General features: G+C 67.2%; 47 protein-coding genes, 2 tRNA genes, 3 rRNA genes and 2 pseudogenes (2 of these 54 only partly in view). 37 read left to right on the top strand and 17 right to left on the bottom strand.

The window, feature by feature from the left end; all coding sequences use genetic code 11:
• Positions 1-708, top strand: the final stretch of a protein-coding gene (locus tag AC0LPE_RS01865; RefSeq protein ID WP_229566874.1) for a cholesterol oxidase substrate-binding domain-containing protein. It extends 1041 nt beyond the left edge of the window; only the last 708 of its 1749 coding nucleotides appear in the window; its start codon lies beyond the left edge, outside the window; its stop codon occupies positions 706-708.
• Between the two features lie 9 nt (positions 709-717).
• Here AC0LPE_RS01865 and AC0LPE_RS01870 read toward each other — a convergent pair whose 3' ends face one another.
• Entirely contained in the window at positions 718-1239 is a 522-nt protein-coding gene (locus AC0LPE_RS01870; RefSeq protein WP_490606299.1) for a YdcF family protein, read from the bottom strand.
• A gap of 373 nt (positions 1240-1612) precedes the next feature.
• On the opposite strand from AC0LPE_RS01870, the pseudogene AC0LPE_RS01875 reads away from it, so the two are divergent.
• Positions 1613-3106 (top strand): annotated as a pseudogene (locus tag AC0LPE_RS01875) (amino acid permease).
• Positions 3107-3170: 64 nt separating this feature from the next.
• On the opposite strand, the gene AC0LPE_RS01880 reads toward AC0LPE_RS01875, so the two are convergent.
• A tRNA-Pro gene (locus AC0LPE_RS01880) sits at positions 3171-3244 on the bottom strand.
• A 54-nt stretch (positions 3245-3298) separates the two neighbouring features.
• Positions 3299-4252 (bottom strand): metallophosphoesterase, encoded by a 954-nt coding sequence (locus tag AC0LPE_RS01885; RefSeq protein WP_059383099.1) that lies wholly within the window; start codon positions 4250-4252, stop codon positions 3299-3301.
• Between the two features lie 66 nt (positions 4253-4318).
• Here AC0LPE_RS01885 and AC0LPE_RS01890 point away from each other — a divergent pair, with 66 nt between their 5' ends.
• Positions 4319-4795: a GatB/YqeY domain-containing protein gene (locus AC0LPE_RS01890; RefSeq protein WP_016693221.1), complete on the top strand. Its 477-nt coding sequence runs from the start codon at positions 4319-4321 to the stop codon at positions 4793-4795.
• Positions 4796-4874: 79 nt separating this feature from the next.
• Here the strand turns inward: AC0LPE_RS01890 and AC0LPE_RS01895 are convergent, their stop codons facing one another.
• Positions 4875-7301 carry a penicillin-binding protein gene (locus AC0LPE_RS01895; RefSeq protein ID WP_026061357.1) on the bottom strand — a complete coding sequence of 809 codons (2427 nt, stop codon included), beginning with the start codon at positions 7299-7301 and terminating at the stop codon, positions 4875-4877.
• A gap of 293 nt (positions 7302-7594) precedes the next feature.
• On the opposite strand from AC0LPE_RS01895, the gene AC0LPE_RS01900 reads away from it, so the two are divergent.
• Positions 7595-7918, top strand: a complete 324-nt coding sequence (locus tag AC0LPE_RS01900; RefSeq protein ID WP_006552432.1) for a WhiB family transcriptional regulator — start codon at positions 7595-7597, stop codon at positions 7916-7918.
• A 49-nt stretch (positions 7919-7967) separates the two neighbouring features.
• Here AC0LPE_RS01900 and bagB read toward each other — a convergent pair whose 3' ends face one another.
• Positions 7968-9098 carry an ATPase BagB gene (gene bagB, locus AC0LPE_RS01905; protein WP_016693224.1) on the bottom strand — a complete coding sequence of 377 codons (1131 nt, stop codon included), beginning with the start codon at positions 9096-9098 and terminating at the stop codon, positions 7968-7970.
• On the bottom strand, positions 9095-10111 hold the full coding sequence (bagA, locus tag AC0LPE_RS01910; RefSeq protein ID WP_490606300.1) for an ATPase BagA: 1017 nt from the start codon (positions 10109-10111) through the stop codon (positions 9095-9097). Before bagA ends, bagB begins: the two co-directional genes overlap by 4 nt.
• A gap of 50 nt (positions 10112-10161) precedes the next feature.
• Between bagA and sp36 the strand changes: the two genes are divergently transcribed.
• The 3 genes from sp36 to AC0LPE_RS01925 are packed head-to-tail and all read left to right on the top strand — an operon-like array spanning position 10162 to position 11641.
• Positions 10162-10326, top strand: coding sequence for a Sp36 family protein (sp36, locus tag AC0LPE_RS01915; protein WP_006552429.1), 165 nt, complete (start codon positions 10162-10164; stop codon positions 10324-10326).
• A 3-nt stretch (positions 10327-10329) separates the two neighbouring features.
• Positions 10330-10794, top strand: a complete 465-nt coding sequence (locus AC0LPE_RS01920; RefSeq protein ID WP_160876050.1) for a RidA family protein — start codon at positions 10330-10332, stop codon at positions 10792-10794.
• Between the two features lie 58 nt (positions 10795-10852).
• The gene (locus tag AC0LPE_RS01925; RefSeq protein ID WP_088898797.1) at positions 10853-11641 is read left to right on the top strand and encodes an MBL fold metallo-hydrolase; all 789 of its coding nucleotides are present in this window, start codon (positions 10853-10855) and stop codon (positions 11639-11641) included.
• Between the two features lie 79 nt (positions 11642-11720).
• On the opposite strand, the gene AC0LPE_RS01930 is transcribed toward AC0LPE_RS01925, so the two are convergent.
• Together AC0LPE_RS01930 and AC0LPE_RS01935 are read right to left on the bottom strand one after the other, a co-directional pair.
• On the bottom strand, positions 11721-12395 hold the full coding sequence (locus AC0LPE_RS01930; RefSeq protein WP_006552426.1) for a Crp/Fnr family transcriptional regulator: 675 nt from the start codon (positions 12393-12395) through the stop codon (positions 11721-11723).
• Between the two features lie 191 nt (positions 12396-12586).
• Positions 12587-12859: a hypothetical protein gene (locus tag AC0LPE_RS01935; RefSeq protein ID WP_490605507.1), complete on the bottom strand. Its 273-nt coding sequence runs from the start codon at positions 12857-12859 to the stop codon at positions 12587-12589.
• Positions 12860-12931: 72 nt separating this feature from the next.
• On the opposite strand from AC0LPE_RS01935, the gene nth reads away from it, so the two are divergent.
• From nth to marP, 4 genes are read left to right on the top strand one after another with little or no spacing between them, the layout of a single operon-like run.
• Positions 12932-13726: an endonuclease III gene (gene nth / locus AC0LPE_RS01940; RefSeq protein ID WP_016693229.1), complete on the top strand. Its 795-nt coding sequence runs from the start codon at positions 12932-12934 to the stop codon at positions 13724-13726.
• 4 nt (positions 13727-13730) lie between these two features.
• A complete protein-coding gene (locus AC0LPE_RS01945) occupies positions 13731-14402 on the top strand; it encodes a TlpA family protein disulfide reductase (RefSeq protein WP_088898795.1) in 672 nt (223 codons plus the stop codon).
• Positions 14399-15097, top strand: a complete 699-nt coding sequence (locus AC0LPE_RS01950; RefSeq protein WP_016693231.1) for an NUDIX hydrolase — start codon at positions 14399-14401, stop codon at positions 15095-15097. The genes AC0LPE_RS01945 and AC0LPE_RS01950 overlap by 4 nt, the downstream gene beginning before the upstream one ends.
• Positions 15094-16281: an acid resistance serine protease MarP gene (gene marP, locus AC0LPE_RS01955; RefSeq protein ID WP_016693232.1), complete on the top strand. Its 1188-nt coding sequence runs from the start codon at positions 15094-15096 to the stop codon at positions 16279-16281. The genes AC0LPE_RS01950 and marP overlap by 4 nt, the downstream gene beginning before the upstream one ends.
• 27 nt (positions 16282-16308) lie before the next feature.
• Here the strand turns inward: marP and AC0LPE_RS01960 are convergent, their stop codons facing one another.
• From AC0LPE_RS01960 to nhaA, 3 genes are read right to left on the bottom strand one after another with little or no spacing between them, the layout of a single operon-like run.
• Positions 16309-17244, bottom strand: coding sequence for an alpha/beta fold hydrolase (locus AC0LPE_RS01960; RefSeq protein WP_160876047.1), 936 nt, complete (start codon positions 17242-17244; stop codon positions 16309-16311).
• 16 nt (positions 17245-17260) lie between these two features.
• Positions 17261-17776: a phage holin family protein gene (locus AC0LPE_RS01965; protein ID WP_016693234.1), complete on the bottom strand. Its 516-nt coding sequence runs from the start codon at positions 17774-17776 to the stop codon at positions 17261-17263.
• Positions 17776-18990 (bottom strand): Na+/H+ antiporter NhaA, encoded by a 1215-nt coding sequence (nhaA, locus tag AC0LPE_RS01970; RefSeq protein ID WP_026061359.1) that lies wholly within the window; start codon positions 18988-18990, stop codon positions 17776-17778. The genes AC0LPE_RS01965 and nhaA overlap by 1 nt, the downstream gene beginning before the upstream one ends.
• A 201-nt stretch (positions 18991-19191) precedes the next feature.
• Here nhaA and AC0LPE_RS01975 point away from each other — a divergent pair, with 201 nt between their 5' ends.
• Both AC0LPE_RS01975 and AC0LPE_RS01980 read left to right on the top strand, forming a co-directional pair.
• The gene (locus tag AC0LPE_RS01975; protein WP_490605508.1) at positions 19192-20562 is read left to right on the top strand and encodes an MFS transporter; all 1371 of its coding nucleotides are present in this window, start codon (positions 19192-19194) and stop codon (positions 20560-20562) included.
• 444 nt (positions 20563-21006) lie between these two features.
• The gene (locus tag AC0LPE_RS01980) at positions 21007-22197 is read left to right on the top strand and encodes an IS30 family transposase (RefSeq protein WP_248690839.1); all 1191 of its coding nucleotides are present in this window, start codon (positions 21007-21009) and stop codon (positions 22195-22197) included.
• Positions 22198-22261: 64 nt separating this feature from the next.
• On the opposite strand, the gene acs is transcribed toward AC0LPE_RS01980, so the two are convergent.
• Positions 22262-24193, bottom strand: a complete 1932-nt coding sequence (gene acs, locus AC0LPE_RS01985) for an acetate--CoA ligase (protein ID WP_016693237.1) — start codon at positions 24191-24193, stop codon at positions 22262-22264.
• A 198-nt stretch (positions 24194-24391) separates the two neighbouring features.
• On the opposite strand from acs, the gene AC0LPE_RS01990 reads away from it, so the two are divergent.
• A complete protein-coding gene (locus tag AC0LPE_RS01990) occupies positions 24392-25141 on the top strand; it encodes a Fic family protein (protein WP_172414998.1) in 750 nt (249 codons plus the stop codon).
• A 449-nt stretch (positions 25142-25590) separates the two neighbouring features.
• Here the strand turns inward: AC0LPE_RS01990 and AC0LPE_RS01995 are convergent, their stop codons facing one another.
• A complete protein-coding gene (locus tag AC0LPE_RS01995) occupies positions 25591-26445 on the bottom strand; it encodes an HAD family hydrolase (protein ID WP_390889739.1) in 855 nt (284 codons plus the stop codon).
• A gap of 344 nt (positions 26446-26789) precedes the next feature.
• On the opposite strand from AC0LPE_RS01995, the gene ssd reads away from it, so the two are divergent.
• The 11 genes and pseudogenes from ssd to AC0LPE_RS02050 all read left to right on the top strand — a co-directional run bounded on the left by ssd (position 26790) and on the right by AC0LPE_RS02050 (position 37131).
• On the top strand, positions 26790-27860 hold the full coding sequence (gene ssd / locus AC0LPE_RS02000) for a septum site-determining protein Ssd (protein ID WP_423660774.1): 1071 nt from the start codon (positions 26790-26792) through the stop codon (positions 27858-27860).
• Complete coding sequence (locus AC0LPE_RS02005) at positions 27857-29029, top strand: TadA family conjugal transfer-associated ATPase (protein WP_088898790.1); 1173 nt, start codon at positions 27857-27859, stop codon at positions 29027-29029. Before ssd ends, AC0LPE_RS02005 begins: the two co-directional genes overlap by 4 nt.
• Positions 29026-29829: a type II secretion system F family protein gene (locus AC0LPE_RS02010; RefSeq protein WP_088898789.1), complete on the top strand. Its 804-nt coding sequence runs from the start codon at positions 29026-29028 to the stop codon at positions 29827-29829. The genes AC0LPE_RS02005 and AC0LPE_RS02010 overlap by 4 nt, the downstream gene beginning before the upstream one ends.
• Positions 29826-30401: a type II secretion system F family protein gene (locus tag AC0LPE_RS02015; protein WP_301847879.1), complete on the top strand. Its 576-nt coding sequence runs from the start codon at positions 29826-29828 to the stop codon at positions 30399-30401. The genes AC0LPE_RS02010 and AC0LPE_RS02015 overlap by 4 nt, the downstream gene beginning before the upstream one ends.
• Positions 30402-30447: 46 nt before the next feature.
• Positions 30448-30666 carry a DUF4244 domain-containing protein gene (locus AC0LPE_RS02020; RefSeq protein ID WP_490605509.1) on the top strand — a complete coding sequence of 73 codons (219 nt, stop codon included), beginning with the start codon at positions 30448-30450 and terminating at the stop codon, positions 30664-30666.
• A gap of 9 nt (positions 30667-30675) precedes the next feature.
• Positions 30676-31050 carry a TadE family type IV pilus minor pilin gene (locus AC0LPE_RS02025; protein ID WP_088898786.1) on the top strand — a complete coding sequence of 125 codons (375 nt, stop codon included), beginning with the start codon at positions 30676-30678 and terminating at the stop codon, positions 31048-31050.
• Positions 31047-31406: an Rv3654c family TadE-like protein gene (locus AC0LPE_RS02030; protein WP_145690960.1), complete on the top strand. Its 360-nt coding sequence runs from the start codon at positions 31047-31049 to the stop codon at positions 31404-31406. The genes AC0LPE_RS02025 and AC0LPE_RS02030 overlap by 4 nt, the downstream gene beginning before the upstream one ends.
• 444 nt (positions 31407-31850) lie before the next feature.
• Positions 31851-33464, top strand: a pseudogene (locus AC0LPE_RS02035) (peptide ABC transporter substrate-binding protein).
• A gap of 80 nt (positions 33465-33544) precedes the next feature.
• Entirely contained in the window at positions 33545-34468 is a 924-nt protein-coding gene (locus AC0LPE_RS02040) for an ABC transporter permease (protein WP_378528917.1), read from the top strand.
• Between the two features lie 4 nt (positions 34469-34472).
• Positions 34473-35414 carry an ABC transporter permease gene (locus AC0LPE_RS02045; RefSeq protein ID WP_378528916.1) on the top strand — a complete coding sequence of 314 codons (942 nt, stop codon included), beginning with the start codon at positions 34473-34475 and terminating at the stop codon, positions 35412-35414.
• A 4-nt stretch (positions 35415-35418) separates the two neighbouring features.
• Entirely contained in the window at positions 35419-37131 is a 1713-nt protein-coding gene (locus AC0LPE_RS02050; RefSeq protein ID WP_490605510.1) for an ABC transporter ATP-binding protein, read from the top strand.
• A 55-nt stretch (positions 37132-37186) separates the two neighbouring features.
• Here the strand turns inward: AC0LPE_RS02050 and AC0LPE_RS02055 are convergent, their stop codons facing one another.
• Entirely contained in the window at positions 37187-39535 is a 2349-nt protein-coding gene (locus AC0LPE_RS02055; protein WP_160876039.1) for a DEAD/DEAH box helicase, read from the bottom strand.
• Between the two features lie 434 nt (positions 39536-39969).
• Here AC0LPE_RS02055 and AC0LPE_RS02060 point away from each other — a divergent pair, with 434 nt between their 5' ends.
• From AC0LPE_RS02060 to AC0LPE_RS02075, 4 genes are all read left to right on the top strand, one after another.
• Positions 39970-40173 (top strand): cold-shock protein, encoded by a 204-nt coding sequence (locus AC0LPE_RS02060; protein WP_003935252.1) that lies wholly within the window; start codon positions 39970-39972, stop codon positions 40171-40173.
• Between the two features lie 163 nt (positions 40174-40336).
• On the top strand, positions 40337-40942 hold the full coding sequence (locus AC0LPE_RS02065; RefSeq protein ID WP_088898782.1) for a hypothetical protein: 606 nt from the start codon (positions 40337-40339) through the stop codon (positions 40940-40942).
• Between the two features lie 93 nt (positions 40943-41035).
• A complete protein-coding gene (topA, locus tag AC0LPE_RS02070; protein ID WP_423661183.1) occupies positions 41036-44002 on the top strand; it encodes a type I DNA topoisomerase in 2967 nt (988 codons plus the stop codon).
• 102 nt (positions 44003-44104) lie between these two features.
• On the top strand, positions 44105-44770 hold the full coding sequence (locus tag AC0LPE_RS02075) for a helix-turn-helix domain-containing protein (RefSeq protein WP_490605511.1): 666 nt from the start codon (positions 44105-44107) through the stop codon (positions 44768-44770).
• Here the strand turns inward: AC0LPE_RS02075 and AC0LPE_RS02080 are convergent.
• Positions 44707-45099, bottom strand: coding sequence for a VOC family protein (locus AC0LPE_RS02080; RefSeq protein ID WP_026061367.1), 393 nt, complete (start codon positions 45097-45099; stop codon positions 44707-44709). The two genes, AC0LPE_RS02075 and AC0LPE_RS02080, sit on opposite strands and share 64 nt — an antisense overlap.
• A 91-nt stretch (positions 45100-45190) precedes the next feature.
• Here AC0LPE_RS02080 and AC0LPE_RS02085 point away from each other — a divergent pair, with 91 nt between their 5' ends.
• The 8 genes from AC0LPE_RS02085 to AC0LPE_RS02120 all read left to right on the top strand — a co-directional run bounded on the left by AC0LPE_RS02085 (position 45191) and on the right by AC0LPE_RS02120 (position 53639).
• On the top strand, positions 45191-46378 hold the full coding sequence (locus tag AC0LPE_RS02085) for a DNA polymerase III subunit delta' (protein WP_016693256.1): 1188 nt from the start codon (positions 45191-45193) through the stop codon (positions 46376-46378).
• Positions 46379-46440: 62 nt separating this feature from the next.
• Positions 46441-46516 (top strand) — tRNA-Thr (locus AC0LPE_RS02090).
• A 265-nt stretch (positions 46517-46781) separates the two neighbouring features.
• Entirely contained in the window at positions 46782-46979 is a 198-nt protein-coding gene (locus AC0LPE_RS02095; protein ID WP_016693258.1) for a hypothetical protein, read from the top strand.
• A gap of 489 nt (positions 46980-47468) precedes the next feature.
• Positions 47469-48990: ribosomal RNA gene (locus tag AC0LPE_RS02100) — 16S ribosomal RNA — on the top strand.
• Positions 48991-49288: 298 nt separating this feature from the next.
• A 23S ribosomal RNA gene (locus AC0LPE_RS02105) occupies positions 49289-52422 on the top strand.
• 105 nt (positions 52423-52527) lie between these two features.
• Positions 52528-52644, top strand: a 5S ribosomal RNA gene (gene rrf / locus AC0LPE_RS02110).
• The 16S, 23S and 5S rRNA genes sit together here, the layout of an rRNA operon.
• 104 nt (positions 52645-52748) lie before the next feature.
• Positions 52749-53318, top strand: coding sequence for a putative immunity protein (locus AC0LPE_RS02115; protein ID WP_051033076.1), 570 nt, complete (start codon positions 52749-52751; stop codon positions 53316-53318).
• Between the two features lie 75 nt (positions 53319-53393).
• Positions 53394-53639 carry a hypothetical protein gene (locus AC0LPE_RS02120; RefSeq protein WP_088899779.1) on the top strand — a complete coding sequence of 82 codons (246 nt, stop codon included), beginning with the start codon at positions 53394-53396 and terminating at the stop codon, positions 53637-53639.
• A gap of 12 nt (positions 53640-53651) precedes the next feature.
• Here AC0LPE_RS02120 and AC0LPE_RS02125 read toward each other — a convergent pair whose 3' ends face one another.
• Positions 53652-55031 (bottom strand): M1 family metallopeptidase, encoded by a 1380-nt coding sequence (locus AC0LPE_RS02125; protein ID WP_423659219.1) that lies wholly within the window; start codon positions 55029-55031, stop codon positions 53652-53654.
• A protein-coding gene (locus tag AC0LPE_RS02130; protein ID WP_145692868.1) for a Pls/PosA family non-ribosomal peptide synthetase crosses the window boundary here: on the bottom strand, positions 54998-57671 show its 3' portion. It continues 1232 nt past the right edge of the window; the window shows 2674 of its 3906 coding nt (coding positions 1233-3906); the start codon falls outside the window, past its right edge; it ends in the stop codon at positions 54998-55000. Before AC0LPE_RS02130 ends, AC0LPE_RS02125 begins: the two co-directional genes overlap by 34 nt.

A 57671-nucleotide genomic window follows, 5' to 3' on the forward strand; every position in this document is an offset into this window, starting at 1 on the left:
CAGGTCGTGCGCGGCGCCCAGGGCGTCACACCGGCCTTCGGTGCGTCGCAGTTCGGAGCGGTGGCAGCGGGACTCGCAGCGACCGGCACGAACGATCTGTGGGGCTGGTCCAAGGACCTGCTGTTCTACCTGCGCGCCGCGACCCTGCGCGTGGTCGCCGGCGGCGGTGTCGTCGTGACGAGACGCGACAACATCGCCCGCGTCATCAACGAGTTCACGACGTGGCTGCACGAGCGGATGACGCACTACGCCTCGCTCGGCCAGTACCCCGTGAACATGCCGTTCGAGGTGCGTCTGTGCAAGGTCGACGACGCCGACGAGGTGCTCGTCGACGCTGCCGGTGTGCCGGACCTGTCGCCGGTGCGTCCCCGCCCCGACCGCCCCGACTGGGACACCGCGATCTGGATGAACGTGGTCTCCATCCCCGGAACGGCAGGGATGCCGGCCTTCTTCCGCGAGATGGAGCAGTGGATGGCCGCCCACTACTCGGGCGACTACGCGACCTTCCGTTCCGAGTGGTCGAAGGGCTGGGCGTTCGACGACCAGGGCGGCTACCGCGACCCCGGTTTCCTCGGGGAGACGGTGCCGGCCATGTACCGCACCGGGTTGCCGTCCGGCCAGGGTTGGGACGCCGCGCTCGCAGCCTTCGAGCAGTACGACCCGCATCGGGTGTTCAGCAACCGGTTCCTCGACCGGTTGCTGCCCTGACGTCCCGTCTCAGCACCCCGTGTGCGAGAAGGCCCGCATGTAGCCGGCGGTCTGATAGGCGTACGCCCATGCCCAGTACGACAGGGCGATGTCGGCGGGGCTGGCGGCCATGATGAGCTCGCCGTCGAAGCATCGGTCGAGGATGAAGCGCGCGCGGGAGACGTGCGGCACGAACGTCACGACGATGACGCTCTCCCAGCCGCGCTGCTCCGCGAGGCGACGCAGTTCCATCGCTTCACCGCGTGTGGTCGCCGGCTCCGGCTCGAAGCACGTGACGGGGAATTCGTAACGCGGGTGGTCGCACAGGTCCGTCAACCAGACGTCCTTCGTGCCGTTGGGATTCGAGACCACGACCTCGGGTGCGAAGCCTTCGAGTGCGAGTTCGAGGGCGTACGGATAACGCTCGTAGATCGCACCGCCGAGGACGAAGATCGCATCCGCGCGGCGGTACGGGCTCAGGTTCTCGATCTCGATCTGCGGAGCCACGTAGACGGGCACTCCCGCAGCGATGAATGCGCACGCCACGAGCACGAGGACGGCGAACCACCGTCGTCGCCGGGGCCGTGGCCTGGTGAGTGTGGAACCTCCGGAGTTCTCCGGCGCGTCCTGCCGGGAGGCCCTGTGTCGTCGCGTCATCCGCTGTTTTCCGTTCCCCCCGACCGGAGTCGGAGCGTCTCGCGAGTGCGGTGCCGCGTTTCAGTTTAGGGTATATAAGTCTGTTTTCGTGCCTAAAACAAACTTGAAGAATCTTTTGCGCGGGCACGGCATCCGCTTTTCCCTGCACAGAAGCACCGTTCCAGGAGCGGATGGCGGCCTATTCTGCTCTTACGCCCTGCGGCAGAACAGCTCGCAACCTCGGGTCGTGCCCGAAGCGATGGGGTTCCCCTCCGGGGAGAGGATCGCGATGACTCGGATCGGTAGGACCCCGAGGACCGGACTCCTGCGTGCCAAGTCGGTGGAGCAGTCCATCCGTGACACGGACGAACCGGATTCGAAATTGCGCAAGGACCTGACCGCCTGGGATCTCATCGTGTTCGGCGTCGCAGTCGTCATCGGCGCCGGCATCTTCACGCTCACCGCCCGCACCGCGGGTAACGTCGCCGGTCCGTCGGTGTCCCTGGCCTTCGTGTTCGCTGCGATCGCGTGCGCGCTCGCAGCCCTCTGCTACGCCGAGTTCGCCTCGACCGTGCCTGTCGCCGGCAGTGCCTACACCTACTCGTTCGCGACCTTCGGAGAGTTCGTCGCGTGGATCATCGGATGGGATCTCATCCTCGAGTTCGCCCTCGCCGCAGCGGTGGTGGCGAAGGGGTGGTAGCTCTACCTCCACGAGGTCGTGGCCGTGTCGTCGAGCGTCATGATCGGACCGGTGAAGATCGACTGGGGTGCGATCCTGATCGTCGCGGTGATCGGCGTGCTGCTCGCCACGGGAACCAAACTCTCGTCCCGGGTCTCACTGGTCATCACGTCGATCAAGATCGCAGTGGTGGTGTTCGTGGTGGTTCTCGGCGCCTTCTACATCGAGACCGAGAACTATTCGCCGTTCGTCCCGCCCTCGGAAGCCGGCGACACAGGTGAGGGGTTGCACCAGTCGTTGTTCTCGTTCGCGACCGGGGCAGGCGGCAGCACCTTCGGCTGGTACGGGTTGTTGGCCGCAGCCAGCATGGTGTTCTTCGCGTTCATCGGATTCGACGTCGTCGCCACCACGGCCGAGGAAACGCGCAACCCGCAGAAGGCGGTGCCGATCGGCATCCTCGGCTCGCTCGCGATCGTGACGGTGCTGTACGTGGCCGTCAGCCTCGTCCTCACCGGCATGGTCGACTACACCGAGCTCGAAGGGGACGAGTCGACACTGGCGACGGCCTTCGCACTCAACGGGATGGACTGGGCCAAGAACCTGATCTCGATCGGCGCCCTCGCGGGTCTGACCACGGTCGTGATGGTGCTGATGCTGGGTCAGACGAGGGTGCTGTTCGCGATGGCACGGGACGGACTCATGCCACGCGGGCTCTCCCACACGGGCAGCCATGGAACTCCGGTACGCACGACGGTGCTCGTGGCGGTGATCGTCGCAGTACTCGCGGGGCTCGTGCCGCTCGGCACTCTCGAGGAGATGGTCAACATCGGCACACTCTTCGCGTTCGTACTCGTGTCGATCGGCGTGATCGTGTTGCGGCGCACGCGACCGGACCTCGAACGCGGGTTCCTGGTGCCGCTGGTACCTCTGGTGCCCATCCTTGCGGTGATCGCCTGTGTGTGGCTCATGGTGAATCTGTCCGTCGAGACATGGTTGCGGTTCGTGGCATGGATGCTCCTCGGCCTGATCATCTACTTCGCCTACAGCCGGAACCACTCCGTCCTCGCGACCCCATCCCGGGTTCGGGCCGGCCCGGAAACGTAGTCGGGAAAGCAATCAGGGCACTTTCTCCGCGAGGAGAAAGTGCCCTGACGAGTTCTTCCACGAGTCGGGGTGGCGGGATTCGAACCCACGACCTCTTCGTCCCGAACGAAGCGCGCTACCAAGCTGCGCCACACCCCGTATTGAACCTCGGTCAGCTTACAACACGAGGCCGCAGAAGATTAAATCGGCTGGTCAGCGACGTAACCCGGCGCGCTCTGCCGCATCGCCGCTGGCCTGCTGCGCGGTGTCGCGCGAGGCCGGAACGAGGGTCAGCAGAGTGGCCTCCGGACGGCAGAAGAACCGAGCGGGAGCGAACGGCGACGTGCCGATGCCCGCGGAGACGTGCAGTCGCATGTGGGCACCCCAGCGCGACGCGCCCTTCACCCGCGACCGGTCGATCCCGCAGTTGGTCACCAGCGCGCCGTAGAACGGCAGGCACAGCTGGCCGCCGTGGGTGTGGCCGGCGAGGACGAGGTCGTAGCCGTCCTCGGCGAAGCGATCGAGCACCCGAGGCTCGGGGGAGTGCGTCATGCCCAGTCGCAGATCGGCCGAGGGATCGGCCGCACCGGCGATCGTCTCGTACCGGTCGCGGTCGAGATGCGGGTCGTCGACACCACCGACGGCGATGCGTACGCCGCCGACCTCGATGTCACGGCGCACGTGCGTCATGTCCTGCCAGCCACGTTCGGTGAACGCCGCACGCAGGTCGCCCCACGGGAGCGGAGGACCGTAGACGCGGTCGTGGTCCTTGTCGAAGTAGGCGAGCGGGTTCTTCAGCACGGGAGCGAAGTAGTCGTTGCTCCCGAAGACGAACAGACCCGGGCGGGCGAGGAGTCCGCCGAGCGCCTGGACGACGGCCGGAACGGCCTTCGGGTGCGACAGGTTGTCGCCCGTGTTCACGACGAGATCGGGCTCGAGGCCGTCGAGCTCGCGCAACCAGTTCTGTTTCAGCTTCTGGTTGGGAGTCATGTGCAGGTCGCTGATGTGCAGGACCCGCAGTGTCGACGCGCCGGGCGCGAGCACCGGCACCGTGACCTCGCGAAGGGTGAACGCGTTCCGTTCGATCAACGTGGCGTAACCGAGGCCGAGAGCGGCGGCGCCGGCAGCACCGAGGGTTACGCGGCGAATTGCAGACAGGTCAGGCACTTCTCCAGCGTACCGCCGTGCGTGGTCCTCGCACGTGGTTCGCCTGCCCCGCGTAGCGTTTCCGGCATGAGCGACACCACATCCTCCCTCGAATCCAGGCTGCGGACGGACCTGACCGCAGCGATGAAGGACAAGGACAAACTGCGGACCGAGACCCTCCGGATGCTGCTCGCGGCGGTCCGGAACGAGGCGGTGTCCGGCAAGGAGGCGCGTGAGCTGTCCGACGACGAGGTGCTCAAGGTCCTCGCGAAGGAGTCGAAGAAGCGTGGCGAGGCCGCCGAGGTCTACACCGAGAACGGCCGCGGTGAGCTCGCGGCCAAGGAGCACGCCGAAGCGCGCATCATCGACGAGTATCTGCCCACCCCGCTGACCGATGCCGAGCTCGTCGATGTCGTCGACACCGCCCTCGCGCGCGTCGCGGAGGAGATCGGCGCGCGTCCGGGTCCGAAGAACATGGGCCAGGTGATGAAGGCCGCCACCGAGATCGCGGCAGGGAAGGCCGACGGCAAGCGCCTGTCCGCGGCCGTGCGTTCACGCCTGTAACCGAAACGGCCGCGCAGTTCTGGTCGACCGTCACGAGGACGGGGCGACGAGAACTGCACGGCCGTGGAAGCCCTGCGGCTCAGTTGTCGGGGCGGCTCGGTGTCGTCGTGGGAGTGGAGTCCTCCTCCGCCGGCGGACTCGACTCGCTCTGCTCGAGCTCACGTCCCGGGATGGGCGCGGGCGTCGATCGGCGGGTCGTGTCGGGCACCTCGCGGTCGCGCGGGCGGGCCGGGGTGGCGCTTGTGGTGGGAGCCACGCGGACCGATCCGTCGCTGATGAACAGTGTGACCGTCGATCCCGGGACGGCCGAGCCGCTCGGGGACGTACCCGTCACCGTTCCGGCGCGTTCCTCACCGGCGATCGTCGCCTCCGAGACCGAGAATCCGGCGTCCTGCAGTCGCTGGACCGCGCGGTCCTTCGACAGGCCCGTCACGTCCGGAACCTGGGCGTTGCCCGCGCCGCGGACGTACCGGGGATCGGGGGCGGGCAGTTCGATGGAGCCGAACTTGTTCGCCACCGGCAGCATCGCCGAGAACCATGTCCGCGCCGGTTCGGTACCGCCGAAGAGGTTGCCGTCGTAGCAGGGGCGGACCGGACCCGAGCAGATCTGGCCGGGGGTGGGGGAGTCGCCGTAGGTGTAGACCACACCGGCGAACCGGTTGGTGAAGCCGAGGAAGGCCGACGACATGTGCGATTCCGTCGTACCGGTCTTCGCCGCGACCGGCAGGTTCCAGCCCACCGATCCCGCGGCACCCGAGGCGGTACCGCCGGCGGCGGTGTCCTTGCTCATCGCCGTGGCGAGGGTGTCGGCGAGGCCGGGCTCGACCACCTGCTCGCAGGCCTGCTGCGTGATCGGTACGGGCTTGCCCTCGCGGTCGAAGACCTCCTCGATCGGGCTGGGCGGGCACCACTTGCCGTGCGAGGCGAGGGTCGCCGCGACGTTCGACAGTTCGAGCGCGTTGATCCACGTCGGGCCGAGCGTGTACGAGCCGAGGTGCTGGTCCTTCTGCATCTCGGCCATCGACTGGTCGCCGAAGCCGGAGGTGCGCGGCTGCAGGTACGAACGCAGACCCAGGCGCACCGACATGTCGACGGCCGCGTCGACGCCGGTGGCCTCGATGAGCTTGACGAACGCCGTGTTCGGCGACTGTGCCAGCGCGTCGGTCACCGACAGTCGCGACGGATACGGTGCGGCGTTCTCGACGCAGTAGTAGTTGGCCGGGCAGCCGCGGGCGCCGCCGTCGCCCAGACCGCGGGCGTTGTAGCGGGACGGGACGTCGAGCACGGCCGAGGTGCCCAGGCCCTGTTCCATGGCGGCGGCGACGGTGAATATCTTGAAGATCGACCCGGCGCCGTGACCGGCCAGCGAGTAGGGCTGCGGCTGGACCGTCTCCTTGGCCTCGGCGTCGAGGCCGAACTTGCGGCTCGACCCCATGGCGAGGACCTTGTGCGAATCCTGGCCCGGCTCGATCACGTTCATCACCGAGGCCACGTCGTCGACGGTGGGGCTGGTGAACCGGTCGAGCGATTCCTTGACGGAGTTCTGGACCTCGGGGTCGAGGGTCGTGCGGATGAGATATCCGCCCCGGTCGATCTGCTCGCGCGACAGTCCGGAGTTCTCGAGGTACTGCAGCGCGTACTCGCAGAAGTAGCCGCGGTCGTCGGCGGCGATGCAGCCGCGGGGGAGCGTGTTGGGCTCGGGCAGCACGCCGAGCGGCAGTTCCTTCGCGGCGCGGATCTCGTCGGCGCGCTCGGGGATGTTGTCGATCATCGTGTCGAGCACGATGTTGCGACGGGTGAGTACGCCGTCGGGATTGGTGTACGGGTTCAGCGCCGAGCTGGACTGCACCATGCCCGCGAGCATCGCGGCCTGCGGGATGTTCAGGTCCTTCGCGTCGATGCCGAAGTAGGTCTGGGCGGCGTCCTGGATGCCGAACGAACCGTTGCCGAAGGGGACGAGGTTCAGATAGCGGGTGAGGATCTCGTCCTTGGTGAGCTGATCGTCGAGGGTCAGCGCCATGCGGATCTCACGGATCTTGCGGGCCGGCGTCGTCTCGATCGCCGCGCGGCGTTCGGCGTCGGTCTTCGCGATCACGTGCAGCAGGTAGTTCTTGACGTACTGCTGGTCGATCGTGGAGGCGCCCTGCTCGACCTGACCGCTCGTGGTGTTGGTGAGGAACGCGCGGATGGTGCCCTGCCAGTCGACGCCCTGGTGCTCGGGGAACCGCTTGTCCTCGATCGAGACGATCGCCAGTTTCATCTCGTTCGAGATCTGGTCGCTGGGCACCTCGAAGCGACGCTGGTCGTAGAGCCACGCGATCGGCTCACCCGCCTTGTCGACCATGGTTGTCACGGCTGGGACGACACCTTCGACGAGCTCTGCGGAACTGTTGTCGACGGTGTCCGCGGCGCGGTTCGAGACGTACCCGAATCCACCCGCGGCCGGGAAGAGCATCCCTGCTACGAGAACGCCGCCGAGGGCCGTGCAACCAGCGAGCTTCGCCACCGTTCTTCGGATCGACACGCCTACACACTACGTGGCGGGGGACCGGCCGGCGGTTTCCAGGGAGCGGGCGTGGCACGACGGGCGCTGTGAAAACGCCTCCGACGTGCAACTTTGTACGTACGTACCAGAAAAGGTTTCGTTCGCCTTGCGCGTGGGCATCAGTTTACCTAGATTGAGACATCAGTGTGACGCAGATAACACCTTGACGGGCAGGTTTCGCGCCGTCGCGGCACACGGACGGCGCAGACCTCGAACACCGCGAACCGGCGTTCGGAAAGTAAAGGGGCAACTGAATGCACATGACCACCCCGACGACCCGACTCGACGTCGACCAGGCCGAAGCGCGCATCGCTTGGGTCTCCAAGGCTCGCTGCCGCGAAGTCGATCCCGATGAACTGTTCGTGCGTGGCGCAGCGCAGCGCAAGGCTGCGGTGATCTGCCGGCACTGCCCGGTGATGCTCGAGTGCGGGGCGGACGCCCTCGACAACCGTGTCGAGTTCGGCGTGTGGGGAGGCATGACGGAGCGGCAGCGTCGTGCTCTCCTCAAGCAGCATCCCGAGGTCGAGTCCTGGGCCGATTTCTTCCAGGCGCAGCGACAGCACCAGAGCGCGGTCTAGTCACCACCTCACCGGTACACGAACCGCCGAGATCATGACCCGCGAGACATCACGCCTCGCGGGTCAATTGCTCGCCCACCGCCCGCAGCGCCTCGAGATCCGAGACCTCGAAGGGCAGCGAGGGCACCCCGACCACGGGGACGGCAGGGTTCGCCGCGGTGAAGTTGCGTAGCAACCGCAGCTCCCGCTTGGCGATCACCGCCCGGTGCGCGTGGATGCGGAGAACGGCCTCAGCGGCCTTCGCGTCCACGCCTTCCTCCTCGGCGAGCTGATCCGCTGCGGTGAGGGCGTGATCGGACGGCAGCGCCGACAGTGTCGGATGGGTGCGGTTGAGCACCAGGCCCGACAGCGGCATGCGATCGCCCGAGAGTCGCTCGACGAAGAACGACGCCTCGCGCAGGGCATCGGGTTCGGGTGCCGCGACCACCATGAAGTGGGTTCCCGGCTGCTGCAGCAACCGGTAGGTGCGGTTGGCGCGCTCGCGGAAACCCCCGAACATCGAGTCCAGCGACTGCACGAAGGCCGACGCGTCCGACAGCATCTGGCTCCCGACGATCGTCGAGACCGCCTTGAGCGCGAGCCCCATCGCGCCCGTCACCAGGCGGCCGAAGCCACGTCCGGGTGCCGTGAAGATCCGGATCATCCGGCCGTCGAGGAACGCCCCGAGCCGCTGGGGAGCGTCGAGGAAGTCGAGTGCGTTCCGGGACGGCGGGGTGTCGACGATGATGAGATCCCACTCGTCGCTCTGCGCGAGCTGACCGAGCTTCTCCATCGCCATGTACTCCTGCGTGCCGGAGAACGACGACGCCACGGTCTGATAGAAGGGGTTGTCGAGGATCTGCTGCGCCTTCTCCGGCGTCGAGTGCTCGAGCACCATGTCGTCGAAGGTGCGACGCATGTTGAGCATCATCGCGTGCAGCTCGCCCTTCGCCTCCGGCCCGAGCTCCACCTTCTGCGGTGAATTGTCGAGCGAGGCGACCCCGAGGGCCTGTGCCAGTCGCCGCGCAGGGTCGATCGTGAGCACCACGACGCTGCGGCCCCGCTCGGCCGCGCGCAACGCGAGCGCCGCGGCGGTGGTCGTCTTGCCGACACCGCCCGACCCGCAGCACACGATCACCCGGGACGAGCGGTCGTCCAGGATGCGGGCGACGTCGAGGACCTTCCGGATCGGTGCGCTCATCGGACACCCTGCTCGGCGAGGGCGTCGGCGAGTTCGTAGAGGCCACCGAGATCGACACCGTCGGCGAGGGCCGGTAGGGACATGCGTGCCACCTTCACTTCGTCGAGTTGAGCGGCGCTCACCTGTTGCGCCTGGAGTACCGCGGCGTGCTCGATGGTCTCGGTCAGCAGGCCGGCGAAATCGTCGTCGGAGAGCTTGACGGACACCCTCTCCAGGGTCGTCCGGATCGCGGGCCCGGCGATGCGGCCGGCGGCGACGTCGTCGACGAGTTCCTCGGGCAGGTGTTCGGGGGCGGTGCGGTTGACGATCACCGTGCCCATCCGGAGATCGGCGGCCTCGAGTTCCTCCACCGCGTCGGCCGTCTCCTGCACGGGCAGTGCCTCGAGCAGGGTCACCAGGTGGACGACGGTCTGATCGGAGTGCAGCAGCCGGACCACGCCCTCGCTCTGCGACCGGATCGGACCGGACTTCGCGAGGTCGGCCATGGCCTTGGTGACATCGAGGAAGCTGCCGATGCGGCCGGTGGGCGGGGAATCGACGACGACCGCGTCGTAGACAGGGGTGCCCGTCGCGTCGGTCCGCACCACGGTCTCCTTGATCTTGCCGGTGAGGATCACGTCGCGCAGACCCGGCGCGAGCGTGGTCACGAACTCGATCGCGCCCATCCGCCGCATCGCGCGACCTGCGAATCCGAGGTTGTAGAACATGTCGAGGTATTCGAGGAAGGCCGCCTCGATGTCGATCGCGAGAGCCGACACCTCACCGCCACCCGGCGCGGTCGCGATCTTCGTCTCGACCGGCGGGAGCGGCGGCACGTCGAACAGCTGCGCGATGCCCTGACGTCCCTCGGTCTCGACGAGCAGGACCTTGCGACCTCCGGCGGCGAGCGCCAGCGCGAGCGCTGCGGCCACGGTGGACTTCCCGGTGCCACCCTTGCCGGACACGAAGTGCAATCGCGCCTCGGCGGCGCCTGCCGGCCATTCGCCGGAATGTGATGTCGGAGATGCCACGATCACGAGCCTATAAGTCGTGGACGGTGAACGGTGCCGGATAGGGTCAGGACATGAGTGAAACCACCACATGGGAATACGCAACCGTGCCGCTGCTCACGCACGCGACCAAGCAGATCCTCGACCAGTGGGGTGCCGACGGCTGGGAGCTCGTCACCGTCCTGCCCGGCCCCACCGGTGAGCAGCACGTCGCCTACCTCAAGCGTCCGAAGGGCTGACCCGTGTCGCACAACACCTGGAGCGAACGCCTGACCGAACTCGGCATCACCCTGCCGCCGGTCGCCGCCCCGGTGGCGGCGTACGTGCCCGCCGTCCGCAACGGCGACGTCGTCTACACCTCCGGTCAGCTGCCGCTGGTCGACGGGAAGCTGACGCACACCGGCAAGGTGGGCGCCGCGGTGTCGGCGGAGGAGGCGAAGACCGCGGCTCGCACCGCCGCGCTCAACGCGCTCGCCGCCGTCGATGCTCTCGTCGGACTCGACAACATCGCGAGCGTCGTGAAGGTCGTCGGCTTCGTGGCGTCCGCCGAGGGCTTCACCGGGCAGCCCGGCGTCATCAACGGCGCGTCGGAACTGCTCGGGGAGATCTTCGGTGAGGTCGGCGCGCATGCCCGTTCGGCCGTCGGCGTCGCGGAGCTGCCCCTCGGCGCTCCCGTCGAGGTCGAGTTGATGGTGGAAGTACGCTGACGCCACCCTCCCCGACCGAGGGCGGCTCCCGACGGATCCGACACGAGAGGCACGACTGATGGCGCTGGTCCACCCCGCCTACGCGCAGCTACGGCAGGTCACCGAGAACGCCGCGGTGATCCTGGCCGAGAACCCCTCGATCATGTCCCTCGAGGGAACGAACACCTGGATCCTCCGGGCGCCCGGCAGCGACGAGTGCGTCGTGGTCGATCCGGGTCCCCTCGACGAAGGGCATCTCGAGCGGATCGCGCAGGTGCCGGTGGCGGCGACCCTCATCAGTCACCGCCACTTCGACCACACCGAGGGTGCCGAGCGGTTCTCGCAGCTCGCGGAATGCCCGGTGCACGCGGTGCTGCCGGAACACCGCCATGGCGGTGGGCAGCAGCTGTCCGACGGCGACGTCGTCGAGGCGGCGGGTCTGCGCATCCGGGTCGTCGCGACCCCGGGTCACACCGCCGATTCGCTGTCGTTCGTGATCGAGCAGGACCGCAGTGTGCTCACCGCCGACACCATCCTCGGCCGCGGCACGACCGTGCTCGACGACTCCGACGGTGACCTCGGCGACTACCTGCGGTCGCTGAGGTCGCTCATCGGTCTCGGCGGTGGCTACACGGTGCTGCCCGGGCACGGTCCCGAGCTGCCCGATCTGGAGACGATCGCGCGGGAGTACCTCGCGCACCGGGAGGGCCGGCTCGAGCAGGTGCGCGGTGCGCTGCGCACCCTCGGCGCCGACGCCTCCGCACGGCAGGTCGTCGAGCACGTCTACGCCGACGTCGACCCCTCGCTGTGGGGTGCGGCGGAGAAGTCGGTCAACGTGCAGCTGGAATACCTGCGCAGCCACGGCTGAGCCAGGGCAGCCCGGACGGGCCGGAACACACGAAAGGCCGGGACGCAGCGAGCGTCCCGGCCTTTCGGCGATCTGTGGGTCAGCGAGCGCGACGCGCCAGACGCTCCGAGTCGGAGATCAGCACGCTCTTGCCCTCGAGACGCAGCCAGCCACGGTGCGCGAAGTCGGCCAGGGCCTTGTTCACGGTCTCGCGGGAGGCGCCGACGAGCTGCGCGATCTCTTCCTGCGTCAGGTCGTGCGTGACACGCAGGGCGCCGGCCTCCTGGGTGCCGAAACGCTGGGCGAGCTGCAGCAGCGCCTTGGCGACACGACCGGGGACGTCGGTGAAGATCAGGTCGGCGAGGCTGTTGTTGGTGCGACGCAGACGACGGGCCAGCACGCGGAGGAGCTGCTCGGCGATCTCGGGGCGCTGGTCGATCCACGCCTTGAGTGCGTCGCGGTCCATGCTCACGGCACGCACCTCGGTGACGGTGGTGGCGGTGGAGGTGCGCGGACCCGGGTCGAAGATCGACAGCTCGCCGAACATGTCGGACGGGCCCATGATCGTCAGGAGGTTCTCGCGGCCGTCGGGCGAACGACGTCCGAGCTTCACCTTGCCGGAAACGATGATGTACAGCCGATCGCCGGGCTCACCCTCGTTGAAGATGACATGGCCGCGCGGGAAATCTACAGGCTGAAGCTCTTTGATCAGCGCCGCAACCGCCGAGGGCTCGACTCCTTGGAAGATGCCTGCTCTGGCCAGGACCTCGTCCACGTGCGCTCCTTTTGGGAATGATTCGTCATCTACTGCCGGGTCTGCACGTCGACGGACTTCCCGGGCAGGTCACCTGTCAGGCGTACGAGCGCCCAGTCTATCGTGCGCGCTGCACGAGTGAGTGACCGATACCACGGAAACGGTCGACGAACCCGATCATCGGCACTTCGAGGCTACCGGCAGGTAGTCGTTCAGCTGGCGCGGCGCGCGCGCAGATGGCCGTCCGAATCGTCCGCTCCGTCGGCGCTCGGTCCGCGGCGGCGGCGACGCTGGAAGCGAGCCAGGGCCCCGGGGAAACCTTCACGAGCGAGTGCCGCGACATCGGCCTGGTCCGCTTTGTCGAGGAACTCCTCCACTTCCTGCTCGCGGACGGACAACCGACTCAAGCGCGCTTCGACACGTTCCATGGACAGTGCGAACAAGATGAGCAGCACCGGGAAGAGGACGACAGCAAGAGCTTGCATACCCGGAAGTAAACACCCGGAAGGTCTCGGAAGAGACACGGGGCCGGATCCTGGGGAGAGTGTTTACGTAGAGTGGATCAGGTGCATGCCACCCAGTCCGAGAGCCCCGAGACGGCCCCGCGCCGAGTGAACGGAAAGGCTCGCGGACCGGAGTCGCGACTGGCGCTCGTCCGTCGCGCACGACGGATGAACCGACGCCTCGCCGAGGCCTTCCCGCACGTCTACTGCGAGCTCGACTTCACGAATCCGCTCGAGCTCGCCGTCGCCACGATCCTGTCGGCACAGTGCACGGATGTGCGGGTCAACCAGGTGACTCCCGCTCTGTTCGCCCGGTATCCCGACGCCCGCGCGTACGCGGAGGCCGACCGCGCCGAGCTCGAGGAGTACATCCGCTCGACCGGCTTCTACCGCAACAAGGCCAACTCGCTCATCGGCCTCGGTCAGGCTCTGCTCGAGCGGCACGACGGTGAGGTTCCGGCCCGCCTGAAGGATCTCGTCGCGCTGCCCGGCATCGGCCGCAAGACCGCCAACGTCATCCTCGGCAACGCCTTCGATGTGCCGGGTATCACGGTCGACACCCACTTCCAGCGGCTCGTGCGTCGCTGGGAATGGACCGACGAGACCGATCCGGTCAAGATCGAGCACGCGGTGGGTGCGCTCATCGAGCGCAAGGAGTGGACGCTGCTGTCCCATCGCGTGATCTTCCACGGTCGGCGCGTGTGCCACGCACGCAAGCCGGCATGCGGGGTGTGTGTCCTCGCGAAGGACTGCCCCTCCTACGGGACCGGGCCCACCGATCCGCAGACCGCGGCCGCGCTGGTGAAGGGACCGGAGACCGAGCACCTGCTCGAGCTGGCCGGGCGGTGACGGAGTGCGTCCTTCCACAGCAGGCCGCTGGAGCCTGGCAGCCCTCGTCGTCGTCATCGCGTTGATCGTCGCCATCTGGCCGCGCGACCGCAGCGACCCGCCACCGGCCACCGGTTCGGGACCGGCCACTCCCTCGGCCGCACCCGTGGACCGCCGGCCCCAGGACGACGCGCAGGCCCTCGCCCCGCTGCGCGAGAACGCCGCACTGGATCCGTGCCCGCAGCCGGGCGTGTCCTCGCCCGCTCCCGCCGGTCCGCTCGCCGGGCTGGTCTTCGAGTGCGTGGGCGACGGATCTCCCGTCGACCTCGCGGCCGCCCTCGCCGGAAAACCCGCCGTGGTGAACCTGTGGGCCTGGTGGTGCGCTCCCTGCGCCGAGGAACTACCGGTTCTCCAGGACTACGCAGCCCGGGTGGGCGAGGAGGTCACCGTCGTCACCGTCCACACCGACCCGAACGAGTCGAACGCCCTCGGCCGGCTCACCGACTACGGCGTGCACCTGCCGGGTGTGCAGGACGGCTCGGGACGCGTGCAGGCCGCGGTCGGCGCGCCCGCCGTCCTTCCCGTGACGGTGCTGCTCCGCGCCGACGGATCGGTCGCCGCGGTGCTCCCGATCCCGTTCCGGTCGGCCGACGAGGTCGCCTCGGTCGTCGAGGAGCACCTGGGGGTGGCCGCATGATCCCCGAATGGCTCCGGCGCGTCGCCTCGGTCTCGCCCACCGACCCGCACGGTCTCAACCCGATCCTGAACCGCCGCGCCCCGCGCGACGCGCGGGTGCGGCAGGCCTCGGTGCTGGTGTTGTTCGGCGGGTCGCCGGAGGCCGATCCGATGGCCCGCGGCGGACTTCCCGCCGATGCCGACGTCCTGCTCACCCAGCGCGCCGCGACCCTGCGGCAGCACAGCGGGCAGGTGGCCTTCCCCGGAGGCGCCGCCGATCCCGAGGACTACGGCGCCATCCACACCGCACTGCGTGAAGCGGAGGAGGAGACCGGCCTGGATCCGTCCGGGATCCGGCCGCTCGCCGTGCTCCCCGAACTGTTCATCCCGCCTTCCGGCTTCGACGTGACCCCCGTGGTCGCCTACTGGGAGACCCCGAGCCCCGTCGGCGTCGTCGATCCGCAGGAGGCGACCCGCGTGGTCCGGGTGTCGCTGCACGAGCTGCTCGACCCCGACAACCGTTTCCAGGTCCGGCACCGGCTGGGTTATCAGGGCCCGGCCTTCCAGGTGGACGGGATGCTGGTCTGGGGCTTCACCGCGGGCGTGCTCGCGGGTCTGTTCGCGGTGTCGGGGTGGGAGATCGAGTGGGATCACCACGATGTCCGTGACCTCGACGTCGTACTCGCCGAACTGGAGACGGGGGTGGTCGAATCATGACCGGATCGGGCTGGATCGATCTGATCATCGTGGTGATCGTCCTGATCGCCGCGTCCTCCGGGCTCCGGCAGGGAGCCGTCGCTTCGGCGCTCGCCTTCCTGGGCGTGTTGCTCGGTGCGGTCGCGGGCATCCTCATCGCCCCGCACGTGCTCGTGCACATCGACGACGCGCGCATGCGCATCCTCGCCGGGATCGCACTGATCGTGGTGCTGGTGGTGATCGGCGAGGTGGCCGGCATGGTGCTCGGACGCGCCGCGCGCAGCGGCATCCACAGTCCGGGCGCGCGGGCGGTGGACAGCGTCGTCGGTGCCGGGCTGCAGTCGGTCGCGGTGCTCGTCGCCGCGTGGCTGCTCGCCATCCCACTGACCGCCACGACCCAGCCCGCCGTCTCCGCGGCCGTGCGGGGATCCCAGGTGCTGGGGACTGTCGACGACGTCGCCCCCGACTGGATGCGCGCGATCCCCAACGAGTTCTCGGCGCTGCTCGACACCTCGGGTCTGCCCGAGGTGATCGGGCCGTTCGGACGCACCCCGATCGCCGAGGTCGAGGCACCCGACGGTGGTCTCCTCGAAGGATCGGTGCCCGCCCGGCTGCAGACGAGCGTGCTGCGCATCAACGGCGTCGCCCCCAGCTGCCAGAAGGCGCTCGAAGGATCCGGTTTCGTCGTGGCGCCCGAACGGGTGATGACGAACGCGCACGTCGTGGCCGGAACCGCAGCGGTGACCGTCGATACGGAGGGCGGTCCGCTCGAAGCGACCGTCGTGCTGTTCGACCCGGAGGTGGACGTCGCGATCCTCGCGGTGCCGGGACTGACTGCGCAGCCGCTGGGCTTCGCGCCGGAGCCGGCGGAGTCGGGTGACGACGCGATCGTGCTCGGCTACCCGGGCGGTGGCCCGTACACGGCGAGCGCGGCGCGCATCCGCGAGACGCTCGACCTGCAGGGCCCGGACATCTACCGCGGCGGCACCGTCGAACGCGAGGTGTACACGGTGCGCGGCACGATCCGGCAGGGCAACTCGGGTGGTCCGCTGGTCGATCCGTCCGGCAGCGTCCTCGGCATGGTCTTCGGCGCGGCGGTCGACGACACCGACACCGGTTTCGTTCTCACCGCCGCAGAGGTCAGCCGGCAGCTGGAGATGGCCGGAGTGAATCAGCCGGTCGCGACCGGCGCCTGCATCGTCTGACGCCTGCCCGTCCGGCGGACGGGCAGGTCAGTCGAGCCTGCGGACGAAGTCGGCGAGCAACGCCGTCACCGCGTCGGGCTTCTCCTGATGGGCGTAGTGGCCGGCCCCGTCGACGAACTTCAGGATCCGTCCGGGGGCGTGCCGCACGCAGCGTCGGAGGGTCGCGGCGAGCACGTAGGGATCCAGCGCGCCGTGCAGCTGCAGGATCGGCAGGGTGAGCTCGACGTCCATGGCCTTCATGAAGCGGCGACCGTCGGGACGCCACTGGCTGCGGAACGCCCAGCGCTGGTACTCGAGGGTCAGGTGCGCCGTGCCCGGGATGCGGATCGCGGTGCGCAGCCGGTCGACGACGTCGGCGAACTCGTCGGTGCGTCGCCAGTCCGGGCCGCACCGCACGCGCAGCAGCCGTTCGATCTCGAGGCCGTTGTCGCGGACCAGTTTCCGTTCGGGACGCCACGGCAGCTGGTAGGCGAGGAAGGTCGGCAGCAGGGCCTTGCGTTGCGCGTGGTCGCGCAGGGTCGCATCGCGCAGCGAGATGGGGTGCGGGGAGTCGACGACCGCGATCGCCCGCACGACATGGGGATGGAGCACCGCGGTCGCCCAGCACACGAGGCCGCCGTCGGCGTGGCCCACGAGGATCGCCTCGGTGTGCCCGAGGGCGCGGATCAGTCCCGCGATGTCGTTCGAGAGCGTCCAGCCGTCGTATCCGCGCGGCGGCCTGTCCGTGTCGCCGTAACCGCGCAGGTCCACCGCGACCGCCCGGTAGCCGAGATCGGCGAAGGCGGTGAGCTGGTGACGCCACGACCACCACAGGTCGGCGAAGCCGTGCACGAACACCACGAGCGGTGTGTCCGGGTCGTGCGGGCCGGCTTCGACGGCATGGAAGCGGATGCCGTTGGCGTGGATGTCTCGATGCGTCCACGGTCCGGGATACCGGACCGTGGACGGGTCGGGGACGGGCACTGACGGTTCCGGTTCGTCAGCGGGTGGCGTGACGCGGCGCGGCGTGGCGCGGGCCGTCGGCGTCGTGTCCGTCCTGGCTGCTCGGAAGGATCGACGCGGTCTGCTTGAGCGAGTCGATGGTCTTGTTGGGCGCGCGCAACTTGCGGACCCGCATGTAGCCGATCAGGGCCAGCAGGCCCGTCACCACCAGCATGATCAGGAAGACGATGAGGAAGGCGAGCCAGCGCGCCACCCAGACGTCGAGGAGTTCGGCGAGAAAGAAGAAGAAGAAGAACGAACTGAAGGTCAGCACGGCGAGCGCGAGGATGAAGAACAGGCTGCCCTGCACGCCCTTCTTGACCTCACCGGTCACCTCGGCCTTGGCGAGCTGGACTTCGGCGCGGAACAGCGTGGACAGCTGCGTCGCGGCGTCGCGTACCAGTTCGCCCACACTGGCATCGCGGGGTGTCGGAGCGTCCACCTTCGTCAACGGGATGCCCGAGATGCTCGACGGGACTCCGTTCTCCGGACGATTCGCGTTCGTCACGCTCACTACTCGACCCCTTCGGTTGGTTCGTTCCGTTGGCGGTGGGCGCGCCCACGCCGTAACAGTAGCGCCGACCCGAGGAGAGAGGCGATCAATGATGTCACCAGCACGGCGGCCTTGGCGATCTCGGCGGAGTCTCCGGTCAGCGACAACTCGGTGATCAGCAGACTCACGGTGAATCCGATCGCGCCGAGCACGGCGAGGGCGAAGACGTCGCCCCACTGCAGCCCGGTCGGTTTCGTCGCGACCCGGAAGCGGATGGCCACCCACGTGCTGCCGAAGATGCCGACGGTCTTGCCGACGAGCAGACCGAGGACGATGGCGAGGCCGACGGGCTCGGTGAAGACGTTGCCGAGCATCTCGGCGCCGATGGGAACACCCGAGGCGAACAACGCGAAGATGGGGACGCACAGACCTGCCGACCACGGCTGGAGGCGGTGGGCGAGTCGCTCGGCGGGCCCGTAGTCCTCCCCGGGATCGGTGCGGACGCGGGTGAGCAGGCCCAGAAGGACCCCGGCGACGGTCGCGTGGATGCCGGCGCTGTGCATCGCGTACCAGGTGAACAGCGCGAGCGGCACGTACAGCAACGGGGTGGTGATGCGTTGCTTCTGCGCGAACCAGTACGCCGCTGCCGCAGCCACCGTGGCGACCATCCAGCCGAGCGCGAGGCCGGAGGTGAACAGGATCGCGATGAGTGCGATGCCGATCAGGTCGTCGACGACGGCCAGGCTCAGCAGGAAGACCCGGGCGCTGGTGGGGATGCGCGAACCGGTGAGTGCGAGCACGCCGAGAGCGAAGGCGATGTCGGTTGCGACCGGGATCGCCCAGCCCCGGTCCATGCCGGGGGTTCCCCAACCCACGGCGGCGGCGATGAGGGCCGGCAGCAGCACACCGCCGCAGGCCGCGATGACCGGAAGGATCGCCTTCCTGCGGTCGGCGAGTTCACCGATGACCAGTTCGCGCTTGAGCTCGAGGCCGGCGACGAAGAAGAAGACGGCGAGCAGTCCGTCCTTCGCCCACGTCCCGAGCGACAGGTGCAGATGGAGGAACTCCGGCCCGATCTCGAAGTCGCGCAAGGCGGTGTAGGAGTCGCCGAAGGGGGAGTTGATCCAGATCAGCGCGATCGCCGCGGCGATGAGCAGCAGTGAACCGCCGACCGTCTCGGCGCGGAGATAGCGGTTCAGGGAACTGGTCCAGGTAACGGAGGAAGTGTCGGACACGGGCGTCTTTCGCTGGGCGGATACGGGCACGGGCGAACCGTCGCCGACCAGACTTCCCGGCACACCGGGGAAGAGTCTAACGCCGGACGGAGGGCGTCCGTAGGAGTGTCCGATTTGCGGTGGGCGGAAACTCGGGTGTTCACTTTTCCTAGTAAATGGGATTCGGTCTCAGAATGTGAGTGGAGTAATGGGGATGGTTCAGTGAGCACATCGGTCGGAGTGGAGGACGGGGGTTCCTCGCTCGTCGCAGGCGTTCCTCGCCGGCGCATCGTCGTCGCCAGCATGGTCGGCACGTCCATCGAGTTCTACGACTTCTACATCTATGCGACAGCCGCCGTCTCGGTCTTCCCGCACCTGTTCTTCCCGCAGGGCAACAGCACGACCGCGCTGCTCGCCTCCCTCGCGACCTTCGGTATCGCCTTCGTCGCCCGCCCGGTCGGATCCGTCCTCTTCGGACACTTCGGCGACCGCATCGGCCGCAAGGTCACCCTCGTCGGCTCACTCCTGACGATGGGCATCGCGACCTTCCTCATCGGCCTGCTGCCGACCTACCACCAGGCCGGACTCATCGCACCGGCCTTGCTGGCGCTCATGCGCTTCTGCCAGGGTCTGGGTCTCGGTGGGGAGTGGTCGGGGGCGGCGCTGCTCGCCACCGAGACGGCCGAACCCGGCAAGCGCGCCTGGGCGGCGATGTGGCCGCAGCTCGGCGCACCCATCGGCTTCATCGGCGCCAACGGCCTGTTCCTGATCATCACGTTGACGCTCGGCCACGACAACGGTGATCCCGACCTGTCGAGCGCCTTCCTCGAATGGGGCTGGCGCATCCCGTTCCTGCTCAGCGCCATCATGGTGATCATCGGTCTGTACGTCCGGCTCAAGCTCGAGGAGACGCCGGTCTTCGCCAAGGCCGTCGCCGAGGGCAAGAAGGTCAAGACGCCTCTCGCCGAGGTGTTCAAGACCAGCTGGCGGCAGCTGATCATCGGCACCTTCGTCATGCTCGCGACGTACACGCTCTTCTACATCATGACCACCTGGGTCCTGAGCTTCGGAACGGGCAGGACCCCCGCCGAAGGCGGCCACGGCGCCGGATTCCAGTACTCGGACTTCCTCGTGCTGCAGCTGGTCGCGGTGCTGTTCTTCGCCGCGGCCGTGCCCCTCGCCGGATGGCTCGCCGACCGCTACGGACGCCGCTCGACCCTGCTCGTCGTCACGGGCGCGATCATGGTGTTCGGCCTGTGCTTCCAGTTCCTGCTGTCGAGCGACGGCATGAGCTCCGGCCGCATGCTGTTCTTCCTCATCGTCGGCATGCTGCTCATGGGTCTGACCTTCGGGCCGCAGAGCGCGATCCTGCCCGAGCTGTTCCCGACGAACGTCCGCTACACCGGCTCCGGGATCTCCTACAACGTCTCGAGCATCCTCGGTGCCGCCGTCGCCCCGTTCATCGCGACCTGGCTCGCCACGAGCTACGGCGTCGGCTGGGTGGGCATCTACCTGCTCATCGCCGCGGCGACGACCTTCGTGGCGCTGCTCGTCGTCAAGGAGACGCGCGACCGGTCGCTCGACGAGGTGTAGTCAGTCGTACCGACCGCGAAAGGCCCCTCCCGGATCGATGGCGGGTTCACATGATCGTCGCAACACTCTCAACGAGAGGTTGCGACGATCATGTCGTTCACGGAGGACTGCGACCGGTTCGGTAACCAACTGGCACGACTGATCGATGCCGGGATTCCGGTCAAGGAGGCCGCGGCCGCGATCGGGCTGCCCCGGCAGCGGTGCTACGCGATCTTGAGGGCCATCGACCGGCCGGCGGGTAGATCCCGTGGCCCGGCCGGCACCGCCGACCGTGCGCTGATCGTGTCTGTCTACAACGAGACCGGGTCGATCAATCGGGCGGCGAAGGCATCGAAGGTCGCGCACTCGGTGGCCCGCCGGATCCTGGTGGACGAGGGACTGGTCGGCAGGGAGAAAATCTCACCGAAGGGCAAACTCGAAGCCAAGCGTCGTTGCCTGGAGTTGATCGCAGCGGGCTGGTCGGCCAGACGAGCAGCCCGTGAGGTCGGGGTCAACGAACGCACCGCACGGGACTGGCGGCAGGGAATCCGGCGCTCGAACAATAAGCGGATCCATCCCGATGGGCGGGTGGTGGACTACCACCACGGAACCGTCTACACACAGTCTGTGACCAGTGTGACCTGTGAGGGCAGCGGACGGCCGGCGATCAGCGACCGGTATCTGTCGACCGAGGACCGGATCGCGATCGCCGACGGCCTGCTCGTCGAGGATTCGCTGCGAACCATCGCCGCTCGGATCGGCAAGAACGTCTCGACCGTCTCGCGGGAGATTCGTCGGCACAGCATCGAGGGCAGCTACCTGCCGTATCAGGCCGATCGAGCCGCCGCCACGGCCCGGGCGCGGCCCAAGCAGTCCAAACTGGTGGTGAACACGGTCCTGCGGGCAGCGGTCGAGGAAGGCCTGTCCCGGAAGTTGTCACCGGAGCAGATCTCGCACCGTCTACGCCGGGATCATCCCGACGACGAAAGTATGCGGGTGAGCCACGAAACGATCTACCAAGCCCTCTACTTCCAAGCCCGAGGCGGCCTCAAAAAGCAAGTACAACAGTCACTTCGGACCGGACGGGCGAGACGTAAACCGCACCGCGCGGACGGTCAGCGGTATCAGCGATTCACCGATCCGATGGTGATGATCAGTGACCGGCCCGCCGAGGTCGCCGACCGTGCGGTGCCCGGGCACTGGGAAGGCGATTTGATCACCGGTGAGCTGAACAAGACCGCGATCGGCACCCTCGTCGAACGCACCACCCGCTACACGATGCTGCTGCACCTGCCGAACGGGCACGACGCCGAATCCGTGCGGGACGCGCTCATCGCCGCGATGAAAGACCTGCCCGCCCATCTTCGTGGCTCGCTGACCTGGGATCAAGGCGCCGAGATGGCCCGGCACAAGCAGTTCGGTATCGCTGCCGATATGGCCGTCTACTTCTGTGACCCGGCCAGCCCCTGGCAGCGCGGCACCAACGAGAACACCAACGGACTGCTGCGGCAGTATTTCCCCAAGGGCACCGATCTGAGTGTCTACAGCCCGGCGGACCTCGAGCACGTCGCCCAGGAGCTCAACGGCCGGCCACGCAAAACGCTCGGCTGGGATACTCCAGCCGAGCGTCTGCGTGATCTAATCACCACCAACTAACAGCGGTGTTGCGTCGACCCCTTGAAACCGCCGATCCGGAAGGGGCCTTTCGCATCGTTCGGGACTACTTGCCGCGGATGGCGTCGAAGACGGCCGGATCGACGAGCGTCGAGGTGTCGCCGAGCTCGCGACCCTCGGCGACGTCGCGCAGCAGGCGGCGCATGATCTTGCCCGAGCGGGTCTTCGGCAGCTCCGGCACCACCGTGATCTGGCGTGGCTTGGCGATCGGGGAGATCTCCACCGCGACGTGATCGCGCAGTTCCTTGATGAGCGTGTCGCCGGTGTTCTCGACGTGCTCGCGCAGGATCACGAACGCGACGATGCCCTGACCGGTGGTCTCGTCCGCCGCGCCGACGACCGCGGCCTCGGCGATGGACGGGTGCGACACGAGCGCCGACTCGACCTCCGAGGTGGAGATGCGGTGGCCCGAGACGTTCATGACGTCGTCGACGCGGCCGAGCACCCACAGCGCTCCGTCGTCGTCGTAACGCGCACCGTCGCCGGCGAAGTACCAGCCCTGATCCTCGTAGCGCGACCAGTAGGTCTCGCGGTAACGCTGGTCGTCGCCCCAGATGCCGCGCAGCATCGCCGGCCACGGCTGATCGAGCACCAGGTAGCCGTTACCGCCCGCGCCGAGCGGCTTGGCCTCGTCGTCGACGATCTTCGCCGAGATGCCGGGCAGCGGCGCCATCGCGGAGCCGGGCTTGGTGGCCGTGATGCCGGGCAACGGCGAGATCATGATCGCGCCGGTCTCGGTCTGCCACCAGGTGTCGACGATCGGTGCCGAATCCGCGCCGATGACCTCGCGGTACCACCGCCACGCCTCCGGATTGATCGGCTCGCCGACGCTGCCGAGCAGACGGATCGACGACAGATCGTGGGCGTCGGGGATCTCGCGACCCCACTTCATGAACGTGCGGATCAGCGTCGGGGCGGTGTAGTAGATCGACACCCCGTACTTCTCGATGATCTCGAAGTGCCGGTGCTCGTTCGGCGAGTTGGGGGTGCCCTCGTAGACGACCTGCGTGACGCCGTTGCTCAGCGGTCCGTAGACGATGTAGCTGTGACCGGTGACCCAGCCGATGTCGGCGGTGCACCAGTAGACGTCCTTGCCCGGCTTGTGGTCGAAGACGTAGTGATGCGTGTACGACGCCTGGGTCAGGTAGCCACCCGAGGTGTGGATGATGCCCTTGGGCTTACCCGTGGTGCCCGAGGTGTACAGGATGAACAGTGGGTGCTCGGAGTCGAACGGCTGCGCCTCGTGCTCCGGCGACGCCTTCTCGACGGTCTCGTGCCACCAGAGGTCGCGTCCCTCGGTCCACTCGACGTCGATGCCCGTGCGCGCGACGACCAGCACGTGCTCGATCGACTTCGCGTCGGCGACGGCCTCGTCGGCGGCGGTCTTGAGTGGTGCGGCCTGGCCGCGGCGCCACTGGCCGTCGACCGTGACGAGCAGCTTGGCCTGCGCGTCGTCGATGCGCGAGCGCAGTGCCGACGACGAGAAGCCTCCGAAGACCACCGAATGGGTCAGGCCGAGGCGCGCGCACGCGAGCATGGTGACGATGGCCTCGGGGATCATCGGCATGTAGATCGCGACGCGATCGCCGGCGACGAGGCCGAGCTCGGTGAAGGTGTTCGCAGCGCGGGAGACCTCGGCGAGGAGGTCGTTGTAGGTCAGCGACCGGCTGTCGCCGGGCTCGCCCTCGAAGTGGATGGCGACCCGATCGCCGTTACCGGCCTCGACGTGCCGGTCGACGCAGTTGTAGGCGACGTTGAGCTTGCCGCCGACGAACCACTTCGCGAACGGAGCGTTCGACCAGTCGAGCACTTCCGTCCAGGGCTCCGCCCAGTCGAGTCGTTTCGCCTGCTCGTCCCAGAATCCGAGCCGATCGGCGTCGGCCGCGGCCTGCAGTTCCGGACCGGCGTTGGCCGTGGCGGTGAACTCCGGGCTCGGCGGGTACGCCTTCGATTCGTGCTCCTGGGCTGCGCTCGTCATGATGCGGGGCCTCTTTCCGGGATGGTTCCATTCGGGCTCTTGTGAGCGTAATCATCTGTGACCGGCGCCGCACCGTTGCATCGATATGCAACCCCGTCACTTTCGCTCATCGGTCGAATTCGCGCGACGAACGGCATTCGGACGCGACCGGTGAACCTCTCGTCCGTCCACCGCATCCGCGCCGGTACCGTCGTCGACGTGACCGACCCTCTTCAGCCTCTCGTCGACCTTCCGGGCGTACGCGACGCCGCCGACCGTGCCCGCGACGCGCTCGCAGAGGTGCATCGTCATCGAACCAATCGGCGTGGCTGGGCGAACACCGCCGCGGAGGCGTCGGTGCGGGCCGCCCGCGCCTCGGCGTCGATCGACGGCGGGTCGACGGAACTTCCGCAGCCGGGGGAGAGCGGCGACCCGATCCTGGCCGGAGCGCTGCGGGTCGCGCAGACGCTCGACGGTGACGCGCTCGGCAACATGGTCGCGACGTGGCGACGTGCCCCGCTGCAGGCGCTCGCCCGCCTGCACCTGCTCGCCGCCGCGGATCTGGTGGAGGACGCCGAGGAACTGGGTCGTCCGCGGACGGAACCGGGGGTCGCCGAGCGTCTCGACGGGCTCGCGCAACTCGTCACCGGCGGGACGAACGCGCCGGCGCCGGTTCTCGCGGCGGTCGTGCACGGTGAACTGTCCGTTCTGAAGCCCTTCGGTGTCGCCGACGGCATCGTCGCGCGGGCCGCGTCCCGGCTCGTGTGCGTCGCGTCCGGACTCGACACGCGCAATCTGGGCGTACCCGAGGTCCACTGGATGCGCCGGCTGCAGGCCTACCGCGACGGGGTCGCCGGATTCGGGGCGGGAACCGTGGAGGGCGTCGGCGGCTGGGTGCTCTTCTGCTGCGGGTCGCTCGAGGCCGGGGCTCGTGAGGCCGGCTCGATCGCCGAGGCGTTCGCCGGCTGAGTGCCGGGTGGGGCTTCGCCGGCCGAACCGAGTCCGAGGCGCGAAACCCCCTGCACGCGAAAGCGGGTGGCATATCGATCGAGATCGATTCCGCCACCCGCTAGCACGGGCGGTCCGAGTTACCATGCGTGCTGAAATGGGTTGTGATTCAACGGCCTCGGCGATGATCCGGGTATCGTCGATTCGTCCTCGCAACGGGTGCGGGGAACTCGTCTTCGAAAATCCGGAACTCGCAGGCCCACAACACTCGTGCCCTTATAGTGGCATCGGCTTCGCGTGGGTACTCGGTGTCCGTGCTGGGAAGAACAGTCGGGAGATCGAATCTTCTCTTCCGATTCGGTCTTGGCCTTCCGTCCTTCCGTAACTCCTTTCTACCCCGTCCGCGAGATGTCGGCAAGCCCCCCGCGGCAATGCTCCGTTTTCGATCTCGCGGCGAGTGACCCTGAGTGTCAACGTATCCGGCGCTTGGCCAGTCGACGGGTGGCACCCAGTATCAGTGCGGTCGCGCCGAGGGTGGCGGCGAGCGTCGCCAGGGCACGCGGCGACGGACGGGCGCGACGTCCGAGCGGTACCGGACGAGCGAAAGTGAGCACGGGCCAACCGTTTTCGGTCGCCGCTCGGCGCAGTGGGCGGTCGGGGTTGACCGCGCGCGGATTGCCGACCTCGAGCAACATCGGCAGGTCGGTGGCCGAATCGGAGTACGCGTAGCTGCGGGAGAGGTCGTAGCCGTACTGCTCGGCGAGCTCGCGGATCGCGACCGCCTTCGCCTCCCCGAAGCAGTAGAACTCGAGCTCGCCGGCGTACCGGCCGTCGACGATCCGCATCCGGCTCCCCGTGCTGTGGGAGGCACCGAGTGTCCGGGCGATCGGAGTCACCACCTCCTGGCCCGACGCGGACACGATGATCACGTCGTGACCGCGGGCCCGATGATCGGCGATCAGGTCCTTCGCCTCCGCGTAGACGAGCGGTGTCACGACGTCCTGCAGGGTCTTCTCGACGATCGATCCGACCTGCTCGACATCCCATCCCTTGCACATGTGCGCGATGTGTTCGCGCATCCGGTCCACCCGGGCCTGATCGGCCGCCGACAACAGGTAGAGCAGCTGGGCGTAGGTGCTCTGCAGCACGGCCCGGCGGCTGAGGAGACCCTCCTCGAAGAACGGCCGGGTGAACGCCAGCACGCTCGACTTGGCGATGACGGTCTTGTCGAGATCGAAGAACGCTGCGATGCGAGCCGAGTCCGGTGAGCCCCCCGTCGACGGGGCCGGTCGGGACGGGTTCACGGACGTGTCGGTCACGATCACCACAATAGGGGCGCGCCGCGCCGGTGTTTGAAGTTGCAAGCAGTCACGCCTAACGGTGTACTATCGCGAATGCCCGAGTCGATACTCGGGTTGTGTTCAGCCCGACCCCCCGGGGCTGAACACAGACGGCCCTCGCCTCCTCCCCCCTGGCGAGGGCTGTCGCTTTGTATGAGGGCCTTTCCCACACGTCTTCGTACTGTCTTCTACACCCGCCGACCTGCGCACAGGTACGACGAGGGTGTGTACGGCCGGGTTGTCCACAGGCCCCCGATCCATCCACAGACGTGGCTTCCGAGGCCGTTTCCGCGACACTCACGACTTCGCAGCCGGGCAGCCTGTCGGACATGAACGACATCCTCGGACTGGTCGACGATCCCGCGCTGCTCGCCGACCTCCGTCGCGTGGTCGCGGCGGCCGACCGCACACTGCACGAGATGTCCGTGCCGGTGCCCCGCAGGGCGTGGACGGACGCGGCGATCGTCGTCGTCGACGCGTCCGCAGCAGCGGCATGTGCGGCCGGATATCCCCGCCGCCCCGGCGTGATCCTCGTGTGCAGCGAAACGGCCGGACTGGCGGACTGGCAGGCCGCCGCGACCGTCGGCGCCGAACACGTCCTCGCCCTCCCGTCCGAGGAGGTGGAACTGCTCTCGATCGTCGCGTCCGCCGACGAACCCTCCACCGGTACCGGCACCGTCCTCGCGATCGTCGGAGGATGTGGGGGAGCGGGCGCGTCGACCTTCGCCGCCGCGCTGGCCTGGGCCGCGGGGCACGACGAACGCCGCGACACCCTGCTCGTCGACGCCGATCCGTTCGGCGCGGGACTCGACGTCCTCACCGGTCTCGAGGAGCGTCCCGGAGTGCGGTGGTCCGGTCTCACCGTCGACGGCGGACGGGTCTCCGCGCGTGCCCTGCGCGACGCCGTGCCCGTCTGGGCATCCGGGGTGGGCGTGCTGTCCACCGACCGCGAGAACAACGAACGACTCACCCCCGTCGCCGCAGAATCCGTCGTCGACGGGGTGCGCGGAGCGGGAGCCACCGTCGTCTGCGATGTGGGACGCAGTTTCGACCCCGTCGCCGACGTGGTGATCGCACTGGCCGACCTCACCGTCGTCGTCGTGCCGGCCCGGATCGGCGCGGTGCTCTCCGCTGCCCGGGTCGCCCGCACGCTCGCGGCGCGGGGCGAGCCGGCCGGAGTCGTCGTCCGCGGACCTGCACCGGGCGGCCTGCGGGCCGTCGACGTGGCCGACGCCGTGGGCCTGGAGGTGCTCACCTCGATGCGTCCCGAGCCGGGCCTGACCGAGATGCTCGAACGTGGAGGGCTGCGGCTGCGGCCGCGCTCACCGTTGCTCGGTGCGGCGCACGACGTGCTGGCGGCCGTCGGGGCCGACCGCGACGGCCCGGGACGTGCGGCATGACCGGGATCCTCGGGGACGACCTCCTCGCGCGGGTCCGCGACCGGCTGGCCGACGAGACCGGTGAGCTCACGTCGGCCCGCGTCGCTGCGGCCCTGCGCGCGGAATCCGGGGGAGTGCTCGGGGACTCCGATCTGCTTGCGGCACTGCGACATCTGCAGACCGAACTGACCGGCGCGGGTCCGCTCGAGGATCTGCTGGCAGACCCGGCGGTGACCGACGTGCTCGTCACCGCTCCCGACCGTGTCTGGGTGGATCGCGGCAACGGGCTGCACCTCACCGAGGTCACCTTCCCCGACGAGGCAGCGGTCAGACGGCTCGCGCAGCGACTGGCACTGTTCGCCGGGCGTCGACTCGACGACGCCCAGATGTGGGTCGACGGCAGACTGCCCGGGCACGGTGAGTTCGGCGTCCGATTGCACGCGGTGCTCTCCCCGGTCGCGCAGGCCGGGACGTGCCTGTCGCTGCGGGTGCTGCGACCCGCGACCCAGGGGCTCGAGTCGCTGCGGGATCGCGGTGCGATCTCCGAGGCCGCCTACCGGTTGCTGCTCCGCATCGTCCGCGCGCGCCTGGCCTTCCTCGTCGTGGGCGGTACGGGTGCGGGCAAGACGACGATGCTCGCGGCGCTGCTCGGCGCGGTGGACCCGACCGAACGCATCGTCTGTGTCGAGGACGCCGCCGAACTGGTCCCGGCCCACCCGCACGTGGTGCGCCTCGTGGCACGGGCACCCAACGTGGAGGGCGTCGGCGAGGTCACCGTCCGCGATCTCGTGCGGCAGGCGCTGCGGATGCGCCCGGACCGCATCGTCATCGGCGAGGTGAGAGGCGCCGAGGTCGTCGATCTCCTGACCGCGCTGAACACGGGTCACGACGGTGGTGCCGGGACCGTGCACGCCAATTCGCCCGACGAGGTGCCCGCGCGACTCGAGGCCCTCGCCGCGCTCGGCGGTCTCGACCGGGCGGCGCTGCACAGCCAGCTCGTCGCAGCGGTGCAGGTGATCCTGCACGTCCACCGGGGCAGCGACGGAGTGCGCCGTCTCGTGGGGATCGGTGTGGTCGAGCGGGACCCCGTCGCGGGCGTGATCGTCACACCCGCGTGGACCCACGACAAGGGCGACGAGCACGGCATGGATGCCCTCGAGCGGATCCTGCGTCGACGGGACACACCGTGAACGCGACGCTCCTGTGCCTCGCGGCGGCGCTGTTCGTCCTGCCCTCGTCCTCCGCCCGGCGCCGACTGCGACGCGGGGTGCCCGACGCGACGCCGCGCCCGATACCGCGCGCCCTCGTCGCCGGGGTGGCGGTCATCGTGCTCGCGACGGTGGTGGTGTGGGTGGGGATCACGCCGGCCCTGGCCGGCGCGACCGTCGCCACGACCGCGGTGTGGCGTCGCCGATCGCGTCGTCGCGCTGCGGAGCTCGATCGGCAACGACGGATGTTGCTGTCGGGACTCGACACCGTGATCGCCGATCTGCGGGTGGGGACGCATCCCGCCGACGCGTGTGAGACGGCGGCCGGGGAGACGGCCGGGCCCGTCGCCGGTGCCTTCCGGGTCGCTGCGGCCCGGGCGCGCCTCGGTGGGTCGGCAGCACACGGATTGCGATCGGCCGCAGCATCGTCGGGCGGTGAGGGTGTCGCCGACAGTCTGGGCCGTGTCGCCGACGCGTGGGCGGTCTCCGACCACCACGGTCTCGCGCTCGCCGAACTGCTCGGAGCCGCGCGCGTCGATCTGGCCGCCCGTATGCGGATCCGCGCCCGCACGGAGGCCGGGCTCGCCGGCGCGCGCGCCACGGCGACGGTCCTGGCGGGACTGCCGGTGCTCGGGGTGGGTCTCGGGCAGCTCATGGGTGCTGCCCCGCTCGGCATCCTTCTCGCCGGTGGGCTCGGCGGCGTCATGCTCGTGGTCGGCACGGCGCTGGTCTGTGCGGGTCTGCTGTGGACGGACCGGATCGCAGCACGGGTGGGGACATGAGCGCGACGTGGGCGGTGCTGCTGGGAGCGGCCTCGCTCGTCGTCGCACCGATGCCTCGCGGAGCGACCCGCTTGTCTTCCACGAGATCCGTTGCTGCTCCTTCGGATACGTCTGCGCCCGAGACCGACCCGCACGCACTTCCAGCCGCCTTCGATCTCTTCGCGGCGTGCCTGCGCGCGGGGATGCCCGCCGGCTCTGCGGCGCGGGTCGTCGCGGAGTCCGCTCCACCCGACCTCGCAGCAGCACTGCGGAGAGGCGCCGACCGACTGGCGCTCGGAGCCGATCCGGCCGACGCGTGGGGAGGGTCGGGAGCAGTCGACGCGCTGGACGACTTCGCCCGCGCGGCGCGTCGATCGGCGAAATCCGGTGCACCCCTGTCGGACACCGTTGCCGAACTCGCGGTCCGGCAGCGCGCCGAGACGGAGGATCGGGTCGCCGCCGAGATCGATCGGGCGGGAGTGCTCGTGAGCGGGCCGCTCGGTCTGTGCTTTCTGCCCGCTTTCGTGTGCCTGGGCATCGTGCCGGTCGTCGTCGGCCTGGCACGGGACGTCCTGGGTGCCGGGCTGATGTGAACGTCGGCGCGGACGGTCCGCGCCGCACGGATGGGAGGGACGGAAGATGGGGAAACGAACACCGGACGCAGGGCTCTCACGTGGCTTGCGTGGTCGTCTCGGAGCGCTCGTCGTGCAGGACGACGGCATGTCGACGGCGGAATATGCGATCGGGACCATCGCGGCGGCGGCCTTCGGGGCGGTGCTGTACACGGTGGTGACCGGCGACTCGATAGTCTCCGCGCTGACGGGCATCGTCGAGCGTGCCCTGAACACGGCGGTATGACGCCGACACATGCGAAAGGTGCTCGGACGACGCTGGTTACGCGACTTCGTCCGCAAGGACGAAGGAGGAGTCACCGTCGAGGCGGCTCTCGCCGTCGCAAGCCTGGTCACGGTGCTCGTGTTGTGCCTCGGTGCGGTGCTGGGCATCGCGTACCAGGTGAGGTGTCATGACGCCGCGCGTGAAGCCGCCCGCCTCGCCGCGCGGGGAGACCAGGCGAGGGCGGTCGATGTGGCCACGCGAGTCGCGCCTCCGGACGCACGCGTTACGGTACGCGAGGAGGGGGATCTGATCGTGGCGGTCGTGACCGCGGAGAGCCCGCTGCTCCCCTTGCTGACCCTCACGGCCGAGGCGGTGGCGGTGCGCGAGCCGGAAGGAACGCGATGAGGTCGGGCCCGTCCCTCCTCGGTGACGACGGGAGCGCGAGTGTGATCGGCTGTGCCGTGATGGCCGGCCTCATCGCGATCACGGCCACGTTGCTGCACGTCGGGTCGGTCGTCGTCGCACGTCATCGTGCGCAGGCGGCGGCCGACCTGGCGGCGGTGGCGGTCGCCTCGGCGCTGGACCGCGGGGTCGTGCAGGCGTGCGAGGCGAGCGAGGTGGTCACCACGCGGATGCGAGTGCGATTGCGGCGCTGCGAGATCGACGAGTGGGACGCGGTAGTCGAGGTCGCCGCTGCGGTGTCGTCCCTCTTCGGCGGGAAGGAGGCGACGGCCGTCGCGCGAGCCGGTCCTGCCCGATGAGGTCGGTCGCGGGTCGCTCGTGGCCGTATCCAGCGGATTCGCGCTCGTTGCTTACCTGTGCTTATTATGTGTGACGGTCGTCATAGACGATTGTGGACACAGTGGTGGTGGACGAAGCAATTCCGGTTCCCGGTCGGGCAGCGGTAAGGGGTGCGGGAGCGGATGTAGTGCGGGGATGAGGGTCGGTTCCGTGGTCGGAACCCTTTCGCATCGACGTATCCGGCAGGCGACGCGTGTTCCTGTCCGATTACGAAGGTATTTCGTTCGTTCTTTTCCGGTCCCCCGATCGGGGACGCCGCGTGACGGACTCTCGAAGTGTGTCTAGAGTCCTCCGACATTCCGGGCTGCACATCGATTCGCACTGTGGCCCACACCGACACCGCGGACCATCGCGGCCTGCGCGGACGGCGACCCCGTCCCGCAGGAACTGAGGAAGGATCGATCTTGAGGGTCAAGCGCGTAATCGCGGCCGTGTCGGCAGGCTTCGTGGCTGCCGGCCTGCTCGCGGCATGTGGGGGCAGCAGCGCTTCCGGTGCCGAGGGCGTCTACAGCCTGTACATCAATCAACCCGAGAACCCCCTGGTTCCCGGCAACACCACCGAGAGTGAGGGCAACCAGGTCCTCAAGGCGCTGTTCACGCCCTTGGTGAACTACAACGACCAGACCAGCTAGGTCGAGTACACCGGCGTCGCCGAATCGGTCGAGTCCGAGGACCAGGTCAACTGGACCATCAAGCTGAAGCCGGACTGGACGTTCCACGACGGGACTCCCGTCAATGCCAAGTCCTACGTCGACGCCTGGAACTACACCGCGCTGAGCACCAACGCATACGGCGCGTCGTACTTCTTCGAGAACGTGAAGGGCTACGACGATCTGCAGGCCGCAGAGGGCGGCGAGCCCGCCGCGACCGCCATGTCCGGCCTGAAGGCAGTGGACGACTCGACCATCTCGGTCGAGCTGAAGGAGCCCTTCGCGATCTACCCGATCACGCTCGGTTACTCGGCGTTCATGCCGCTGCCCGAAGCCTTCTTCTCCGATCCCGAGGGCTTCGGCCGGCGTCCGATCGGCAACGGGCCGTTCAAGGCCGACGAGGACTTCATCGACGGCCAGGGCTTCACCGTGACCAAGTACGACGACTACGCCGGTGAGAATGCCGCTCAGTCGGACGGCGTGCAGTTCAAGGTCTACACCGAACTGGCCACCGCTTACACGGACGTCCAGGCCGGTGGCCTCGACGTGATGCTGGACCTGCCGCCGGACGCGTGGGCCACCGCTCGCGATCAGTTCGGTGATCGTTACGTCGAGCGTTCTCGCCCCGACATCACCGCGTTGGGGTTCCCCACCTATGACCCGCGCTTCTCGGATCCGCGTGTCCGTGAAGCCTTCTCCATGGCTATCGATCGCGGCGCCATCACCGAGGCCATCTTCACCAACACTCGTACCCCGGCCGGGTCGTTCGCATCTCCCGTTGTCGATGGGTACCGCGAGGACGCCTGCGGCGCCAAGTGCGAGGTGAACGTCGAGCAGGCCAACAAGCTTCTCGACGAGGCCGGTTTCGATCGCAGCCAGCCGGTTGACCTGTGGTTCAACGCCGGTGGCGGGCACGACACCTGGATGACCGCGATCGGCAACCAGATCCGTACCAACCTCGGTATCGAGTACGTGCTGCGCGGAGATCTGCAGTTCGCTCAGTACCTGCCGCTGCAGGACGAGAAGGGCATGACCGGTCCGTTCCGCATGGGCTGGATCATGGACTACCCGTCGCTGTACAACTTCCTCGCGCCGGTTTACAGCACGGCGGCACTGCCGCCCGGTGGTTCGAATATGAGCTTCTACAGCAACCCGGAGTTCGACGCGGCCCTGTCGGCCGGTAACAACGCCGACTCGCTCGAGGCTGCCACGACGGAGTACCAGAAGGCCGAGGACATCCTGTTCCGCGACCTGCCTGCCACGCCGCTCTTCTACGGTCTCAACCAGGCCGTTACGAGCGACCGCGTGAGCAACGTGAAGATCGATGCATTCGGTGACATCGTGGTCGAAGACGTCACGGTCAACTGAGTGACAAGTGGTGGGGTGTTTCGCACAAGCGAGGCACCCCACCACTGTGTAGGACGTTCTGTTCCGTATAGGAGAACCCAGTGGGTCGCTTCATCACGCGCCGATTGCTGCTGACCATTCCGGTCCTGATCGGCGCCTCTTTTCTGATCTTTGCGATGGTGTACGCCCTTCCGGGCGACCCGATTCGCGCGCTCGCGGGTGATCGCCCGCTCGCGCCCGCGGTCATGGCGCAGCTTCGCGCCCAGTACAACCTCGACGATCCGTTCTTCGTCCAGTACATCAAGTACGTCGGCGGACTTCTGCAGGGCGACTTCGGTTCCGACTTCTCCGGAAGGCCGGTGCTGGACACCATCGCGCAGCGACTGCCGGTCACCATGCAGCTGACGGCGGTGGCCGTCGCCTTCGAGGTCGTCATCGGCATCACGGCCGGTGTGCTCGCCGCTCTGCGCCGCAATTCCTTCTTCGACAACCTGGTGCTCGTCTCGTCGACACTGCTGGTGTCGGTGCCGGTGTTCGTCCTCGGCTTCGTCTCCCAGTACGTTCTCGGATACAAGCTGGGTCTGTTCCCGATCGCCGGTATCAACAACGGCTGGTACAGCTTCCTGCTCCCGGGCCTGGTGCTCGCGTCGCTGTCGATGGCATACGTTGCCCGGCTGACTCGCACCGCGGTGTCGGAGTCGATGGCCGCCGATTACATTCGCACCGCGCGGGCCAAGGGCGTCGGGTATCGCCGCATCGTGGTCCGGCATGCGCTGCGTAACAGCTTGATACCCGTGGTGACCTTCATCGGCGCCGATATCGGCGCGCTGCTGGGCGGCGCGATCATCACCGAATCGGTGTTCAACATTCCCGGACTGGGCCGCGCAATCTTCGACGCTGTACAGAACCAGGAAGGTGCGGTCGTCGTCGGCATCGTCACGCTGATGGTCTTCTTCTACATCTTCTTCAACCTCGTCGTGGACGTGCTGTACGCATTCCTCGACCCCCGGATCAGATACGAGTAGTGGTATGGATTCCAAAAATGCCGAGGCCGCCCGTACGCATGCCGTGGAGGAGGGCGAGCCGGGCAATGTCATGACGGGCGAAGCCGTCCAACTGGTCGGCCAGGCGAGCTTGTGGGGCAACGCGTGGAAGAAGTTGCGCCGCAGTGTGTTCTTCTGGTTCGGCGCCATCATCACCGCCGTCCTGGTGATGATGGCGTTGGTGCCGCAGTTGTTCGCCCGCGGCATCGACCCTCGGGCGTGCAACCTGTCCGACAGCCGCCGACCACCGAGTGCACAGCACTGGTTCGGAACGGATCTTCAGGGCTGCGACTACTACGCCAACGTGATCTACGGTGCCCGCGTCTCCCTGAGCATCGGCCTCCTCGCAGTCATCGGTGTCCTGATCGTCGGTGTGCTGATCGGTGCGCTCGCCGGCTATTTCGGTGGCACCCTCGACAGCGTGCTCGCCCGTTTCACCGACATCTTCTTCGGCATCCCGCTCTTGCTCGGCGCGCTGGTGCTGCTGACGGTGACGTCCGAGCGAACCATCTGGACCGTGGCGCTGGCACTGATCACCTTCGGCTGGATGACCGCGATGCGCCTGGTGCGCTCGTCGGTTATCGCCATAAAGGAGAGCGAGTACGTTCAGGCCGCCCAGGTGCTGGGAGCCTCGACCTTCCGCATCCTGGTCCGGCACATTCTGCCGAACGCGCTGACCCCTGTTCTGGTCTACGCCACCATCGCCGTCGGTACGTTCATTGCCGCGGAATCGGCACTGTCGTACCTCGGTATCGGCCTGCAAATGCCCGCCATGTCGTGGGGCCTGCAGATCAACCTGGGCCAGAACTACATCTCGACGTCGCCGCACCTGGTGCTGTTCCCGGCCGCGTTCCTGTCGGTGACCGTGCTGGCCTTCATTCTCATGGGTGATGCGCTGCGAGATGCGCTCGACCCGAAACGGAGCTGACGCAATGAGTGTCGACACGATCGACGAGACCACGACCGACCGCGCAATCCTCGGAGTCTCCGGTCTGACCATCGACTTCGAGGTGGACAAGACCTGGAGAACAGCCGTACGCGACGTCTCGTTCGAGGTGGCGCGGGGCGAGATCCTGGCGATCGTCGGCGAATCCGGATCGGGTAAATCGACGACGGCCATGGCCGTACCGGGTCTGCTCGCCGACAACAGCCGAGTCCGCGGCAGCATCACTCTCGACGGTCGTGAACTCGTCGGTCTGTCGGAACGTGAACTGAACTCGGTGCGCGGCAAGGATATTGCCGTGATCTTCCAGGAGCCCATGACGGCTCTGAACCCCGTCTACACGATCGGGTGGCAGATCACCGAGGCCATTCGCTCGCACTCGGACATGACCAAGGCGCAGGCCAAGGAGCGTGTGATCGAGCTGCTCCGTCTCGTGGATATGCCCGAACCGGAGAAGCGGGTCAAGTACTACCCGCATCAGCTTTCCGGCGGTCAGCGCCAACGGGCGATGATCGCGCAGGCCCTGGCCTCCGAACCGGCGGTGCTCATCGCCGACGAGCCCACCACCGCGCTCGACGTCACAGTGCAGGCCGAGATCCTGCAGCTAATGCGGGATCTGCGCGAACGCGTGGACGCCGCGATCGTGCTCATCACGCACGACATGGGTGTTGTCGCCGACATGGCCGACCGCATCCTCGTCATGCGCAACGGTGTCATCGTCGAGCAGGGGACGTCGGACAAGGTCTTCAACAAGCCGGAGCACGCCTACACCCGTGAACTGCTGGCGTCGGTGCCCCACCTCGGCTCGCGAGTCGGCGAGGCCGGAACCGACGACACTCCGGACGTGCGGTACGCACTCGAAATCGTCGACGGCGTGATCGAGTACCCCGGGGCGCGTCGCAACAGCGGCTTCCGGGCGGTCGACGGCGTCAGCCTCAACATCGAGCCCGGTGAGGTCGTGGGACTCGTCGGAGAGTCGGGTTCGGGCAAGTCGACGATCGGCAAGGCCGTAGTGGGATTGCTCAAGCTGCACTCCGGCTCGCTGTCCGTGGCAGGCACCGACATCACGAAGATGTCGACACGCGATCTGCGCCCGGTGCGTCGCAAGGTCGGCATCGTGTTCCAGGATCCGGGTTCGTCGCTGAACCCGCGCTGGCCCATCGGACAGTCCATCGGCGAGCCGATGCTGCTGCACACCGAAATGGACCGCACCCAGCGCGACAAGAAGGTCGAGGAACTGCTCGACCAGGTTCAGCTGCCGCGAGACATGCGCAACCGCTACCCGCATCAGCTTTCCGGCGGGCAGCGTCAGCGCGTGGGTATCGCCCGGGCGCTGGCTCTCGAACCGACACTGCTGGTGGCGGACGAACCGACGTCGGCGCTCGACGTCTCGGTGCAGGCCAAGGTGCTCGAGCTGTTCCAGGAATTGCAGCGCGAATACGGCTTCGCATGCTTGTTCATCAGCCACGACCTTGCCGTCGTGGAGGTGCTCGCACGTCGTATCGCGGTGATGCGGGCCGGCAAGCTCGTGGAGTTCGACCGGACCGATCGCATCCTGCGCTCGCCGTCCGATCCGTACACCAAGCGGCTGCTGGCGGCCGTTCCCGTCCCGGATCCGGCCGAGCAGGCGCGGCGGCGCGAGGAGCGTGCCGCGCTGCTGGCCGCCGAACGGGCCGAGGCCGGCGGCGCGCCGGTGGCCTGATTCGGCGTCGCGCCGGTGGCCTGAGTCGGCGTCGCGCCGGTGGCCTGAGCCGGCGTCATCCTCCGATCGCAGCGAGGACGGCATCGAGGACGGCGACCGCCCCGGCCTTGTCGAGCGGATCGTTGCCGTTCCCGCACTTGGGGGAGTACACGCACGAGGGGCATCCGGCGGCGCACTCACAGGCCGCGACCGCATCGCGGGTCGCGGTGAGCCACTTGGTGATCCGGTGGTATCCGCGTTCGGCGAATCCGGCACCGCCGGGCTGTCCGTCGTAGACGAAGACGGTGGGCAGCCCGGTGTCGGGGTGCAGATCGGTGGAGACACCGCCGATGTCGCCGCGATCGCACGTCGCGAGCAGGGGGAGCAGACCGATCGCGGCGTGCTCGGCGGCGTGAAGTGCGCCGGGCACGCGATCGGGGGTCACGCCGATCCGGTCGAGCAGGTCGGGGTCGATCGTGTACATCACCGCGCGGGTGTCGAGCGTGTGCTCCGGCATGTCGAGCGGGATCTGGTCGAGCACCTCCCCGGACGGCAGTCGGCGCAGATAGCCGACCACCCGGTGCGTCACCTCGACGCCCACGGACGCGACCGTGACGGGCCCGAACTCGCGGTGTTCGTCGACGGAGACGCAGCAGATGTCGGTGATCTCGCGTGCACTCGTCGACCATTCCGGGTCCTCGGCGTGCACGAGGGCGATGCCGTCCTCGAGATACAACTCGTCGACGACGAAGGTTTCGCCCTGGTGCAGGTGCACCGCTCCGGGATGGACGGTCGCGGGCGCGCGGGCGGCGTCGACGGTGCCGAGCATGCGACCGGTGTCGCCCTCCACGATCGAGACCTGGTGGCCGATCCCGCCGCGGATCTCGACCTCGCCGTGCGGTTGCGTTCCCGGGGTGACGAACCAGCCGTGCGGCCGGCGCCGGATCAGTCCCTGCTCCGCGAGGGCCGTGAGGACGTCGAGCGCGCCGAACTCCTCGACCTCGGCGTCGCTGAGCGGTAGTTCCGATGCGGCGCAGAGGAGTTGGGGTCCGAGCACGTACGGATTGTTCGGGTCGGTGACCGTCGCCTCGACCGGCCGGTCGAGCAGTGCCTCCGGATGGTGCACGAGGTAGGTGTCGAGCGGATCGTCCCGGGCGACCAGCACGACGAGCGAACCCTGCCCGCGGCGACCCGCGCGACCGCCCTGCTGACGGAAGGACGCGACCGTGCCCGGGAATCCGGCGACGATCACCGCGTCCAGACCGGCGATGTCCACTCCCAGTTCGAGGGCGTTGGTGCTGGCGACGCCGAGCAGACGACCGTCGGACAGAGCGGCCTCGAGATCGCGCCGATCCTCGGCGAGGTAGCCCGCCCGGTAGGCCGCCACCCGGTCGACGAGATCGGGTGCCGCCTCGGCGAGAAGCCGGCGTGCACCCATGGCCGTGAGCTCGGCGCCGTGACGCGACCGCACGAACGCCAGGGTGCGGGCACCTTCGACGACGAGGTCGGCGAGAAGACGCGCGGCCTCGGTGCCGGCGGCCCGTCGCACCGGTGCGCCGTGTTCACCCGTGAGTTCGCGCAGCAGGGGCGGTTCCCACATCGCGACCGTGCGGGGGCCGTGCGGTGAACCGTCCTCGGTGACCTCGCGGCAGGGTGCCCCGATGAGGCGGGACGCCGCTGCCCCCGGTTCGGCGGTCGTCGCGGAGGCGAGGACGAAGACGGGGTCGGCGCCGTACCGGCGGGCCACGCGCCGGAGCCGACGCAGGATCAGTGCGACGTGCGAGCCGAACACGCCTCGATAGGAGTGGCATTCGTCGACGACGACGTACCGCAGGTGCCGCCACAGCCGGGCCCATCGCGCGTGGGCGGGCAGCAGTGACAGGTGCAGCATGTCGGGATTGGTGAAGATCCAGCGCGAGTGCCGGCGCGTCCACTGGCGGATCTCGGTGGAGGTGTCGCCGTCGTAGGCGCACGCGCACACGGACGACAACGCGTCGATGTCGGAGGTCAGTTCGGTGACCGCGCGCAGCTGGTCGGCGCCGAGGGCCTTGGTGGGCGACAGGTACAGGGCGGTGGCGTGCGGGTCGTCGGCGAGCGCGCTCAGGACGGGCAGTTGGTAGGCGATCGACTTGCCCGATGCGGTTCCGGTGGACACCACCACGTTCTCCCCGCCGGCCGCGATGTCGGCGGCGCTCGCCTGGTGGTGCCAGGGACGCTCGACACCCTGTGCGCGGAAGGCCCGGACGACCTCCTCGTGCGCCCATTGCGGCCAGTCGCTGTGGTGGGCGGGCCGGGCCGGGATCTCCGCGACGTGGGTCAGCGGTGACTCGCCCGTCGGGGTTCCGGCGAGGAGACGGTCGAGCAGCTCGCGACCGTAGGTGGGGGCGGTGGCGTCGCCGCTGTGGAGGAAGGGCGAGCCGGTCACGCAGTACTCCGCTGGGTGGGACGAGGTGTCTGTCGGAAACGTCTGTGGATAGAAGTGTGCCGGATACGGGGAGGCCGTGTCGGATGCGGGAGACCCGGGTCCGGGACGAGTGGGGCCGCAGTGGACTCCCGTAACATGGCAGCAACAGCTACCCGTGGGTAATGCTACCGAGACATGAACAAGATCAGGGAATTGGCACGTTTGTGCCCATTCCTACTGTTGCGCGTGCCCAGAACGTGGTTGACTGACACCCGGTCGCAGCTTCTGTGTTCGTAGACTTGGAAAAGTGCACGCTCGCAGGATCGATGGTTGCGAGCGCGGTGCTTTAGCTCTTCCAACGGGGGACTCGAGAAGTACAGCGGTCGGAACCGGGACCTGGCGGATCGCGTACCCGGCGGTTCGTCGAATCCGGTGTTAGAAAGAGAAGGAAAAGCATGGCACAGGGCACTGTGAAGTGGTTCAACGCGGAGAAGGGCTTCGGCTTCATCGCTCCTGAGGACGGCTCCGCCGACGTGTTCGTTCACTACTCCGAGATCCAGGGTTCCGGCTTCCGCACCCTCGAGGAGAACCAGCGAGTCGAGTTCGAGGTCGGTCAGGGCACCAAGGGCCCGCAGGCCACCGGCGTGCGCGCACTCTGATCCACCCGCTCGAGCGAGCAACCGGGCAAGGTCAACCACCTCGCCCGATCGTCCCCCGTCGCCTCAGGTGATGGGGGACGATGCATTTTCCGGGACGTGTGCGCGAACCGGTCGTGCGACCTCGCCGCCCCGTCGCGCTCACGGAGCCGGGAGAGGAGGACCCGTGAGTCAACTGTCCTTCTTCGGGGCCGACACGATGCCGCCGGCCCTGGCCGACCTGAGCGGCCTGCTCGCGGCACACGGACGTGCGCGGCTCACCGACGACGGCGCGGTGCTGACCGTGGAGGTCGACGCCGAGTGGCGCGCCCGCGCGATCGCGCAGCTCGTGACCGACACGGGAATCGGGGCGGAGATCGTCGCCGACGGCGAGCTGTTCACCGTCAGCACGTCCGCCGACGCCGCTCTCGTCCCGCTCGCGACCCAGTGGAGCAGCGACGACGGCAAGATGGTTCCGACCGGCTGGGTCCCGTCCTCGCGGGCCCAGCGGGCGTGGTTCCTCGCGTCCGGTCGCATGGAGGTCGAGGGAGCACAGTATGTTCTCGGTCTGGACCCGACGGCTCCCGACACCCATGCGACCCTGGCGCAGGCGCTCATGCGCGCCGGCATCGCACCGACCCTGATCGGTACGCACGGCACCGGTGGGCCGGGGTTGAGGATCTCCGGCCGGAGGCGTCTGACGAGGCTCGTCGAGAACATCGGTGCACCTCCGGACGCCGACGCGGCACGCCGGATCTGGCCGCATGTGGAACCGGGTGATCATCACTTGTGAAGAGCCGTTCCCCGAGGATGTGCGACCCTGTGTGTGGCCGCGTCTGGGGAACGGGTCGGTATACATGTCTTCGAACAAGGCGACATGTCGGCAATGAGGGAAGGTGCGGGCGGCACGGTGGCAGCACGGGAGAAGAGCACTGCGGGCGGTTCGTCGGGCACGCGTCGGCTCGTGATCGTCGAGTCCCCGACCAAGGCGAGGAAGATCGCCCCCTACCTCGGCCGCGACTACGTCGTCGAGGCATCGGTCGGTCACATCCGCGACCTGCCGCGCGGCGCCGCGGACGTCCCCGCCAAGTACAAGGGCGAGTCGTGGGCGCGCCTCGGTGTCGACGTCGATCACGACTTCGAACCGCTCTACGTCGTCAGCGCCGACAAGAAGACCAAGGTCTCGGAGCTGAAGAGCCTGCTCAAGGACGCCGACGAGCTCTACCTCGCCACCGACCCCGACCGCGAGGGCGAGGCCATCGCCTGGCACCTGCTCGAGACCCTGAAGCCCAAGGTGCCGGTCCGGCGCATGGTCTTCCACGAGATCACCGAGCCCGCCATCCGCGCGGCCGCCGAGAACACCCGCGACCTCGACAACGACCTGGTCGATGCGCAGGAGACCCGCCGCATCCTCGACCGTCTCTACGGCTACGAGGTCAGCCCCGTGCTGTGGAAGAAGGTCATGCCCCGTCTGTCGGCGGGTCGTGTGCAGTCGGTGGCGACCCGCGTGATCGTGCAGCGCGAACGCGAGCGCATGGCGTTCAAGTCCGCCGAGTACTGGGACATCGCGGCCACGATGGACGCCGGTGCCGACGCGAGCCCCCGTTCGTTCGGTGCCCGCCTGGTCAACGTCGACGGTTCCCGCGTCGCCTCGGGCCGCGACTTCGGGCCCGACGGGAACCTGAAGTCGAACGGTGTCGTCGTCCTCGACGAGGACCGTGCCCGCCGCCTCGCAGAGGCACTCGCCGGTGTCGCGCTGACGGTGTCGTCGGCCGAGAGCAAGCCGTACACCCGCAAGCCCTACGCGCCGTTCATGACGTCGACGCTGCAGCAGGAGGCGGGCCGCAAGCTGCGGTTCTCGTCCGAGCGCACGATGCGCACCGCGCAGCGTCTGTACGAGAACGGCTACATCACCTACATGCGTACCGACTCGACGACGCTGTCCGAGTCGGCGATCGCGGCGGCCCGCGCACAGGCCACTCAGCTGTACGGCGCCGAGTTCGTCCATCCGACGCCGCGCCAGTACACCCGCAAGGTCAAGAACGCGCAGGAAGCACACGAGGCGATCCGTCCCGCCGGCGACGTCTTCGCGACCCCGGGTGAGCTGCACGCGCGCCTCGACGGCGACGAGTTCAAGCTCTACGAGCTCATCTGGCAGCGCACCGTCGCCTCCCAGATGGCCGACGCGCGGGGCACGACGCTGACGCTGCGCATCACCGGCACCGCGGGCACCGGCGAGGAGTGCACCTTCTCGTCGTCGGGCCGCACCATCACGTTCCCGGGCTTCCTCAAGGCGTACGTCGAGAGCGTCGACGAGGAGGCCGGCGGTCAGTCGGACGACGCGGAGTCGCGCCTGCCGAACCTGTCCGAGGGCGCGTCGGTCACCGCGACGAAGCTCGATCCGGACGGTCACTCCACCAACCCGCCCGCCCGGTACACCGAGGCGAGCCTGATCAAGACGCTCGAAGAGCTCGGGATCGGTCGCCCCTCGACCTACGCGTCGATCATCAAGACCATCCTCGACCGCGGCTACGTCTACAAGCGCGGCAGTGCGCTCGTCCCGTCGTGGGTGGCGTTCGCCGTCATCGGCCTGCTCGAGGCGCACTTCGCCCAGCTCGTCGACTACGACTTCACGGCCGGGATGGAGGACGATCTCGACGAGATCGCCTCGGGTCACCGGCAGCGCACCGACTGGCTGACGCGGTTCTACTTCGGCAGCGACGACGGTCACGAGGAGTCGGTCGCCCGCAAGGGTGGTCTGAAGAAGCTGGTGGGGGAGAACCTCGAGGACATCGACGCCCGCGAGATCAACTCCATCCGCCTGTTCGACGACTCCGAGGGTCGCGAGATCCACGTGCGCGTGGGCCGCTTCGGTCCGTACCTCGAACGGATGGTCACCGACCCCGACAACCCCGACGCCGAGCCGACCTCGCAGCGCGCGAACCTGCCCGATGACCTGCCGCCGGACGAGCTCACCCTCGAGTACGCCGAGAAGCTCTTCTCGACGCCGCAGGAGGGACGTGTCCTCGGTGTCGATCCGTCGACCGGCTACGAGATCGTCGCGCGGGAGGGTCGCTTCGGTCCCTACGTGACCGAGCTGATCCCCGATCCGACACCCGAGCCCGAACCGGAGCCGGACGTCACGCCCATCCCCGTCGAGGAACTCGGCTCGGAGGGAGACGGCGGCACGAAGACCGCCACCAAGAAGGCCGTCGCCAAGAAGACGGCGAAGAAGGCTCCCGCCAAGAAGGCCGCGAAGAAGACCGGCCCGAAGCCGCGCACGGGTTCGCTGTTCAAGACGATGGACCTGTCCACGGTCACCCTGGACGACGCCCTGAAACTGCTGTCGCTGCCGCGCGTGGTGGGTGTCGATCCGGAGTCCGGCGACGAGATCACCGCTCAGAACGGCCGCTATGGTCCGTACCTGAAGAAGGGCACCGACTCGCGGTCGCTCGCGAACGAGGAACAGATCTTCACCGTCACCCTCGAGGAAGCGCTGAAGATCTACGCCGAGCCGAAGCGCCGCGGCCGGCAGGCCGCCGCCACGCCGCCGCTGCGCGAGCTGGGCACCGACCCGGTCAGCGGCAAGCAGATGGTGATCAAGGACGGCCGGTTCGGTCCGTACGTCACCGACGGTGAGACGAACGCGAGCCTGCGCAAGGGCGACGAGGTCGAGTCCATCACCGACGAGCGGGCGTCCGAACTGCTCGCCGACCGTCGGGCGCGTGGTCCGGCCAAGAAGACCGCGAAGAAGACGGCAGCGAAGAAGACGGCCGCCAAGAAGACCACCGCCAAGAAGACGGCGGCGAAGAAGACGACGAAGAAGACCGCCGCGAAGAAGACGACGGACTGACGGTTCCCGTCGGCGTACGCGGATAACCTCACGGTGTGTACCGCGAACTGCCGTCGGGGATCCCCGGCGTCACACTGTGGCGGTCCGAGCTCCGGTGCCCGCGTGGGCGGAACCCACGTGCTGCCGGACGGATGCATGGACCTCATCCGGCACGCCGACGGCTTCCTCGTCGCCGGCCCGGACACGACGTCCCAGTTCTCCGACCTGGCGGCGGATCGACCGCTGACGGCCGTCCGGTTCGAACCCGGCCTGGGGCCGCGGTTCTTCGGCGTCGACGCGAGCGAGCTGACCGATCGACGGGTTCCGCTCGACGATCTGTGGCCGTCACGTCGTGTGCGTCTCCTCGCGGTTCGAGCCGAGGACGATCCCGTCGCTGCGCTGGTCGACGCCGTCCGAGGCGCGGTCGACGAACACGATCCGATGGCCGACCTCGCGCGGGCGCTGGCCTCCGGCGCGGCCGTCACGGAAGTCGCCGCGATCCTCGGCTGGAGCGACAGGACACTGCGGCGTCGCTCGGTCCGGGCCTACGGATACGGACCGAAGACGTTGTCGCGGGTACTGCGCTTCCGTCGGGCGGTCGCGCGTGCCCGGGCCGGCGACGACTTCGCCCGTGTCGCGGCCGACTGCGGGTACAGCGACCAGGCGCATCTGGCCCGGGACGTTCGTGCGCTGTCGGGTGTCACCCTCGGTGAGCTCGTCCGGAGTCATCCCGGGAGCGCGGCGAACAGGTCGAGGCTGTGGCCGTCCGGATCCATCGCGCTCGCGTAGCGCTGTCCCCAGAATGCGTCCCAGGGTGCCTTCGTCGACGTGCACCCGGCCTCGATCAACGCCGCAAGTGTCTCGTCGACCGCGTCGGGGGAGCCACAGTCGAAGGCGAGCGCCGTCCCGCCTCCGGACGACGGCTCGAACTCCGGATCGAAGCTGCGGACGGACTCGACGGTGTCCCACATCAGGCGCAGACCACCGGGGAGAGTGACCTCGAAGTGCGGTACCTCGGGTGCGTCGGTGGGCAGGTCGAGGCCGAGCACTCGATAGCACGCGAAGGACCGATCGAGATCGGCGACGACGAGCCCCACAGCGGAGAAATGAATGGTCATGGCCCGACGGTAGGACCGAGCACGTGTGGCCGTCTTGAACGTTTCGGACACGTGATCCGGACCCGTCGGACCCGGTCGTTAGGCTGAGCGCATGCCCGGGGTCTTCGATCGTCTCGTCGGTCAACGTGATGTCGAGACCGAACTCGTCGCGGCCGCAGTAGCTGCCCGTCGGGGCGACACCGGATCGGCGATGACGCACTCGTGGCTGTTCACCGGTCCTCCCGGGTCCGGTCGCTCGGTCGCGGCGCTGTGTTTCGCCGCCGCCCTGCAGTGCACCGACGAGGAGACTCCCGGCTGCGGGCGATGCCACGCCTGCACCACCACGATGGCCGGCACCCACGGCGACGTACGGCGGGTCGTGCCCGAGGGGCTGACGATCAGCGTCAAGTCGATGCGCGACATCGTGCAGGTCGCGTCGCGGCGTCCCAGCACGGGCCGATGGCAGGTCGTGGTGATCGAGGACGCCGACCGTCTCACCGAAGGCGCCGCGAACGCGTTGCTGAAGGTGGTCGAGGAACCGCCGCAGCGAACGGTCTTCCTCCTGTGCGCGCCGTCGGTCGATCCCGAGGACATCTCGGTGACGCTGCGCTCGCGCTGCCGTCACATCGGGTTGGTCACTCCCAGCGCCGATGCAATCGCGCGCGTCCTGGAGGCCACCGACGGCATCGATCCGAAGACGGCGCAGTGGGCCGCATCCGTCAGCGCAGGCCACGTCGGCCGGGCCCGACGGTTGGCCACCGACGAGGGCGCCCGCGACAACCGGGCACGTGCGCTCGCTGTCGCCGGCGCGGTCCTGCGCCCCGCCACCACCTACTCCGCAGCCGATGACCTCGGCCGCAGCGCCGAGACCGAGGCTAAGGAGATCAGTGCGGAGCGCGATGAGCGTGAGACCGAGGAGCTGAAGACCGCTCTCGGTGCCGGCGGTACCGGCAAGGGTGCCGCGGGTGCGCTTCGCGGTTCGGCCGGGGTCCTCAAGGAACTCGAACGCACCCAGAAGTCGCGGAAGACGCGAACCGAGCGCGACATCATGGACCGAGCCCTGATCGATCTCGCCGGTCTGTACCGGGATGCACTGGTGCACGCCTTCGGATCGCAGGTCACGCTCAACCATCCGGACATGTCGGATCGTGCGGCCGACCTCGCATCGAGGACCCGGCCGGAGTCGCTGCTCGAATGCATCGAGGCCATCCTCGACTGCCGGGAGGCGCTCGCCCAGAACGTCAAACCCCGCTTCGCCCTCGCGGCGCTCGCAGCCCGGTTGAGCTCGGCGTTCCGGTAGCCGAAGTGCCGGTTTGCGTCGGGGTGGGGGTAGTCCGCTAGACTTCGGACGCCGAAAGGCTCGCTGCCTTAGCTCAGTCGGTAGAGCATTTCACTCGTAATGAAAAGGTCGTCGGTTCGATTCCGACAGGCAGCTCCACGAAGGCCCCTCACCCCGGTGAGGGGCCTTCGACGTTTCTGCGCGCTGTGCGATTCGCGCGGATGATGGAGACATGTTGATGGAACTGTTCTCCTTGGTCCTGATCATCGGCGCTCTCGCCGTGGTTCTGCCCATGGCCGTCCGGGTCTTCCGGGACAAGGACCGTTGACGCGAAGCGACCGCGACTATCGACGCGCACGACGGCGGTCTCGGACACGGCGTCGAAATCCTCGACAACCCGGTCACCGCGCAGCATGCTTCTCTCATGGCTGAGTCGTTGAAGGACCGGGTTCGGGAGAAGATCCTGCGGCAGCGCGCCGAGGACGGGGGCCGGCCGATCGGCGACGCGGAAGGGGACGACCCTCGCCTCATGGATCTCCGCAGCGATCTCGCGATGCTGGAGCAGGCCGAGGAGGACGATCCGATCGTCCAGCATCTCGCTGCCAAGTACTGGGTCCCCTGAACACCCTCACAACGACGCTGCATGAGCCGATAAACCCACTCTGACCTGGCGATTTGGTGTTCTGGGAGATGTTCGCGTAACTTATTCCAGGTCAGAGCGACACGGACACCGACCCGGGCCGAGAGGAACGGGACAACGAGGTTGGACGAAGGCGCCTGCAGATTTCACTGGTTCGAAACCTTCTGGTAAGGTTTGGAGCCGTGCCCGAGAGCCGGAAGGCCCTCGGATGAACAGTCACCCCGGAGTGAACGAACCGGAAGGTTCGGGATCGATGGTGTGTGCGTGTTCTTTGAGAACTCAACAGTGTGCCGATGAATGTCAGTGCCAAATAATATTTGGTGCGACCACTTCACTTTTTGTGGGTGGTTGTTGCTGGACATCGCATTCTTCCGTCTGCGGTGATCCAGTGTTTAGCTAGTTTGAGTTTTTATGCTAGTGATTTGACTCGATGTCTTTGACTGATTACCCCTTCGGGGTGATTGTGAGTCTTCAACGGAGAGTTTGATCCTGGCTCAGGACGAACGCTGGCGGCGTGCTTAACACATGCAAGTCGAACGATGAAGCCCAGCTTGCTGGGTGGATTAGTGGCGAACGGGTGAGTAACACGTGGGTGATCTGCCCTGCACTCTGGGATAAGCCTGGGAAACTGGGTCTAATACCGGATATGACCTCGGGATGCATGTCCTGGGGTGGAAAGTTTTTCGGTGCAGGATGAGCCCGCGGCCTATCAGCTTGTTGGTGGGGTAATGGCCTACCAAGGCGACGACGGGTAGCCGGCCTGAGAGGGCGACCGGCCACACTGGGACTGAGACACGGCCCAGACTCCTACGGGAGGCAGCAGTGGGGAATATTGCACAATGGGCGCAAGCCTGATGCAGCGACGCCGCGTGAGGGATGACGGCCTTCGGGTTGTAAACCTCTTTCAGCAGGGACGAAGCGCAAGTGACGGTACCTGCAGAAGAAGCACCGGCCAACTACGTGCCAGCAGCCGCGGTAATACGTAGGGTGCGAGCGTTGTCCGGAATTACTGGGCGTAAAGAGCTCGTAGGCGGTTTGTCGCGTCGTCTGTGAAATCCCGCAGCTCAACTGCGGGCTTGCAGGCGATACGGGCAGACTCGAGTACTGCAGGGGAGACTGGAATTCCTGGTGTAGCGGTGAAATGCGCAGATATCAGGAGGAACACCGGTGGCGAAGGCGGGTCTCTGGGCAGTAACTGACGCTGAGGAGCGAAAGCGTGGGTAGCGAACAGGATTAGATACCCTGGTAGTCCACGCCGTAAACGGTGGGCGCTAGGTGTGGGTTTCCTTCCACGGGATCCGTGCCGTAGCCAACGCATTAAGCGCCCCGCCTGGGGAGTACGGCCGCAAGGCTAAAACTCAAAGGAATTGACGGGGGCCCGCACAAGCGGCGGAGCATGTGGATTAATTCGATGCAACGCGAAGAACCTTACCTGGGTTTGACATGTACCGGACGACTGCAGAGATGTGGTTTCCCTTGTGGCCGGTAGACAGGTGGTGCATGGCTGTCGTCAGCTCGTGTCGTGAGATGTTGGGTTAAGTCCCGCAACGAGCGCAACCCTTGTCCTGTGTTGCCAGCACGTGATGGTGGGGACTCGCAGGAGACTGCCGGGGTCAACTCGGAGGAAGGTGGGGACGACGTCAAGTCATCATGCCCCTTATGTCCAGGGCTTCACACATGCTACAATGGTCGGTACAGAGGGCTGCGATACCGTGAGGTGGAGCGAATCCCTTAAAGCCGGTCTCAGTTCGGATCGGGGTCTGCAACTCGACCCCGTGAAGTCGGAGTCGCTAGTAATCGCAGATCAGCAACGCTGCGGTGAATACGTTCCCGGGCCTTGTACACACCGCCCGTCACGTCATGAAAGTCGGTAACACCCGAAGCCGGTGGCCTAACCCCTCGTGGGAGGGAGCCGTCGAAGGTGGGATCGGCGATTGGGACGAAGTCGTAACAAGGTAGCCGTACCGGAAGGTGCGGCTGGATCACCTCCTTTCTAAGGAGCAACTTCCGATACAGACACAACACAGGTTGTGCTCTGATCGGCAGAGCCATTACGGATTCACAGGTAATCCGGTGGTGCTCATGGGTGGAACGCTGACAAGCATTTTCTTCACTACTGCGGGCCCGAGTGCCGGCAGGAGGAAAGTTATATCGGTGCACTGTTGGGTCCTGAGAGAACACGCGAGTGTTTGATCAGCGACGATGTCGAAGAAAGTTCCGTGGTGTCCATGGGGTGAGTATTCGGTGTTGTGTGTTGTTTGAGAACTGCACAGTGGACGCGAGCATCTTTGTTGTAAGTGTTTATGAGCGTACGGTGGATGCCTTGGCACCAGGAGCCGATGAAGGACGTGGGAGGCTGCGATATGCCTCGGGGAGCTGTCAACCGAGCTGTGATCCGAGGATTTCCGAATGGGGAAACCCAGCACGAGTGATGTCGTGTTACCCGCATCTGAATATATAGGGTGTGTGGAGGGAACGTGGGGAAGTGAAACATCTCAGTACCCACAGGAAGAGAAAACAACAGTGATTCCGTGAGTAGTGGCGAGCGAAAGCGGATGAGGCTAAACCATGGGTGTGTGATAGCTGGCAGGCGTTGCATCCGTGGGGTTGTGGGGCTTTTCTTCCCGTCACTGTCATGACGGGCGAGAGTAAGAAACCGGTTGGTTAGTCGAAGTGGTCTGGAACGGCCTGTCGTAGAGGGTGAGAATCCCGTAGACGAAAACTTGCCGGCTCTCGTGAGAAGTACCCGAGTAGCACCGGGCCCGTGAAATCCGGTGTGAATCTGTCGGGACCACCCGATAAGCCTGAATACTCCCTGGTGACCGATAGCGGACTAGTACCGTGAGGGAAAGGTGAAAAGTACCCCGGGAGGGGAGTGAAATAGTACCTGAAACCGTGCGCTTACAATCCGTCAGAGCCGATGCACGATTCAGTTCGTGGTGGGTGATGGCGTGCCTTTTGAAGAATGAGCCTGCGAGTTAGTGGCATGTCGCGAGGTTAACCCGTGTGGGGTAGTCGTAGCGAAAGCGAGTCCGAATAGGGCGCATCTAGTGGCATGTTCTAGACCCGAAGCGGAGTGATCTACCCATGGCCAGGGTGAAGCGATGGTAAGACGTCGTGGAGGCCCGAACCCACTTAGGTTGAAAACTGAGGGGATGAGTTGTGGGTAGGGGTGAAAGGCCAATCAAACTCCGTGATAGCTGGTTCTCCCCGAAATGCATTTAGGTGCAGCGTCGCGTGTTTCTCACCGGAGGTAGAGCTACTGGATGGTCTAGGGGGCCCACAAGCTTACCGAAATCAGCCAAACTCCGAATGCCGGTGAGTGAGAGCGCGGCAGTGAGACTGCGGGGGATAAGCTTCGTAGTCGAGAGGGAAACAGCCCAGATCGCCGGCTAAGGCCCCTAAGCGTGTACTAAGTGGAAAAGGATGTGGGATCGCTGAGACAACCAGGAGGTTGGCTTAGAAGCAGCCACCCTTGAAAGAGTGCGTAATAGCTCACTGGTCAAGTGGTTCTGCGCCGACAATGTAGCGGGGCTCAAGTACACCGCCGAAGCCGCGGCATTCACACAAGCCCGCTTTCTTCCCACGGGGAGGGAGCCAGGTGTGTGGATGGGTAGGGGAGCGTCGTGCAGCCGTGGAAGCGCCGGAGTGATCCAGGTGTGGAGGCTGCGCGAGTGAGAATGCAGGCATGAGTAGCGAAAGACGAGTGAGAAACTCGTCCGCCGGATGACCAAGGGTTCCTGGGCCAGGTTAATCCGCCCAGGGTGAGTCGGGACCTAAGGCGAGGCCGACAGGCGTAGTCGATGGACAACGGGTTGATATTCCCGTACCCGTGTATCCGCGCCCAATGGCGAATCAGTTGTGCTAACCGTCCAAAAGGTCGGTCGTCTCCTTCGGGAGTCGACTGGCTGGCTGCACGGGACCCCGATTGTAGTAGTCAAGCGATGGGGTGACGCAGGAAGGTAGCTGGGCCAGGTGATGGAATACCTGGTGTAAGCCGGTAGGGCGAATGGTAGGCAAATCCGCCATTCATACAGCCTGAGAGGTGATGCGTACCCGTTGAGGGGAATTCAGTGATCCTATGCTGCCGAGAAAAGCCTCTAGTGAGTTGGTACACGGCCCGTACCCCAAACCGACACAGGTGGTCAGGTAGAGAATACCGAGGCGATCGAGAGAACTGTGGTTAAGGAACTCGGCAAAATGCCCCCGTAACTTCGGGAGAAGGGGGACCACGCCCGGTGACGGCCCTTGCGGTCCGAGCTGGGGGTGGTCGCAGAGACCAGAGAGAAGCGACTGTTTACTAAAAACACAGGTCCGTGCGAAGTCGTAAGACGATGTATACGGACTGACGCCTGCCCGGTGCTGGAAGGTTAAGAGGACCGGTTAGCCATTTCGGTGGCGAAGCTGAGAATTTAAGCCCCAGTAAACGGCGGTGGTAACTATAACCATCCTAAGGTAGCGAAATTCCTTGTCGGGTAAGTTCCGACCTGCACGAATGGCGTAACGACTTCTCTGCTGTCTCGACCACAGACTCGGCGAAATTGCATTACGAGTAAAGATGCTCGTTACGCGCGGCAGGACGAAAAGACCCCGGGACCTTCACTATAGCTTGGTATTGGTGTTCGGTTCGGTTTGTGTAGGATAGGTGGGAGACTGTGAAGCGGCCACGCCAGTGGTTGTGGAGTCGTTGTTGAAATACCACTCTGATCGTATTGGACCTCTAACCTCGGACCATGATCTGGTTCAGGGACAGTGCCTGGTGGGTAGTTTAACTGGGGCGGTTGCCTCCCAAAATGTAACGGAGGCGCCCAAAGGTTCCCTCAGCCTGGTTGGCAATCAGGTGTCGAGTGCAAGTGCACAAGGGAGCTTGACTGTGAGACTGACAGGTCGAGCAGGGACGAAAGTCGGGACTAGTGATCCGGCACCGGCATGTGGAAGCGGTGTCGCTCAACGGATAAAAGGTACCCCGGGGATAACAGGCTGATCTTCCCCAAGAGTCCATATCGACGGGATGGTTTGGCACCTCGATGTCGGCTCGTCGCATCCTGGGGCTGGAGTAGGTCCCAAGGGTTGGGCTGTTCGCCCATTAAAGCGGCACGCGAGCTGGGTTTAGAACGTCGTGAGACAGTTCGGTCTCTATCCGCCGCGCGCGTTAGAAACTTGAGGAAGGCTGTCCCTAGTACGAGAGGACCGGGACGGACGAACCTCTGGTGTGCCAGTTGTCCCGCCAGGGGCATGGCTGGTTGGCTACGTTCGGAAGGGATAACCGCTGAAAGCATCTAAGCGGGAAGCCTGTTCCAAGATGAGGTTTCTCACCCCCTCGAGGGGGTAAGGCCCCCGGCAGACCACCGGGTTGATAGGCCGGAACTGGAAGCCCAGCAATGGGTGGAGGTGACCGGTACTAATAGGCCGAGGACTTACCACGAAGATGTTACGCGTCCACTGTGCGGTATCTGAAACAACACACACATCAGATATCGGGAATCCCCTTGGGGGAGAACCGAATCCGATGCGTGAAGTTTCATAGAGTTACGGCGGCCATAGCGACAGGGAAACGCCCGGTCCCATTCCGAACCCGGAAGCTAAGCCTGTCTGCGCCGATGGTACTGCACTCGACAGGGTGTGGGAGAGTAGGACACCGCCGAACACCCGTTACCGAAGACCCCCAACATTGTTGGGGGTCTTCGGCTTTGAGGAGGGGACCCGCTTTCGCGGGTCCCCTTTTCTCGTATGCGGACATCCGTCCGACCTATGCTCGGAGTTGTGGGACGGATCGAGCCGGCGACAAGTGTGTTCGGTGATTTCGAACTCACCATGGACGAATTGCGGGCGGTCGCCCGATACGTGACGGAGAGCGCCCAGGCCGTGCTCCCCGTCTTCGAAGAATCTGTGCCCGACGACCGTCGTCCACGTGCAGCACTCGACGCGGCTCGGGAATTCGTCGACGGTGCGCGACGAACGAGACTCCAGCGCGTCACCGCTCTGGATGCCCACCGGGCTGCAAAGGACGCACCGACCGAGGCGGCGTCCCTTGCCGCACGGTGCGCCGGTGATGCCGCGGCGGCTGCCTATCTGCACCCCATCGCGAAGGCCACTCAGGTCGGGCACATCCTGCGTGCTGCAGCGAGTGCCGCTCGCATCGCCGAACTCCGCGCTGACGGCGACCCGGGAGCCGCGGAGGACGCGCTCGACGACGCCCGGCGACGCGCGACTTCCGTGGTGGTCGACGTCCTCTCCAGATATCCGCTCGCGCCCACGTCGAGAAGTCGGGTCGGAGAGTTGATGAGCGCACTGGATACGTCTCTACGTCGTCGGACCTAGACGACATCCGGAGGGGGACCCGATGCTCGGATCCCCCTCCGGATTCCCATCCCCCGCGACCGGTGCCCATCCCAGATGTACGCCGAGTCGAGCGCACAACTCGAACAGGTGCTGATCGACAACCAGGCACGTTCGGAGGGTGTCGTGGTGGAGTCGGGCATGAGGTACGCGACGACGACGAAGGTCGAGGTCCTGTTGTTCGTCGACCAGAGCGTCACGAACACCCTCGTCCCCGAACCGCGACTCGACCGCAGCCGTGTGGTCATGACGATGGAACTCGTCGACGGCCGGTGGCTCGCGTCGCAGGTGGATCTGCCCTGAACCGGCGTCGCGTCAGGCTGTCGGTGCCGGAGGGAGCTCTCGTGTGCTCAACCACGCCTCCCACAGCGGCCGGAGCGAGACGTCCGAGAAACGCGCGGCGAGATCCTTGAACTGTGCCGTCGTCACGTTGCCGTGCCGGTGTTCCGCGGTCCACGTCCGCAGGAGGGTGAAGAACGGCTCGTCGCCGAGTTGCGTGCGCAGGGCGTGCAGGGTCAGTGCCCCGCGCTTGTAGATTCGGTCGTCGAACATGTCCTTCGGGCCCGGATCCTCGAGCAGGATGTCCTGCGGCTTGCGGGCCAGTCCCCGGTGGGCGTCGAGTGCGTGCGCGTGCGCCGACCTGCCACCCGAGTTCTCCGACCACAACCATTCCGCGTAGCACGCGAATCCTTCGTGGAGCCAGATGTCGCACCAGCGGTTCAACGTGAGGCTGTTGCCGAACCACTGGTGCGCCAATTCGTGTGCGACGAGCCGTTCCTCGCGGCCGGTGCCGTCACAGAAGTTCGCGCCGAAGATCGACAATCCCTGCGCCTCGAGGGGGATCTCGAGGTCGTCGTCGGTCACCAGAGCGGTGTAGTGCGCGAACGGATACGGGCCGAACAGGCGCGTGAACAACTCGAGCATCTCGGTCTGGCGAGCGAAGTCCCGATCGAACTCCGCGCGCAGGCGAGGCGGGTGGATGCCGTATTGCGGTACGGGTTCCGTTGCGAGGGTGCGTATCTCGTAGTGGCCGGTCTGGACCGTGGCGAGATAGGTCGCCATCGGTTCGGGTTGCTCGTACACCCGGGTGGTGCGGCTCGCCTTCGTGGTCTTGTGCACGAGCGTGCCGTTCGCGATCGCGACGAACGGAGCGTCGGTGGTGACGGCGATACGGTAGGTGGCCTTCGAACCGGGATGGTCGTCGCAGGGGAACCAGGTGGGTGCGCCGTTGGGCTGGCTCGCGACGAGCGACCCCTCGTCGAGTTCCTCCCAGCCGACCTCACCCCACATCGTGCGCAGCGGGGTGGGCGTGCCCGAGTACTGCACACCGAAGACGAGGACCGCCCCGGCGGGGAGTTTCTCGGCGGGGGTGACGGTGAGCTTGCCACCGCGATGCGCGAACTTGGCGGGACGTCGCCCGTTGACGGTCACCTTCGCGACCCGCATCGACTGCGCGAGATCGAGTGAGTACTTGGCGCGCACGTCCGTCGTCGTGGCGATGATCTTCGCTCGGCCGTCGAGCCGGTTGGACACGACCTTGTAGGTGAGTTCGAGTTCGTAGCGGGAGACCCGGTAGCCGCGGTTCCCGCTCTCGGGCAGATAGGGGTCGAGCGGGCGGTCGGCGGCGACCGGCGCGACGGGCTTGGCGGCCTTGATGGGCTTCACCGCGGCGACCAGTCGTTCGGTGTGGTCCACGGCGTGATCGGATTGCCCTGCCAGCGAGTGGACGGCGGGACGACGTCGCCGCGCATCACCAGTGAGGCGGGGCCGACGGTGGCACCGTCGCCGATGCCCGAGGCGGGCAACGCGACGCATTGGGGGCCGAGCGTGGCGCCGGCGCCGAGGGTCACGGTGTCCATGGACATGATCCGATCATGGAACAGGTGGGTCTGTACAACGCAACCGCGTTCGACGGTCGCACCGTCGCCCAGCGACACCAGGTCGGCCTCGGGCAACCAGTAGCTCTCGCACCACACACCGCGGCCGATCCGCGACCCCAGCGCGCGCAGCCACAGGTTCATCACGGCGGTGCCCGCCGCGGCCCGGGCGAACCACGGTGCCGCCACGGTTTCGACGAAGGTGTCGGAGACCTCGTTGCGCCACACGAACGAACTCCACAGCGGATGCTCGACGCGGCCGATCCGACCGACGACGAGCCATTTCGCGATCACGGTCACGAGGCACGCCACGGCTCCGGCCACCATGAGCACGAGACCGCCCAGCAGCGCAGCGGCGAGATAACCCAGGTGCGCGGCGAGGGTGTTGAGGGCGAAGAGCACACCGAGCCCGATGCCGTAGGTGACGACCATGGGCACGAGCCGGAAGGTCTCGACCGCGCCCCGTGCGATCTTCAGTTTCAGCGGCGGTTCGAAGGTGCGACTCGCGTCGCTGTCGCCGCTCGCGCGCCGCAGGCGCACCGGGGGACTGCCCAGCCACGACGAACCGGACTTCGCCTTCTCCGGGGCGGCGGAGAGCACCGCGACGAGTCCGTGCTTCGGGACCCGCCGACCCGGCGCCGCCATGCCCGAGTTGCCGAGGAAGGCACGCTTGCCGACCTTCGCATGCGAGATGTACAGCCACCCGCCGCCGAGTTCGTAGGAGGCGACCATCGTGTCGTCGGCGAGGAACGCTCCGTCGGCGACCTTCGTGAACTTGGGAACCATCAGCACGGTCGACGCCTCGACGTCCTTGCCGATGTCGGCGCCGAGCAACCGGAGCCAGATCGGGGTGAGCATCGACGCGTAGAGCGGGAACAGGAAGGTGCGCGAGGAGTCCATGAGGCGCTCGGTGAACCACACCTGCCAGCCCACGCGGCTGCGCACGGGATGCCAGCCCTCCGTCATCCCGACGGCGAGCAACCGCACCGCCGTCAGGGTGAGCAGTGCGAAGACGAACATCGTCAGCAGCGCCGCGACGGGCAGCATCGCCAGCGAGTGCACCACGGCATCGGAGACGGTGGGGGTGTCGTGCACCCACCACACGAGAAGCGCGACCCCGGCGGCGATCGAGACGACGGGCAGGCCGCCGAGCAGGATCGACGACAGGGCGTAGACCGGCACCCACCTGCTGCCCCGCGGCGGTGTCGCGGCGGGCCACGGCCGGTCGGCCTTGCCGGCCTTGCGGGCGGGGGAGCCGGACCAGTTCTGCCCGGCCTTCACGCGGCCGAACACCGCGGATCCGGCCTCCACTTCGGCGTTCTTGCCGATCCGTGCGCCGGGGGCCAGGAACGATCGGGCGCCCACCGTGGCGCCGGCACCGATCCGGATGCTTCCGATGTGGACGACGTCGCCGTCCACCCAGTAGCCGCCGAGGTCCACCTCCGGCTCGACGGCACACCCGTCGCCGAGTTCGAGGAGACCGGTGACGGGCGGAAGACTGTGCAGGTCGACGTCGCGGCCCACCTTCGCTCCCAGCGCCCGCGCGTACTGCCGCATCCAGGGAGCGCTCGAGATGTTCACGGCGCCCACGGCCTCGGACAGTCGCAGGGCCGTCCACAGCCGGAGGTGGACGCTCCCACCGCGGGGGTAGCTTCCGGGCTTCATGCCGCGCAGCAGCAGACGTGAACCCGCGACGGAGATCGCCATGCGCCCGACGGGCGTGAGGAACAGCAGGACACCGAGCGTGACCCACCACCACGACAGGGTGACGGTCCACGGCACGTCCACGACGAGCGCGACGAGGTTGTTCAGGATCGCCAGCCAGGTCACCCACTGCAGTCCGGTGAGGGTGGTGACGACGGCGGTCACCGCGATCTGACCGAGCTGCGCGAGTCGCGGCACCGGGGTCACCTCGCGCGGGGTCGCCGCTTCCGTCGGCGCGAGTTCGTCGAGATAGACGGCGAGCGATCCGAGCCTCGGGTGGTCGTACAGTTCCGCGACCGTCATCTCCGGATACCGGCTCCGCAGCGCCGTGACGAGTTGCGCCGCCGCGAGGGAACCACCGCCGAGTTCGAAGAAGTCGTCGTCGACGCCCTCGATCCGGGCGCCGAGGATGTCGGTCCACAGTTCGGCGACCCATTCGGCGGTGGGATCGAGACCGAGTGCTTCCACCGAGTCGGCATCGGCGCCCGGCAGCGGCCACGGCAGAGCGTTGCGGTCGACCTTGCCGGACGTGCGGGTGGGGAGTTCGTCGACGAGCGCGAGGCGCGGGACGAGCGCGGCGGGGAGCTGTTCGGACAGCAGGTCGTGGGCCGAGGCGATGTCGAAGTCCGGATCGGTGGAGGCGATGTATCCCACGAGGATCGAATGCCCCGCGGCCGTCCTGCGGACCGCGCACGCACCGCCTGCCACGCCGGGCAGGTTCTGCAGTGCGTTGTCGACCTCGCCGAGCTCGATG

The organism is Rhodococcus sp. S3 (genome assembly GCF_058211795.1).

Excerpts from the sequence above, each read along its gene's own strand:
- ssd (WP_423660774.1), top strand. The coding sequence starts at position 26,790 with ATGAACGACATCCTCGGACTGGTCGACGATCCCGCGCTGCTCGCCGAC.
- AC0LPE_RS02015 (WP_301847879.1), top strand. The coding sequence starts at position 29,826 with ATGAGCGCGACGTGGGCGGTGCTGCTGGGAGCGGCCTCGCTCGTCGTC.
- AC0LPE_RS02030 (WP_145690960.1), top strand. The coding sequence starts at position 31,047 with ATGAGGTCGGGCCCGTCCCTCCTCGGTGACGACGGGAGCGCGAGTGTG.
- AC0LPE_RS02020 (WP_490605509.1), top strand. The coding sequence starts at position 30,448 with ATGGGGAAACGAACACCGGACGCAGGGCTCTCACGTGGCTTGCGTGGT.
- AC0LPE_RS02045 (WP_378528916.1), top strand. The coding sequence starts at position 34,473 with ATGGATTCCAAAAATGCCGAGGCCGCCCGTACGCATGCCGTGGAGGAG.
- AC0LPE_RS02095 (WP_016693258.1), top strand. The coding sequence starts at position 46,782 with ATGGCTGAGTCGTTGAAGGACCGGGTTCGGGAGAAGATCCTGCGGCAG.
- bagB (WP_016693224.1), bottom strand. The coding sequence starts at position 9,098 with ATGAGCGCACCGATCCGGAAGGTCCTCGACGTCGCCCGCATCCTGGAC.
- AC0LPE_RS01935 (WP_490605507.1), bottom strand. The coding sequence starts at position 12,859 with ATGCAAGCTCTTGCTGTCGTCCTCTTCCCGGTGCTGCTCATCTTGTTC.
- AC0LPE_RS02005 (WP_088898790.1), top strand. The coding sequence starts at position 27,857 with ATGACCGGGATCCTCGGGGACGACCTCCTCGCGCGGGTCCGCGACCGG.
- acs (WP_016693237.1), bottom strand. The coding sequence starts at position 24,193 with ATGACGAGCGCAGCCCAGGAGCACGAATCGAAGGCGTACCCGCCGAGC.
- AC0LPE_RS01925 (WP_088898797.1), top strand. The coding sequence starts at position 10,853 with ATGGCGCTGGTCCACCCCGCCTACGCGCAGCTACGGCAGGTCACCGAG.
- AC0LPE_RS01950 (WP_016693231.1), top strand. The coding sequence starts at position 14,399 with ATGATCCCCGAATGGCTCCGGCGCGTCGCCTCGGTCTCGCCCACCGAC.
- sp36 (WP_006552429.1), top strand. The coding sequence starts at position 10,162 with ATGAGTGAAACCACCACATGGGAATACGCAACCGTGCCGCTGCTCACG.
- AC0LPE_RS02050 (WP_490605510.1), top strand. The coding sequence starts at position 35,419 with ATGAGTGTCGACACGATCGACGAGACCACGACCGACCGCGCAATCCTC.
- marP (WP_016693232.1), top strand. The coding sequence starts at position 15,094 with ATGACCGGATCGGGCTGGATCGATCTGATCATCGTGGTGATCGTCCTG.
- AC0LPE_RS01890 (WP_016693221.1), top strand. The coding sequence starts at position 4,319 with ATGAGCGACACCACATCCTCCCTCGAATCCAGGCTGCGGACGGACCTG.
- AC0LPE_RS01900 (WP_006552432.1), top strand. The coding sequence starts at position 7,595 with ATGCACATGACCACCCCGACGACCCGACTCGACGTCGACCAGGCCGAA.
- AC0LPE_RS02080 (WP_026061367.1), bottom strand. The coding sequence starts at position 45,099 with ATGACCATTCATTTCTCCGCTGTGGGGCTCGTCGTCGCCGATCTCGAT.
- topA (WP_423661183.1), top strand. The coding sequence starts at position 41,036 with ATGAGGGAAGGTGCGGGCGGCACGGTGGCAGCACGGGAGAAGAGCACT.
- AC0LPE_RS02120 (WP_088899779.1), top strand. The coding sequence starts at position 53,394 with ATGTACGCCGAGTCGAGCGCACAACTCGAACAGGTGCTGATCGACAAC.
- AC0LPE_RS02115 (WP_051033076.1), top strand. The coding sequence starts at position 52,749 with ATGCTCGGAGTTGTGGGACGGATCGAGCCGGCGACAAGTGTGTTCGGT.
- AC0LPE_RS02025 (WP_088898786.1), top strand. The coding sequence starts at position 30,676 with ATGCGAAAGGTGCTCGGACGACGCTGGTTACGCGACTTCGTCCGCAAG.
- AC0LPE_RS02060 (WP_003935252.1), top strand. The coding sequence starts at position 39,970 with ATGGCACAGGGCACTGTGAAGTGGTTCAACGCGGAGAAGGGCTTCGGC.
- AC0LPE_RS02085 (WP_016693256.1), top strand. The coding sequence starts at position 45,191 with ATGCCCGGGGTCTTCGATCGTCTCGTCGGTCAACGTGATGTCGAGACC.